Origin of the sequence: Burkholderia sp. B21-005, from assembly GCF_020843965.1 — a bacterium.
In the GTDB taxonomy this organism is placed as follows: Bacteria; Pseudomonadota; Gammaproteobacteria; order Burkholderiales; family Burkholderiaceae; genus Burkholderia; species Burkholderia ambifaria.
Genome location: NZ_CP086302.1, coordinates 2,348,012 through 2,405,318, shown reverse-complemented (window position 1 = coordinate 2,405,318; position 57,307 = coordinate 2,348,012). Strand labels below are relative to the sequence as shown.

Genomic DNA, 57,307 nt, shown 5'->3' with positions numbered 1-57,307 from the left:
TCGGTCTTGAGCAGGTTATAGGCGATATTCCCCGCATCGACGTTCGGACACACGAGCAGGTTCGCCGCGCCCTTCAGCGGCGACATCGGCAGCAGCCGTGCCCGCAGCCCTTCATCGAGCGCGCAGTCGCCATGCATCTCGCCATCGGCCTCGATATCCGGCGCCTGCGCGCGAATGATCTCCAGCGCCTGCCGCATCTTCACGCCCGAAGCCGCGCTCCCCGAGCCGAAGTTCGACCGCGACAGCAGCGCGGCCTTCGGCGTCAGATTCAGCCACTCCATCTGCCGCGCCGCGGCGATCGTGAATTCCGCGATCTGCTCCGCATCGGGGTTGTCGTTGACGTGCGTATCCACCAGCGCGACCGTCCGCTGATTGAGCAGCAGGATATTCATCGCCGCGTAGGTCGATGCATCGGGCTTCCTGCCGATCACTTCGTCCACGAACCGCAGGTGATTGTGATATTCACCGACCGTCCCGCAGATCATCCCGTCCGCATCGCCGAGCCGCACCATCATCGCGCCGATCAGCGTCAGCCGACGCCGCATTTCGACCCGCGCCATTTCCTTCGAAATGCCGTCGCGGCAGCGCAGTTCCCAGTACGTCGTCCAGTATTGCGGGAAGCGCTCGTCATATTCCGGATTGGTCACCTCGACATCCTGACCGAGTCGCAGGCGCAGGCCGAACCGCTCGATACGCGCCAGCAGCACCTCCGGACGGCCGACCAGGATCGGACGCGCGAGCTTCTCGTCGACGATGACCTGCACCGCGCGCAGCACGCGCTCGTCCTCGCCTTCGGTGAACACGATGCGTGCCTTGCCGCCGTCACGCACGAGCTGGCGCGCGGTCGCGAACAGCGGCTTCATGAACGCGCCCGAGTGGTAGACGAACTGCTGCAGCTGCTCGACATACGCGTCGAGATCCTCGAGCGGACGCGTCGCCACGCCGCCTTCGATCGCCGCCTTGGCCACGGCCGGTGCGATACGGACGATCAGGCGCGGATCGAATGGCTTCGGAATCAGGTATTGCGGACCGAACGACACTTCGTCGCCACCATAGGCCGCTGCGACGACGTCGTTCTGCTCTTCCTCCGCGAGGCCGGCAATTGCGTGAACCGCGGCAATTTCCATTTCGCGGGTGATCGTCGTTGCGCCCACATCCAGTGCGCCGCGGAAAATGTACGGGAAGCACAGGACGTTGTTGACCTGGTTCGGGAAATCCGAGCGGCCCGTCGCGATCACGACATCGTCGCGCGTGGCGTGCGCCAGTTCCGGGAAGATTTCCGGCGTCGGATTGGCCAGCGCGAGAATCAGCGGACGCGCGGCCATCGCCTTCAGCATGTCCGCGCTCAGGATGCCGCCGACCGACAGCCCGAGGAACACATCGGCGCCGCCGATCACGTCGGCCAGCGTGCGCGCGTCGGTTGGCTGCGCGAAGCGTTCCTTGGCCGGATCCATCAGCGTGGTACGGCCGCGATAGACGACGCCTTCGATATCCGTCGCCCAGATGTTCGCGACCGGCAGCCCGAGGTCGACCAGCAGGTCCAGACAGGCCAGCGCCGCGGCGCCGGCGCCCGACGTCACGACCTTCACCTCCGAAATCGACTTTCCGACCACCTTCAGCCCGTTGATGAACGCGGCGGCGACGGTGATGGCGGTGCCATGCTGGTCGTCGTGGAAGACGGGAATCTTCATGCGCTCGCGCAGCTTGCGCTCGACCGTGAAGCACTCCGGCGCCTTGATGTCCTCGAGGTTGATCCCGCCGAACGTGGGTTCCAGGCCCGCGATGATGTCGACGAGCTTGTCCGGATCGGTCTCGTTGATCTCGATGTCGAACACGTCGATGCCCGCGAACTTCTTGAACAGCACGGCCTTGCCTTCCATGACCGGCTTCGACGCGAGCGCGCCGATGTTGCCCAGACCCAGCACGGCGGTGCCGTTGGTGATCACGCCCACCAGATTCCCGCGGCTCGTGAAGCGGCGCGCCTGCAGCGGATCGGCGGCGATCGCCTCGCACACGCTGGCGACGCCGGGCGTGTAGGCGAGCGCGAGATCGCGCTGCGTCACGAGCGGCTTGCTGGCGACGACCGAGATCTTCCCCGGGGTCGGAAACTCGTGATAGTCGTACGCGGCCTGCTGCTGGGTCTCTGTCTGTTTCATGTTTTTTGGGTCCGGGCGTGCGCGCCAGGCCAGTCCCGACGCGATCCATGGAGGATTCTAGGGATCAGCCATAAGGAGATGATTCTGTTTTAATATCGGTCCATCACTTTTTCATGATGGGTGCGTGGCCGGGCGATGACATTCGACGCGAACGACGTGGTCAGGCGGCTCGGCGCGCGCCTGAAGATGCGGCACCTGATGCTGTTGCTGCAGATCCAGCAGCACGGGTCGCTGACGCGCGTCGCGGAGCACATGGCCAGCAGCCAGCCCGCCGTGACGAACGCGCTGTCCGAGCTGGAAAGCATGTTCGGCACGCCGCTGTTCGAGCGCACGTCACGCGGGATGCGCCCGACCGCGCTCGGTTCGGTCGTGCTCGAGCGGGCCACGGCGATGCTGAAGGATCTCGACCATCTCGCCCGCGAGATGGAGGCGGTCGCGGCCGGCCATGCGGCGCATCTGCATATCGGCGTGATTCCGTTTATTTCGGGACAGATGCTGTCGGCCGCGCTCAAGCGTCTGCAATCCCGGATGGAACGGCGCCTGACCGTGACGATCCACGAAGGCACCAGCGACCAGCTGCTGCTGCAGCTCAAGGACCACAGCGTCGACCTGGTGATCGGGCGGGCGTCGTCGGCGATCGATCTGGGGCAGGTGTCCTTTGAAGTGCTGTACCAGCAACAGCCGCGGATGATCGCGAGCCGGCGTCTTGCGGCGAAACTGGCCCGCACAAAGCTCGACTGGCAGAAGCTGCACGCGCTGGACTGGATCCTCGGCGCGCCGCATACGCCGATGCGGGAGCAGGTAACCGACCTGTTCCTGTCGGCGGGCATCGCGCCGCCCGTGCCGATCGTCGAAAGCTACTCGTCGAAGCTGATCGGCGAGATGATCGCGTCGAGCGACGACGCAGTATCGATCGTGCCGGCCGATATCGCGGAAGAAATGGTGCGCATCGCCGGCGTCGCGATCGTGCCTTACTCGCTGGTCTGGACGCTGCCGCCCATCGCGCTGTTCACCCGCGCCGGCGAATCGCATGCGCCGACGCGGGATTTGCTGGTTCAGGCATTGCGCGAGATCTGCCGGGAAACCTACGTCGAAGTGCCGCGATAGCGCTTCGGGAGGCGGTTCCCGCCCGCAGGGGCGGAAAACCGCATCGCGCCGCGCGAGCGCCGTCGGCAACGCACGTCCGGCCTACTTTCCACGCCGCATCCGGACAAACCTCTTTTCTCCGGGATTCGCCAGAAACCCTCGCGGCACAAGCCCCTACCCGCGCATAGTGGTTTCCACCCATAGTCGCAAACAGTCAAGAACAGGTCGCCGGCGGTCTTCCCGCGGCCAATATGGCTCGTTACTTTTACTCCCACGATGCAGGCCGGGACGCACACCGCGAACCCGTCGGACATCGGTCCAATCGGGAGGGAGAAACCATGAAGTCGACAAAGATCGCCGCGTTCGTCGCGGCCGTGCTGGCGACCGGCGCGTTCGCGACCGCGGCGCAGGCCGAAACGGATGCCGCGACTTGCCGCAACGTACGCTTCGCGGATATCGGCTGGACCGACATCACGTCCACGACGGCGCTCGCCTCGACGGTGTTCGAGGGGCTCGGCTACAAGCCGACGACGACGATTGCATCGGTGCCGATCTCGTTCGCGGGCCTGAAGAGCAAGCAGCTCGACGTGTCGCTCGGCTACTGGTGGCCGGTGCAGCAAAAGCAGCTCCAGCCGTTCCTCGACAACAAGTCGATCAACGTGGTCGAGCCGCCGAACCTGTCGGGCGCGAAGGCGACGCTCGCGGTGCCGAGCTATGAATATCAGGCCGGCCTGAAGACCTTCGAGGACATCGCGAAACACCGCGCCGAGCTCGACGGCAAGATCTACGGGATCGAGCCGGGCAGCAGCGCGAACGCGACGATCCAGAAGATGATCGATACGAACCAGTACGGCCTCGGCGGCTTCAAGCTGGTCGAGTCGAGCGAGGCAGGGATGCTCGTGACGGTCGAGCGCGCGATCCGCGAGAAGAAGTGGGTCGTCTTCCTCGGCTGGGAACCGCATCCGATGAACATCCAGATCAGCATGAACTACCTGTCCGGCGGCGATGCGTCCTTCGGCCCGAACTATGGCGAAGCGCGCGTGTACACGCTGACGGCGCCCGACTTCATCTCGCGCTGCCCGAACGCGGGCAAGCTCGTCGAGAACCTGCGCTTCTCGACGCAGCTCGAGAACCAGCTGATGCAGTCGGTGATGAACAAGACGAAGCCGGCCGAGGCCGCGAAGGCGTACCTGAAGAAGAATCCGCAGGTGCTCGATGCGTGGCTCGCCGGCGTCAAGACGTTCGACGGCAAGGACGGCTTGCCTGCCGTGAAGGCCTATCTCGGCCTGTAACGGCTCGCGCGCCCGATGCATGCAGCGCGCGGCGACGAATCATCTGTAGTACGACACAAATCGAGCGACACAATCCGAATCAAGCGAGGGCAGTCAGCATGAACCACGAAGTCATCATCACCTGCGCGGTCACCGGCGCAGGCGATACGGTCGGCAAGCATCCGGCGATTCCGGTCACGCCGAAGGAAATCGCGTCCGCCGCGATCGAAGCCGCGAAGGCCGGCGCGACGGTGGCGCACTGCCATGTCCGCGATCCGCAGACGGGCCGCGGCAGCCGCGATCCGAACCTGTACCGCGAAGTGGTCGACCGGATCCGCTCGGCCGACGTCGACGTGATCATCAACCTGACGGCCGGCATGGGCGGCGATCTGGAAATCGGCCCGGGCGAGGACCCGATGCGCTTCGGCAAGGGCACCGACCTCGTCGGCGGCCTCACGCGCCTCGCGCACGTCGAGGAACTGCTGCCGGAGATCTGCACGCTGGATTGCGGCACGCTGAATTTCGGCGACGGCGACTACATCTACGTGTCGACGCCCGCGCAACTGCGCGCGGGTGCCAAGCGCATCCAGGAACTCGGCGTGAAGCCGGAGCTGGAAATCTTCGATACGGGCCATCTGTGGTTCGCGAAGCAATTGCTGAAGGAAGGGCTGCTCGACGTTCCGCCGCTGTTCCAGCTGTGCCTCGGCATTCCGTGGGGTGCACCGGCCGATACCGGCACGATGAAGGCGATGGTCGACAACCTGCCGCCGGGCGCGCACTGGGCCGGCTTCGGGATCGGCCGCATGCAGATGCCGATGGTCGCGCAGGCGATGCTGCTCGGCGGTCACGTGCGCGTCGGCCTCGAAGACAACATCTGGCTCGATCGCGGCGTGCATGCGACCAACGGCACGCTCGTCGAGCGCGCGCGGGAAATCATCGAGCGGCTCGGCGCCCGCGTGCTGACGCCGGCCGAAGGGCGTCGCAAGCTCGGCCTGCCGGCGCGCGGCGAGCGTCTGCTCGAACGCCGCGCGGCGACCGAATTCGCGTGAGCCTCGACGGCTGATTCAGTGATGCATTGCGGCGGCACGCACGAGGGCGGCCGCCGTCCGATTCCCCTCGATTTGAAGGATGCGTGGACATGGCTGTGAAGACCGACATCAAGACGTTCGCCGCGATCGGCACCGGCGTGATCGGCGGCGGATGGATTTGCCGTGCGCTCGCGCACGGTCTCGACGTGGTCGTGTGGGACCCGGCGCCGGGCGCGCAGGAGCGGCTGCGCGCGACCGTCGCGAATGCGTGGCCCGCGCTCGAACGCGTCGGCCTCGCGCCGGGCGCGGATCCCGCGCGGCTGCGCTTTGCGGCGACGATCGAGGCCTGCGTCGCCGACGCGGACTTCATCCAGGAAAGCGCGCCCGAGCGCGAGGCGCTGAAACTCGAGCTGCACGAACAGATCAGCCGCGCCGCGAAGCCCGACGCGATCATCGCATCGTCGACGTCGGGGCTGCTGCCGACCGACTTCTACGCACGTGCGACGCATCCGGAGCGCTGCGTGGTCGGCCACCCGTTCAATCCGGTCTACCTGCTGCCGCTCGTCGAGGTGCTCGGCGGCGCGCGTACGTCGCCGGAAGCGGTCGAGGCGGCGATGGAGATCTATCGCAAGCTCGGCATGCGGCCGCTGCACGTGCGCAAGGAGGTGCCGGGCTTCATCGCGGACCGGCTGCTGGAGGCGTTGTGGCGCGAGGCGCTGCATCTCGTCAACGAAGGCGTCGCGACGACCGGCGAGATCGACGATGCGATCCGCTTCGGCGCGGGCATCCGCTGGTCGTTCATGGGCACGTTCCTGACCTATACGCTGGCCGGCGGCGACGCGGGCATGCGACACTTCATGCAGCAGTTCGGCCCCGCGCTCGAACTGCCGTGGACGAAGCTGGTCGCGCCGACGCTGACCGACGAACTGATCGACAGCGTCGTCGCAGGCACGAGCGAACAGCAGGGCACGCGCAGCATCAAGGAGCTCGAACGCTACCGCGACGAGTGCATTACCGAGGTGCTGAAGGCGATCGCCGCGGTAAAGGCGCGGCACGGAATGCGATTCGAGGACTGATTGAACATGACCGGCGATACCCCGCTGACGATATACCGCGACGTCGTGCGGCCCGAGTGGGTCGACTACAACGGCCATCTGCGCGACGCGTTCTATCTGCTGATCTTCAGTTTCGCGACCGATGCGCTGCTGGAGCGCATCGGTCTCGACGACGCCGCGCGTCGCGAGCGGGGCCGTTCGGTCTATACGCTCGAAGCGCACGTGAACTATCTGCAGGAGATCAAGGAAGGCACGCGCGTGCGCGTCGATGCGCGGGTGTTCGCGCACGACGCGAAGCGGCTGCACCTGTATCTCGAACTGTTCGCGGATGGGCACGACGGCGCGGTGTCGGCGAGCGAGCAGATGCTGCTGCACGTCGACACGCGCGGCGGCGCGAAATCGGCGCCGTTCGACGACGACGTCGCCGCGCGCGTGGCCGAACTGCATGCGTTGCAGCGCGATTGCGCGGCGCCTGCATATGCGGGCCGCGTGATCGGCCTGCCGCCGCGCCGCTAGCGCCGGCGACGACGGGGGCGCGCACGATGCTCGAACCGGAAATCGCGGCGTTCGTATCGGCTGTCGACGCGGCGTATCCGGCCGGCGCGGCGGGGCGCTCGCCCGACGAGCAACGCCGCCTCTACGATCGTTTCGCGGCCGCATGGACGCCCGCCGAATTGCCGCCCGACATCGCGCAACGCGATGCGGTGTGGCACGCACCGGACGGCCACGCGATCGCGCTGCGGCGCTACGCGCCGGCTCACGGCGAACCGCGCGGCACCGTGCTGTTCTTTCATGGCGGCGGGTTCGTCGTCGGCTCGCTCGACAGTCACGCGCTGATCACCGCGCAACTGGCGGCCGACACGGGGCTGGCCGTGATCGCGGTCGATTACCGGCTCGCGCCCGAGCATCGCGCGCCGGCCGCGCTCGAGGATTGCCTGGCCGTCACGCGAGCCGCGCGCGATGCGTGCTGGTCGTTCGGCTCGTGCGCGCGACCGCTGACGCTCGCGGGCGACAGCGCGGGCGGCAATCTCGCGGCCGCCGTCGCGACCGCGCTGCGCGATGCAGGCGAAGGCGGTATCGACGGGATCGCACTCGTGTATCCGATGCTCGGCATCGAACCGCAATCGCCGGCGCGCGAAACGCAAGCGCACGCGCCGATGCTGACGCTCGACGACGTCCATCGCTATCGCGCGTTGTACTGGGGCGAGGAACAACACATTGCGCCGGGCGATGGCGATCCGCTGCTGCGTGCATCGGTGCCGCTCGCGGCGTCGCGTTTCGACGGGCTGCCGCCCGTGCTCGCGATCGGCGCGGAACACGATCCGCTGCGCGACGATGCGCGCGTCTATGTCGAACGGATTCACGCGGCCGGGGGCGCAGCGCGTTACTGGATGGGGAAGGGGCTGGTGCACGGCTGCTGGCGCGCGCTCGGAACGAGCCCGCAGGCGGCGCGGATGCACCGGATGGTCGGCGAGTTTCTGCTCGCACCACATGCGTAGCGGGCGTTTCCGGGAGGCAACGATGCAGGCAGCGCAACACCGTATCGAGGACTGGCGGACTTTCTCCGTCGATGCAGCCATTGCGGCGGCGACGATCGGCGATGGCGCGGTGGACGTCGAGTGGAGCGACACGCGCCGATCGCCGTTTCACTTCGACTGGTTGCGCGACAACTGCGCGTGTTCCGCGTGCGTGCATGCGGTCACGCGCGAACAGGTGTTCGAGATCGCCGACGCGCGCGAGGATCTGTCGGCGCGCGTCGTGCATGTCGAAACCGACGGCGCGCTGCACGTCGAGTGGAACGACGGGCATCGCAGTACCTGGTCGCCGGGATGGTTGCGCGCGCATGCCTACGACGCTGCGTCGCGCTCGGAGCGTCAGGCCGCGCACGGGCGGCACGTGTGGACCGGCGACGACGCGACGGCGATCGGCGTGTTCGCATGGCGTGACGTGATGGAGGACGACGGCGCGTTGCTTGCGTGGCTCGCCGCGTTGCAGCGCACGGGGCTGACGCTTGTCGAGGGTGTGCCGGCCGAACGCGGCCGGGTCGACCAGATCGCGCGTCGTATCGGCCTGATTCGCGAAAGCAATTTCGGCGTGCTGTTCGACGTCGAATCGAAGCCGCGACCGGACAGCAACGCCTATACGTCGCTCAACCTGCCGCCGCACACCGACCTGCCGACGCGCGAATTGCAGCCGGGCGTGCAGTTCCTGCATTGCCTCGCGAACGACGCAACGGGCGGAGACAGCGTCTTCCTCGACGGCTTCGCGCTCGCGGATGCGCTGCGGCGCGAATATCCGACCCATTTCGGGCACCTTGCCTCGACACCGTTCGAGTTCTGGAACAAGAGTGCGGACAGTGACTACCGCTGTTCGGCGCCGGTGATCGGGCTCGATGCGCGCGGCAACGTGACCGAGGTGCGCGTCGCGAACTTCCTGCGCGGGCCGCTCGATGCGCCTGCCGATGCGGTGGTGGCTGTCTATCGTGCATACCGGCGTTTTCTCGCGCTCGCGCGCGAGCCGCGCTTTCGCGTGCAGCGCCGGCTGCGGGCCGGCGACATGTGGGCGTTCGACAACCGGCGCGTGCTGCACGCGCGCACCGAGTTCGATCCGTCGACGGGCCGCCGCCATCTGCAGGGATGTTACGTCGATCGCGACGAACTGCTGTCGCGGTGGCGGGTGCTGTCACGGACGGTGCCTGCGGCAGCCGCGGCGCGCTGATCGGCGCATACCGCTTCGTTACGCCTACCTCGCCGGGGAAAAAGCGCCCGGACGCAACGCGCCCGGGCGAAGCCACCCGCTACCGGGCGGCGGAGGTATGCATTGCACAAAAAAAGACGAGCCCGCAAGACGGGCTCGTCCGGATCCAGCTTCATCGCGCGATGCGCGGTGCGCCCGCCGGGGGCGCGTCGGCTTACTGGCCGAAGAAGACCGAGTCGCGAGCGTTCGACGACGCTGCGGCAACTGGGGCACCCGAGTGGACGACCGGAGCCGGTTGCGCGCCGTAGCCGCTGGCATCGGCACCATGAACACGCGCTTCCGCCGACTGGATGTCGTTCGGGTAGTACGGGCTCGACACGCCCGGCTTGTAGCCGGCTTGTTCGAGCTGGACGAGTTCGTTGCGCACTTGTGCGCGCGTCACGGTGCTTTGTGCGAACGCGCTGAACGAAGCGGACAGGGCGACAGCGGCAACGACTGCGGAAACGAGCGATTTCATGATGACCTCCGGTGTTTTATTGGCTTCGCTGTCGACACCATGTCTGCAGCGATTGACTAAATCTTAGTCACCGGGTGGTTCAGGGTAAACGCCGATTTTGACGATAAATTGTTTCCTGGCTGGTAACAGTGGCGCGGCGAATCAGGCTTTCATCGGCCTTTCGTTTCCGTAAATGCAATAAGTATGAAGAATGGCGATAGAAAATGCGCAATTCAGCGCACTTCGGCCGTCGTGTCGAACGGCGTGCCCGGCGGCCGGCCGGCGGGTGCGCCCGAGCTCAGGAAACGCACGCCCGTCGCGGCCTCCGACGCTTCCCACAGCAGTGCCGCCACGGCCACGTCGCGCGCCGCGCGCGGCACGCTCGCGGGCGCCGGCAGGCCGCGCGACTCGAACCAGCCGGACGGTCCGATGTACGCGCCGCCGGTGAGCTCGGGTGACGTCGCCGCGTGGATCGCGGGCAACGCGCCCTGATCGGCCGGTTGCGCGAGATAACGGTTTGCCGCGCGCATCAGCGCGGCGCGGGTGGGCGAACTGTCCATCGCGGGGCCCGCGAACTGCAGGTTGGTCGCCGCGTAGCCGGGATGCGCGGCGACGCTGATTCCCGCGAACGCCGCGCGCTGGAAGCGGCGCTGCAGCTCGATCGCGAACACGAGGTTCGCGAGCTTGCTGTCGCAGTAGGCGAGATAACGGTTGTAGCGATGCTCGGCCCGCAGGTCGTCGACGCGGATCCGGCCGCCGCGGTTGAAGCCGCTCGACATCGTCACGACGCGCGCCCGCCGCGCGGCGGACAGCGCCGGCAGCAGATGGCCGGTCAGCGCGAAATGGCCGAGGTGGTTGGTGCCGAACTGCATCTCGAAGCCGTCGTGCGTGTGCCGCAGCGGCAGGAACATCACGCCGGCGTTGTTGCAGAGGATGTCGACGCGGCCGTGGCGCGCGGAGATGTCGGCGGCGAAGCGCCGGATCGACGCGAGATCGGCGAGGTCGAGCGGATCGACTTCGACCCGTGCAGCAGGATGGAGCCGGCGGATCGCATCCGCGGCTTGTGCGGCGCGTGCGGCATCGCGGCAGCCCATCACGACGGTCGCGCCCTTGGCGGCCAGCGTTTCCGCGATCTGCCAGCCGAGGCCGCTGTTGGCGCCGGTCACGACCGCGACCTTGCCGCCTTGCGCCGGGACGTGGCGCGCGCTCCATGCATGCATGTCTGCCTCCATCGGCGTGGCCGATGCGCCACGACGCGTAATCGTTACATTGAGTGGTGTAACGATAGTCCGCGCAGGCGGGGCAGACAAGCGGGGGAATTAGACCGGCGCTTCTAGGGCGGGCCTGCGTATCACGCAGCCAGCCCTGGCACGCGGCGGGCGGACCTTAGCGGCTGCCCGCCAGAGCCAGTACTTCCGCGGCGGAGATCATCGCGGCCGCGTTCGCGGGGGCCGGGCGCTCGGCCGGGCGGAATACTTCGTCGCCGCGCTGGATGACCTGGCGCGACAGTGCGCAGGTGCCGGTGCGCTGCGCGAAGCGGCGCCGCCAGCGCTGTTCGCCGTAATGACAGCGGCCGGGTTCGACCCAGCGGACGACGAGCAGCGTATCGGAACGTTCGAGAATTTCGACGTGGACGTCGGCGGGATCGAGCGCAGGCAGGGATTTCGAGGCCTTCATTTTGCCGTTTCCTAAAACTCGTGCGGTGCGGCTGTGGCAGTGGATGTCACTACCCGCGGGCGCATCCGTAGCGGTTTCCATGAGTGGTGCGGTAAATGTAAGCGTCTGTGACCGGAAAAAACATCCTGTCTGGCTCAAATTACCTTTTGCCGAATCAGAAACAATCGACGCGCATTTTCTTGAAAAAGCAGCGACAAAAGCGCCCCGGACGCGAACGTCCGGGGCGAAAAATCGGGCCGCGCCACCGTGTCTGCTCGCTCAGTCACGTGGACACCGCGGGGGACGGAGGTGCCCGTCAGGGATCGGCGACGGGCGGGTGCGGTGTACCGGGAAGCGCGGTCCGGCAACACCATGATGGCGCGCGCACCCGGTTAGGACCCTGACGTGAACATGACTTTTTTGTCAGTTTCGCCCGGCCGTCGCGTGGTGCGGGCCTCGGCAATCGCCGCAAACCCGCGCCGGTATTGGCTTCGCGCGACGAGCGGCCGATCGCCGGCATCCGCAAAAGCGCCGCCGCACCAACCGGCTTCACCCCTTCGCCCCCATTCTCCCGCTCGGGAAAATACTGAATCGCGCGCTCGTGACAAATCCCGAATCTGTTTCTATGATTGGTTGGACCTTTAGTCCTTTGTGCCAATCGATCGGCTCGGCCGACTTCCACAGGAGAAGTGCTCATGAGATTGCAGGGCAAGCGTGCGCTGGTGACGGCGGCCGGGCAGGGTATCGGCCGCGCGACCGCGCTGCGGTTCGCAAGCGAGGGCGCCGACGTGCTGGCGACCGACATCAACGAAGCCGCGCTCGCGCAACTCGCGGCCGACGCCGAGCGCGCGGGCGGCCGGCTGGCGACGCGGCGGCTCGACGTGACCGACGCGGGCGACGTCGCGGCACTCGCCGCGCAGGAGCGCGCGTTCGACGTGCTGTTCAACTGCGCCGGCTATGTGCACCACGGCTCGATCCTCGACTGCGACGACGCCGCATGGGCGTTCTCGCTGAACCTGAACGTCACGTCGATGTACCGGCTGATCCGCGCGCTGTTGCCGGCGATGCTGGAAGCCGGCGGCGCGTCGATCATCAACATGGCGTCGGCCGCGTCGAGCGTGAAGGGCGTGCCGAACCGCTTCGTCTACGGCACGACCAAGGCGGCCGTGATCGGCCTCACCAAGGCGGTTGCCGCCGATTTCGTCGAGCAGCGCATTCGCTGCAACGCGATCTGCCCGGGCACGATCGAGTCGCCGTCGCTGGAACAGCGGATCGCCGAACAGGCGCGCACGCGCCAGGTGTCGACCGACACGGTGCGCCAGGCGTTCGTCGCGCGGCAGCCGATGGGCCGTATCGGTACCGCGGATGAAGTCGCCGCGCTCGCGCTGTATCTGGCGTCCGACGAAGCGTCGTTCACCACCGGCGCGATTCACCTGATCGACGGCGGCTGGTCGAACTAACCGCGCTCCCCATTCACTTTCCGATTCCATTCAGACGACATGAAACTGCTGAGATTTGGCGACAAACACCATGAGAAACCGGGCCTGCTCGACGCGCAGGGAACGATTCGCGACCTGTCGGGCGTGATCGACGATATCGCCGGCGACGCGCTGACGCCCGCGTCGCTCGCACGGCTGCGCGACATCGACCCGTCGTCGTTGCCGCGCGTCGAAGGCACGCCGCGGCTCGGCGCATGCGTCGGCCGCGTCGGCAAGTTCATCTGCATCGGGCTCAATTATTCCGACCATGCGGCCGAATCGGGCATGGACGTCCCGAAGGAGCCGGTCGTGTTCGGCAAATGGACGAGCGCGATTTCGGGGCCGAACGACGACGTCGAGATTCCGCGCGGCTCGGAGAAGACCGACTGGGAAGTCGAGCTCGGTGTCGTGATCGGCCAGGGCGGCCGCTATATCGACGAAGCCGACGCGCTGTCGCACGTCGCCGGCTACTGCGTGGTGAACGACGTGTCGGAGCGCGAATACCAGCTCGAGCGCGGCGGCACGTGGGACAAGGGCAAGGGCAACGACACGTTCGGCCCGCTCGGCCCGTGGCTCGTGACGGCCGACGAAGTGCCCGATCCGAACGCGCTGCGGCTGTGGCTGGAGGTGGATGGCCATCGCTACCAGAACGGCACGACCGCGACGATGGTGTTCCGCGTGCCGCACCTGATCAGCTACCTGAGCCGCTTCATGAGCCTGCAGCCGGGCGACGTGATCTCGACCGGCACGCCGCCGGGCGTCGGGCTCGGCCAGAAGCCGCCCGTCTATCTGCGCGCCGGGCAGGTGATCACGCTCGGCATCGACGGGCTCGGCGAGCAGCGCCAGCGCACCGTGCAGGCCTGATTTCCTTTAACGGACCGTTCGCCATGCCTATCATTCGATCGATGCGCGTCCTCGACGTGCGCTTCCCGACCTCGCGCCAGCTCGACGGCTCCGACGCGATGAACCCGGACCCCGATTATTCGGCTGCGTACGTCGTGCTCGAAACCGACCACGACGGGCTCGAAGGCCACGGGCTCACGTTCACCATCGGGCGCGGCAACGAAATCTGCTGCGCGGCGATCGACGCGATGCGTCACCTCGTCGTCGGCCTCGACCTCGACTGGATCCGCGAGGACATGGGCCGCTTCTGGCGGCATGTGACGTCGGACAGCCAGTTGCGCTGGATCGGCCCCGACAAGGGCGCGATCCACCTGGCGACGGGCGCCGTCGTCAATGCGGTGTGGGATCTGTGGGCGAAGGCCGCGGGCAAGCCGCTGTGGCGGCTCGTCGCCGACATGAGCCCCGAGGAAATCGTGCGCGCGATCGACTTCCGCTACCTGACCGACTGCCTGACGCAGGACGAGGCGCTCGCGCTGTTGCGCCGCCAGGCGCCGGGCAAGGCCGCACGGATCGCGGCGCTCGAGCGCGACGGCTACCCATGCTATACGACGTCGGCGGGCTGGCTCGGCTACAGCGACGACAAGCTGCGCCGGCTGTGCCGCGAGGCGGTCGACGCCGGTTTCGACTACGTGAAGCTGAAGGTCGGCGCGAACCTGGAGGACGACATCCGCCGCGTGACGATCGCGCGCGAGGTGATCGGCCCCGAGCGCAAGCTGATGATCGATGCGAACCAGGTGTGGGAAGTCGACGAGGCGATCGACTGGGTGCGCGCGCTGGCGTTCGCGAAACCGTGGTTCATCGAGGAGCCGACGAGCCCCGACGACGTCGAAGGGCATCGCAAGATCCGCGAGGCGATCGCGCCCGTGCAGGTCGCGACCGGCGAGATGTGCCAGAACCGCGTGCTGTTCAAGCAGTTCATCGAGCGCGGCGCGATCGACGTCGTGCAGATCGACGCGTGCCGGCTCGGCGGCGTGAACGAGATTCTCGCGGTGATGCTGCTGGCCGCGAAGTACGGGCTGCCGGTGTGTCCGCATGCGGGCGGCGTCGGGCTGTGCGAATACGTGCAGCATTTGTCGATGATCGACTACGTGTGCATTTCCGGCACGAAGGAAGGGCGCGTGACCGAATACGTCGATCACCTGCACGAGCATTTCGTCGACCCGTGCGTCGTGCGCGGCGCGGCGTACATGCCGCCGACGGCGCCCGGCTTCTCGATCGAGATGAAGCCGGCATCGTTGGAGCAGTATCGGTTCCGCGGCTGAAGCACGGCGCCGCGCGTCGCGCGCGGCCACAACATGAACGATGGAGACGCGAAGTGGATTTGAATCTGCAAGACAAGGTCGTGATCGTGACCGGCGGCGCGTCGGGCATCGGCGCCGCGATCTCGATGCGGCTCGCCGGCGAAGGCGCGATTCCGGTCGTGTTCGCACGCCACGCGCCGGACGACGGCTTCTGGCGCGCACTCACGCAGACGCAGCCGCGCGCCGCGCGCGTGTCCGTCGAACTGCAGGACGACGCGCAGTGCCGCGACGGCGTCGCGCAGACCGTCGCGCGTTTTGGCCGCATCGACGGCCTCGTCAACAACGCGGGCATCAACGACAGCATCGGCCTCGATGCCGGGCGCGACGCGTTCGTCGCATCGCTGGAGCGCAACCTGATCCACTACTACGTGATGGCGCATCACTGCGTGCCGCACCTGAAGGCCGCGCGCGGCGCGATCGTCAACATTTCGTCGAAGACGGCCGTCACCGGGCAGGGCAACACGAGCGGCTATTGCGCATCGAAGGGTGCGCAGCTCGCGCTGACGCGCGAATGGGCGGTCGCATTGCGCAACGACGGCGTGCGCGTGAACGCGGTGATCCCGGCGGAGGTGATGACGCCGCTCTACCAGAACTGGATCGCCGGCTTCGACGACCCGGATGCGAAGCTTGCGGAGATCGCCGGCAAGGTGCCGCTCGGCAAGCGCTTCACGACGGCCGACGAGATTGCCGACACGGCCGTGTTCCTGCTGTCGGAACGCGCATCGCACACGACGGGGCAGTGGCTGTTCGTCGACGGCGGCTATACGCATCTCGATCGCGCGATCGGCTGAGGACGGCGAGCCATGCAACCTGATCCGAACCCGACCGACGCACCCGCCGCGCTGATCGAGCTGACCGGCGTCAGCAAGCGCTTTCCGGGCGTGCAGGCGCTCGACGATTGCCGGTTCGACCTGCGCGCCGGCGAAGTGCACGCGCTGATGGGCGAGAACGGCGCCGGCAAATCGACGCTGATGAAGATCCTCGCCGGCGTGTATCAAAAGGACGGCGGGGAAATCCGGATGGACGGCCGCGCGGTGGAGATCGACGATCCGCGCGCCGCGCAGGCGCTGGGGATCGGCATCATCCATCAGGAACTGAACCTGATGAACCACCTGAGCGTCGCGCAGAACATCTTCATCGGCCGCGAGCCGCGCGGCCGCTTCGGCGTGTTCGTCGACGAGGACAAGCTCAACCGCGACGCGGCCGCGATCTTCGCGCGGATGCGGCTCGATCTCGACCCGCGCACGCCGGTCGGCCGGCTGACGGTCGCGAAGCAGCAGATGGTCGAGATCGCGAAGGCGCTGTCGTTCGACTCGCGCGTGCTCATCATGGACGAGCCGACCGCCGCGCTGAACAACGCGGAGATCGCCGAGCTGTTCCGCATCATCGGCGAGTTGCGCGCGCACGGTGTCGGCATCGTCTACATCTCGCACAAGATGGACGAACTGCGCCAGATCGCCGACCGCGTGACGGTGATGCGCGACGGCAAGTATGTCGCGACCGTGCCGATGGCAGGCACGTCGATGGACGCGATCATCGCGATGATGGTCGGCCGCCAGCTCGATACCGAATTCCGCACGCCGCCCGATACGTCCGCGAACGACGTCGCGCTCGAAGTGCGCGGGCTGTCGCGCGGGCGCGCGATCCGCGACGTCGGCTTCACGCTGCGGCGCGGCGAGATCCTCGGCTTCGCGGGGCTGATGGGCGCGGGCCGCACCGAGGTCGCGCGGGCGGTGTTCGGCGCGGACCCGGTCGACGCCGGCGAGATCCGCGTGCATGGCAAGACCGTGACGATCCGCACGCCGGCCGACGCGGTCGCGCACGGGATCGGTTATCTGTCGGAAGACCGCAAGCACTTCGGGCTCGCGGTCGGGATGGACGTGCAGAACAACATCGCGCTGTCGAGCATGCGCCGCTTCGTGCGGCGCGGCCTGTTCCTCGATGCGCGCGCGATGCGCGACACCGCGCAGTCGTACGTGCGGCAGCTCGCGATTCGCACGCCGTCGGTCGCGCAGCCCGCGCGCCTGCTGTCGGGCGGCAACCAGCAGAAGATCGTGATCGCGAAGTGGCTGCTGCGCGATTGCGACATCCTGTTCTTCGACGAGCCGACGCGCGGCATCGACGTCGGCGCGAAAAGCGAGATCTACAAGCTGCTCGACGCGCTCGCCGCCGACGGCAAGGCAATCGTGATGATCTCGTCGGAGTTGCCCGAGGTGCTGCGCATGAGCCACCGGATTCTCGTGATGTGCGAAGGGCGCGTGACCGGCGAATTGCGCGCGGCCGACGCCACGCAGGAAAAGATCATGCAGCTCGCGACGCAGCGCGAGTCGACCGTATTGTCCTGATTCAGCCCCTACGATCATGCCCAACGATACGCATCCCGTTCCGCCTCTGGCCACCGGCGACACGCCGGCCGGCGCAGCCGGCCTGAAAGCCCGCTTCTTCAACCCGGCCGCGCGGCAGAAGCTGCTCGCGTTCGCGAGCCTCGTGCTGCTGATCGCATTCTTCAGCTTCGCGTCGCCGAACTTCCTCGATGTCGACAACCTCGTGTCGATCCTGCAGGCCACCGCGGTGAACGGCGTGCTGGCGGTCGCATGCACCTACGTGATCATCACGTCGGGCATCGACCTGTCGGTCGGCACGCTGATGACGTTCTGCGCGGTGATGGCCGGCGTCGTGCTGACGAAGTGGGGGATGCCGCTGCCGCTCGGGATCCTGGCCGCGCTGTGCTTTGGCGCGCTGTCGGGCAGCGTGTCCGGCTTCGTGATCGCGAAGATGAAGGTGCCGCCGTTCATCGCGACGCTCGGCATGATGATGCTGTTGAAGGGGCTGTCGCTCGTGATCTCGGGCACCCGGCCGATCTACTTCAACGACACGCCGGGCTTCACGTCGATCGCGCAGGATTCGCTGATCGGCAGCCTGATCCCCGCGCTGCCGATTCCGAACGCGGTGCTGATCCTGTTCCTCGTCGCGATCGGCGCATCGATCGTGCTGAACCGCACCCTCTTCGGCCGCTACACGTTCGCGCTCGGCAGTAACGAGGAAGCGCTGCGGCTGTCCGGCGTGAACGTCGATGCGTGGAAGATCGCCGTCTACACGTTCAGCGGCGCGGTGTGCGGGATCGCGGGGCTCCTGATCGCGTCGCGGCTGAATTCCGCGCAGCCGGCGCTCGGGCAGGGCTACGAACTCGATGCGATCGCGGCCGTCGTGATCGGCGGCACGTCGCTGTCGGGCGGCGCGGGCAGCATCGTCGGCACCATCATCGGCGCGTTCATCATGAGCGTGCTGACCAACGGCCTGCGCATCATGTCGGTCGCGCAGGAATGGCAGACGGTCGTGACGGGCGTGATCATCATCCTCGCCGTCTACGTCGACATCCTGCGCCGGCGCCGCCGCTGACGCACGTACGTGCTATGCATCTGCTTCACCGCCGGCCGGGCCGGCATTTCAGTCGATACCAACCAAGGAGACGCGAAGTGATCAGGAGCAAGGTGTTGAACGCGATCGTCGGGCTGACGTTCGCCGTCGGCGTGACGGCCGGCGCGCAGGCGCAGGAAACCTACATCCCGCTGATCTCGAAGGGCTTCCAGCATCAGTTCTGGCAGGCCGTGAAAGCGGGCGCGATGCAGGCCGCGAAGGACTACAAGGTGAAGGTGACGTTCGAAGGCCCCGAAACCGAGGCGATGGTCGACAAGCAGATCGACATGCTGTCCGCCGCGATCGCGAAGAAGCCGGCCGCGCTCGGCTTCGCGGCGCTCGACAGCAAGGCCGCGCTGCCGCTCCTGAAGAAGGCGCAGGCCGAGAAGATCCCCGTGATCGCGTTCGACTCGGGCGTCGACAGCGACATTCCGGTGACGACGGCCGCGACCAACAACAAGGCCGCCGCATCGCTCGCCGCCGACAAGCTCGCCGCGCTGATCGGCGACGAAGGCGAGGTCGCCGTGGTCGCGCACGACCAGACGAGCCGCACCGGCATCGATCGCCGCGACGGCTTTCTCGAACGGATGAAGTCGGCGCACCCGAAGGTGCGGGTCGTGACCGTGCAGTACGGCGAAGGCGACCAGCTGAAGTCGACCGAGGTGACGAAGTCGATCCTGCAGGCGTATCCGAAGCTCAAGGGCCTGTTCGGCACCAACGAAGGCTCGGCGATCGGCGTGGTGAATGGCGTGCGCGAGATGAAGCGCAAGGTCGTGATCGTCGGCTACGATTCGGGCAAGCAGCAGAAGGACGCGATCCGCAGCGGGCTGATGGCCGGCGCGATCACGCAGAATCCGATCGGGATCGGCTACAAGACCGTCGAGGCGGCCGTGAAGGCGATCAAGGGCGAGAAGCTGCCGAAGGTCATCGATACCGGTTTCTACTGGTATGACAAGACCAATATCGACGACCCGAAGATCTCGGCGGTGTTGTACGACTGAGCGTGACATGATGTGATGCCGCGTTCGAGGGCGAACCACGAGGACACCATGGGCGCAGTGCGCATCGATTCCCATCAACACTTCTGGCGTTACCGCGCGGCCGACTATCCGTGGATCGGCCCCGGCATGGGCGTGCTCGCCCGCGATTACCTGCCCGACGCGCTGTGGCCGCAGATGCATGCGCAGGCGCTCGGCGCGTCGATCGCGGTGCAGGCGCGCGCCGGACGCGACGAGACGGCGTTCCTGCTCGATCTCGCCCGCGACGACGCGCGCATCGCGGCGGTGGTCGGCTGGGAGGATCTCGGTGCGCCGGCGCTCGCCGACCGCATCGCCGAGTGGCGCAGCCCGAAGCTGCGCGGCTTTCGTCACCAGGTGCAGGACGAAGCCGACGTCGGCGCGTTCGTCGCGGATCCCGCGTTTAATCGCGGCGTCGCGTGGCTGCAGGCGAACGGTTACGTGTACGACGTGCTCGTGTTCGAACGCCAGTTGCCGGATGTGCGCGCGTTCTGCGCACGGCACGATGCGCACTGGCTCGTGCTCGATCATGCGGGCAAGCCCGCGCTCGCCGAGTTCGACCGCGACGACACCGCACTCGCACGCTGGCGTGCCGCGTTGCGCGAGCTGGGCGCGCTGCCGCATGTCGTGTGCAAGCTGTCGGGGTTCGTGACCGAGGCGGACTGGCGGCGCGGCCTGCGCGGGCAGGACATCCGGCACATCGAGCAATGCCTCGATGCGGTGCTCGACGCGTTCGGCCCGCAGCGGCTGATGTTCGGCTCGGACTGGCCCGTGTGTCTGCTCGCGGCGTCGTATGACGAGGTGGCGTCGCTGGTCGAGCGCTGGGCCGAAGCGCGGTTGTCGGCGGCCGAGCGCAACGCGTTGTGGGGCGGTACGGCCGCACGTTGCTATGCGGTGCCGGGCGACCCGAATCCCGGCATATAAAATAGGCGCGAGCGGCCCGATGCTTCATTCGTCGGGCCGTCCGCAACGCAACCGCTTACCTGTATCAACGTATGTCCATCCAGCCGATTCAGAACCGCCGCCTCTACCAGCAGATCGCCGACAAGCTCAGCGCGATGATCGGGTCCGGCGATTTTCCGCCGGGCAGCTATCTGCCGCCCGAGCGCGAACTGGCCGAGCAGTTCGGCGTGTCGCGCACGTCGGTGCGCGAGGCGCTGATCGCGCTCGAAGTGAGCGGGCTCGTCAGCGTGCGTGTCGGCGACGGCGTGAAGGTGCGCCAACCCGAGGCGGCTGCCGCACCGGAACCGCGGCCCGAGACGAAAGTTGCGCCGTTTTCGATCGTCGAGATCGATCCTGAGCTCGGCATTGCGCTCGACCTCGATACCGAAATCCCGCCGTTCGCGCTGTTGCAGGCGCGCCGGCTGATCGAGCCGGAAGCCGCGGCGCTCGCGGCGAAACACGGCTCGGACGAGCAAATCGAAGGGATTCACGACGCGTTCCTGCGCAACCAGGAAGACAATCGCAGCGGCTCGCTCACGCATCCGGGCGACCGGCTGTTCCATATCCGTATCGCGGAAGCGAGCGACAACCCGGCTTATGCGCTGATGATCAAGCAGTTGCTCGCGCACAAGTACGATCTGATGTTCCAGCGCCTGCAGTCGCTGTACATGCCCAACGACATGCCGCACCGGTCGGAGCTGGAACACCGCGCGATCCTCGACGCGATCCGCGCACGCGACCCCGAGGCCGCGCGCCGCGCGATGGCCGAGCATCTCGACGAGGTGATCCGGATCTTCGGCCGCGCGCTCGACTGAGCGCGCGGGCTCAGAAGCGGTCGGCGCGGTAGGGCGTCGGATCGGTGAACGGTGCTTCGCCCGTCATCATCTCGGCCAGCAGGCGGCCGGAGACGGGGCCGAGCGTGAGCCCGTGATGGTTGTGCCCGAACGAGAACCACAGCCCGCGATGCGCGGGCGCGGGGCCGATCACCGGCCGCATGTCCGGCGTGCACGGCCGGAAGCCGAGCCACGGTTGCGGGTCGAGCCGTTCGCCGAAGCCGAACACCGGGCGCGCGACGCGTTCCGCGCGATCGAGCTGCACGCCTGTCGGCGGCAGGCCGCGCCGCGCGATCTCGACGCCGGTGGTCAGCCGCAATCCGCGCCGCATCGGCGCGATCACGTAGCCGTATTCGCGATCGACGATCGGCGCCGACGGCGCGCCGCGTTCGGAAGGCGCGTAGTGCATGTGATAGCCGCGCTTCTCGCGCAGCGGAATCTTGTAGCCGAACTTGCCGAACACCGTGTCGGACCACGGGCCGAGCGCGACGACCACGGCTGGCGCGGCGATCTTGCCTTGTTCCGTCGTGACCTGCCAGCCTGGCGACAAGGCGTCGAGGCTCGCGGCATCGCCGGTGAGCAGCGTGCCGCCGCCTTGCACGAAGAGTTGCGCGTAGGTTTTGACGAGCGCGGACGGATCGACGACGCTTTTCGGATCGAGCCAGTGCAGCGCGCCGCAGAAGCCGGGCGCGAGGCTCGGTTCCTGCGCACGCAGTGCCGCGGCATCGAGCGGCGTAATGCCGAGCCCGTGGCGGCGCGCGGTGAGTCCCGCATCGGCGACCGCGCGTTCGAATGCGGCCGGCGTGCGGAACGCTTCCATCCAGCCGCTTGCACGCACCAGTTCCCCTGCGCCGGCACGCGCGATCAGCGCGTCGTGCTCGACGATGCAGCGCTCGATCAGCGGCAGCATGTCGCGCGACGCGGCTGCGTGACGCATCGGCGCCGATTCCCACCAGAAACGCGCGAGCCACGGCGCGAACGCGGGCAGCGATGTGCCGTGCCAGTAGAGATCGGTGGAGCGGTTCAGCGCGTAGCGCATCAGCGTGAAGGGGCTGCGCGGAAACGGATACGGTTCGATCGACGAGCGCTCGATCAGCCCTGCGTTGCCGAAGCTCGTGCCTTCGCCGGGCGCGCCGCGGTCGACGAGGGCGACCTTGCGGCCGCGATCCTGCAGGTGCAGCGCGGCGGAGACGCCGACGATGCCTGCGCCCAGAACGATTACGTCGAAGTCCATGTGGGAAGACAAAATGAACGGTTGATGACCGACACGCAGCGTCGGCGACGAGCGCTTCGGTCGGATGCGCGGATTGCAATCGAATGATCAGCAAGGATACTCGCGAACGCGGCGATGCGCGAATTGGCATGCTTTCGCGAGGGGAGAGGTTGTCGCGATGGGTGCCCAGGTTATACGCTAGGCGGCCGGCGGCCGCACGAAGCCGGATACGAACGCGTCGCACGAGTTGCGTTTTTCTCTTCCGGAATGAGTGGCGCCCCTGGAGGGAATGCGACTTCATCGAATTTACTAACTGGTCATCTGAACGCGCAATGTCCGACAACAATATTCCCGAGGCCCGACAACCCGCCGCCGTTCCGTGGCACCGATCCCCGATCGTTCGCAGCGCCGCCGTTCTGGCCGGGCTGTTCGCCATGCTGCCGCTCCTCAAGTTTCAACTGGTGAGCAAACTGCTCATCGGTGCGATTTCAGCAACGATGCTGTACGGAATCTTGCGTGAATGGATACAGGAGTTGGGACCGTTTCGAACTTGGCTGATCCGTCGCACGGTCAGAGTCATGCGGAAACTGCGCCCTATCGCGAAGCTGCCGCCTGATGTCACCGTGGCGTATGGTTTGGTCGCGATGATGTTGTTGCTTTCCGGAATTTTGTGGGTCGTGCTGAATGCGACATGGATCGATCGCTTCTCCATACCCGTTTTTCTTCTTCTCGCATACGCAGCTGCACGGCACATTTACCATGTGTTGCATCTGATCGCGCGATGGACATGGAGCAAGGCATTAGGAAAGGGCGCCTATCTGGCGGTTGCGTCGGTTGCGCTTTGGCTCGCGCGCTCGGACGCGGAGAAGCTGGTTCTGACGTTGACGCATGAAACCGCCGATCATTTTTCCAGCTTCACCGGTCTGTCAGCTTCTGCATTCTTTGCGCTGCGTCTGGTCCAGGCTGCGGGGATCTCGCTCGTCGTGTTCCTTGCATTTCAGTTTGTTTTCCTGATGGGTAGCATGCTCATTCAGGTTTCTGCGAATCACGTCCGGATATTCAGCAGAGAGGGTGTCGAACGGATGACCGTGACCTGGAGAAGACTCAGATTCGGGCTGAAAAAGTCGGAGCTGGATGGCCGGGAGCGGCTCCGCCAGGTGATTGCCATGCTTGCGCCGGTTGGTCTGGTGTTCTGGGCCATACCGTTGCTGATGGGGCCTGCCTACCTCATCGGCAGCATCGAAACACGGACGCTGCTTTCGCACGCGCTGGTGAGAGCGACGTATTCGGCAGCGGGCGCATGCCGCGGAGACAACCATGAGGGATTGTTCGCGCGCATTGGAGACGACCGTGTGTCGGAGGCCGTGAAGGAAGGTGACGGGTACGTGTTCCGAACCGTATCGTGCAAGCCTAATTAAGCGCCATTTTCCCGGGCGGATGAGCCTTCGTGATGTCGAGCATCGCGTGTCGGGGCCGCTCCGTCTGTCGACGCAATCGCGCAGCAAATTTTACTGACTGCGCGTCGGTGTGCGGTTGACGCGGGTCCGGTGCGTCGCTGACGAACGTGAACGTATGAATTTTGACGCGCACGGTCGTCCTATCCGCTGATCAATCGGTTACCGTCACGATCGGATGGGCATTAGGCATTTCCTGCACACGCATTATCCCGAGCAGCCTCGATTCAACATACTTTCCGATGTTATTCGCGGGTGTATCCCACTGGTTTGGGATACGAATTTTTACCTAAGATGGAAGCAATCGTGCGCGTGAGACGGTGCTTGCATGCGCATGCAGGTAAGCGGTAGCGCCGGGAACGACTGCAGCAGATGTTTCCATCATGGATGCGAGTGTGTGCGCGGCGGCGGCGAGTCATGCAGCCGTATCGACGCCAGCGTACGCGGCGGCAATCGCTGCGTGTACGGCGTCCGGCCGGCCAGGCCGAGTCGCCACGTTACGCCACGCGTTCGTCGCAATCGTTTGCGTTCTGAGCGGTGCGCCGGCCGTCCTCGCCGGGGCGTCTGCGGATACGGAAGAGCCAGGCGAAACCGTGCGAATCGCCGCCGCCGCGCCGGCCGTCAGTCCTGCCAGTCCCGTGATTTCCTCACACGACTCCGCCGTGCGCCAGGTCGTGCTCGGCATCGTCAGTTTCACGCGCTGGCCCTCGACACCCGTTCGTCTGCATTTGTGCGTGACCGGTCGCCCCAACTACGCGGCCGGCCTGACCGACACGTTGCAGGCAGGCTCGACCGCGCTCGACGTGCAGCGCGTGCGCTTCGACGATCCCGCGCTCGGCCTCGCGTGCGACGTCGTCTATCTCGGCATCCTGGCCGACGATGAGCGAGCGCGGATAAGAGCCGCGCTGGCGGGCCGCCCGGTGCTGACGATCGCCGAACACGACGAGTCCTGCACCGCAGGTGCCATGTTCTGCCTCACGGTCGAGGCCGAACGCGTCACGTTCGACATCAATCTCGACGCCGTCGCGCGCAGCGGCGTGCGCGTGCATCCGAACGTGCTCAATCTCGCGCGACGGCCGCTGATGCCATGACACGCTCCGCGCCCCCCATTTCGTCTTCACGTGTGCCGCGCCCGACGCTGCAAAGCGTGCTGCGTCGCGCGCATTTGCGCCTGGCCTTCGTCGCGGTTGCGATGGCCGCCGTGTCGCTGATCGTCGTCGCCGTGATCGCGTTGCGCGCGTATGCCGGCAACAACCTGAACCTGCTGGCCCGCTCGCTCGGCTATACGGTCGAGGCGGCGCTCGTGTTCGGCGACCGCGTCGCGGCAAACGAGGCGATCGCAACCATCGCCAACGACGAGGACGTCGCGCAGGTGGTGGTCACCGATGCCAGAGGACAGTTGTTCGCGACCTGGAAGCTGCCCACCGAAGACCGGATCGCCCGGCTCGAGCGCGGTGTCGCCGCTCTCGCGTTGCCCGGGCCCGTGGCCATCCCGGTGATGCACGACGGCATCGTCGTCGGCCAGGTCATCGTGCGTGGCCGCGGGCATCAGTTCTTCGGATTCCTGCTCGGTGGCATCGGCGGCATTCTCGGCTGCCTGGCCGTCAGCGTGCTCGGCGCGTATGTCAGCTCGAAGCGTCTGCTGCGCAACATCGTTGCGCCGCTGCGCGCGCTCGCCGGCGTCGCGCATGCCGTGCGGCGCGAACGTGCGTTCGGGCGGCGCGTCGAGCCTGCGGTGATCGCCGAACTCAACCAGCTCGGTGACGACTTCAACGCGTTGCTCGACGAATTCGAAGACTGGCAGAACACGCTGCGCGACGAAAACGCATCGCTCGAACACAAGGCGACGCACGATGCGCTCACCGGGCTGCCCAACCGCGCGCAGTTCGAGTCGCGTCTGTCGGTGGCGCTTTGCGATGCCGTGGTGACGGGGCAGCGGGTCGCCATCCTGTATCTCGACTGCGACCGCTTCAAGGAGATCAACGACTGCCTCGGCCACGATGTCGGCGACGCGGTGCTGATCGGTGTCGCGGCGCGGTTGCGCACGCAGGTGCGCGAGACCGATCTGGTCGCACGCCTGGGCGGCGACGAATTTGCGGTGATGCTGGGCACTGTGCGCGAAGTGGAAAGCGTGTGCCGGATCGCCGACGAGATTTTGTCCGGCATGGTGCCGTCGATCGAGCTGCCCGACGGACGCATGGTGGCCACCATGATGAGTGCCGGCGTGGCGCTGTATCCCGATCACGCGTCGGACGCGAACGGCTTGCTGCGGGCGGCGGATGCCGCGATGTACCGCGCGAAGCGCGCGCGGCCGGGGACGTGGCAGTTGGCGGAAGGCGTTGCCGGGCGGGTTTGATGTCTATCGTTTCGCGCTGCGGGCGAGGCCGTGGCGGCGGGATAAGAAGCGCACGCGGCGCGGGCGCATACGAAGGGGACGATGATGAAAAACTCGTTGCCGGTGAGCATTGGGAGGCTGTGCGTCGCAAGCGCGGTGCTGCTGTGTCTGTTGCTCGGCGGGTGCAAGACGCCGCCGCTGCATCGGGGGCTCACGCAGACGCAGGTCACGGCGCTGAAGTCGGCCGGGTTTCAGGAGACCGGGCAAGGGTTCGAGTTCGGGTCGAGCGGGCCGATTTTGTTCGATTTCGATCGGTATAACCTCAAGCCGGATGTGAGGCGGATCGTTGAGCGGATCGGGAGGACGTTGAAGTCGGCTGGAATCAATGGGGTGCGGGTTTATGGGTACTCCGATGAGGAGGGGGAGGCGGCTTACGACCTGGAACTGTCGCGGCGGCGGGCGGAGGTGGTGGCGATCGAACTGGTGGATGTGGGGCTGGACGGGAAGCAGATTGCGGTTGTAGGGAAGGGGAAGAACGATCCGGTGGGGGATAACCGGACGTCGACCGGGCGGGCGCAGAATCGGCGGGCGGCGATTGTGGTTTCGCCGCGGTGAGGGGGCTTCGCCCCACTCGCGTCGTTCGCGTCGATTCTCATCGCACGTGCCTGTCACAAGTTTCGTGCAGATTGTGCTGATTTCCGCGCTTATCGGCGCGGTGCTTCGCTGCGGTCGATCGCGCCCCGGCGCCCGGCCGCCGGCCAAGTGCTGTCGTTTTGGGGGCGGAACGAAAACGTTTGCGCGGCGCTTTCGCGCGGTCGGGTTTTGACCTACATTATCGAGGCCTCGGCCCGGGAAACCGGCCGATAGAACCTGAGAACATAAGCAAGGAACAAGAATGAGTTTCGCTCCGAACGGGGGTATTCCCAACGGTTTGGGCGGTGGTGCGCTCGGATCCCTGAGCGCGCTCGGCGGCCTTGCCGCGCCGATCGCGTCGAGTGTTGCCGGGAGCCTCGGGCCGCTTGCCGGCCTGGCCGGGCACGTCGACACCGTCCAGCGCGCGATGCAGCTCGCGCAAACCGGTTTCTCGCTGATGGACAAGACGCCCGGCGCGATTGCCGAGGCGATCAACGGCGCAGCCAACCCCGCGCGCCTGACCCAGCTCAATCGTTACGTGACGCTCGATACGCCGCTTGGCCCGGACGTGCTGCTGGTCAGCGCGGCCGTTGTCGACGAGTACGTGAACCGGTTGCCGGAAATCCACCTCGACCTGCTGTCGCATCGCCACGACCTTCGCCCGGACGACCTGATCGGCCAGCAGGTCAAGATCCGGTTCGATCAGCAGGCGCGCTTGTCGACGCTCGAGCGCGTCGTGGCAGCGGGCACCGGCGAGAACGACCGTTACTTCGATGGCTACGTGGCGTCGTTCGACCGGGCCGGCAACCCCGGGAATGTCACGCAGTATCACCTGACGGCCGTGCCGTGGTTCTGGTTCCTGACGCGCTCGACCGACTGCCGGATTTTCCAGAACAAGACCGCGCAGGACATCCTCACCGAGATTTTCCAGGAGCACGGGTTTTCCGACTTCGTGTTCGATATCCGGACGAGCCAGAAGCCGCTCGAGTACGTCGTGATGTACCAGGAGTCTTACTACAACTTCTGCGCGCGGTTGATGGAGCAGGAGGGGCTGGTCTGGACGCACCGCTACGAGAAGGACAAGCACTTTCTCGTGATCGGCGACACGAACCTGCTGTTCCGTCCGATCGACGGGCTGGCCACCGTGCCGTTCGCCGCGACCGAGGCGAGCGAAGACAGCGGTATCGACCAACTGCACGAAGGGCGGCGCTTCGGCGTCGGCAAGGTCACGTTTCGCGACTTCAATTACCAGAACCCGTCGTCGCCGCTGATGCTGGTGGAGGCCGAGCCGCAGAACCTCAAGCATGCGCGGCTTGACGCGACCGAACGGTTCGAGCACCAGTCGCTGTACGACCACGGCGACGACGGCAATCGCTACGCGCGTTTCGCGATGGAAGCCGAAGAGGCGCAGGCCCATCGCTATACCGGCGGCGGCTATGCGTGGCGCATGACGACGGCCGGCGCCGTGACCGTGGCGAATCATCCGGTCCTCGAGAACAACCAGGAATACGTGATCCTGCATGTGCGACACGAGGCCGTGAACGACTACACGCAGCACAGCGCCAAACTGCCGTACCGCAACAGCTTCGCGCTGTTGCCGAAGAAGATTCCGTACCGCGCGCCGCGTGCGACGCCGAAACCGGTGATTCATGGCACGCAGTCGGCGATCGTCGTCGGCCCGAAGGGCGAGGAGATCTATACGAACGGGAGCGCAGTGAAGGTGCACTTTCCGTGGGATCGACGCGGCAAGAAGGACGGCTCCGACTCGATGTGGGTGCGCGTTTCGCAACCGTGGGCGGGTGACGGCTGGGGTGCGGCCGCGATTCCGCGGATCAAGCAGGAAGTGCTCGTGGCGTTCAATCAGGGCGATCCGGACAACCCGGTGATCGTCGGCCGCGTGTTCAACGGCGAGCAAGGCAACCCGTATCACGGCGCGGCTGGCCAGACGATGGGGATCAAGAGCCAGACGCACAAGGGGCAGGGATCGAACGAGATCCGCATGACCGACACGAACGGCATGCAGGAATTCTTCATGCACGCGCAGAAGGACATGAACACGGTGGTCGAGAACAGCGAGACGCACAAGGTGCTGGGGCCGATGCGTACCGTCCTCGTGGCGACCGGTAGTGAAGAGAAGCAGATTCCGCAGGGCAACCTGACCGAGACGATCGCCGAGAAGCGCAGCACGACCGCGACCACAGTCGAGGTGACGACGCCGGCCAAGGATGGCGGCGGCGGGACGCAAGCCTACGTGGCCGAGCGCGGCATCTTGCTGAAGGTGCAGGACAGCTCGATCTCGCTGGCGCCGGAGGGCATCCGCCTCGAGCACAAGGGCTCCGTGATCCTGATGACCGACGACGGCGTGATGGTCAACGGCAAGCGCATCGATCTCAACAAATAACTCGAACAAAACCAGCCATGCACTACGCAATCCACGAAGGCACCTTCGAACTGCCGGACGCGGCGCTCGACCGCACCGTCAACATCCTGATGATGAACGCCGGCCCAGGCGGCCTCAACCTCGTGATCGCCCGCGGGCGGTTTCGCGACGGGGAGAATCTCGACGCGTTCGTCGCGCGCGAATGGGAAGTGGCGTCGCGCGATGCCAGGATGCTGACCGAGAAGGCGCGCCGGCCGGTCACGGTTGCCGGGCGTGCGGGTATCCAGATCGATTCGACGCACGAGCGCGACGGCCGGCTCTGGCATCAGGTCCAGACCATGTTCCCGTCGGACGACGCCGGTCGCGTGCTGGTGATGACGTTGACCAGCGCGGCGCCGCTGACCGACGAACAGCAGGCGATCGCCGACCGGATGCTCGCCAGTTTCCAGCCCCGCGGTGCCAGACCGACCCTGCTCGGGCCGGGTGACGTGTCGTGAGCGCGGAACACTTCGCGGCCGCGCGCTTCGAAGACCCGATCCAGCACACGTCGTTCTGGGGCGAGCTTGTCGGCACGGTCGGGTCGGTGATCGGCGGTGCCGTCGTCGGCGCATTGGTGGCGGAGGCGATGGAAGGGCTGGTGTTCGTCGGCCTCGCCGCGCTCGAAATCGGCACGGCAGGGTTGGCGACGCCGCTCGTGATCGCGATCGGTGTCGGCGTGGCGGTCGGCTCGGGCGCGCTGATGGAAGCGAGCGGCATGAACGAAGCCATCGACGACGGGGCGAAGGCGCTGGCCGATGCGATCGCGCCGCCCGAGATCAAAGGCAAGATCGCGAGCGGCTCGGGGAACGTCTACGTCAACGACAAGCCGGCCGCGCGGGCGGCACAGCCGGGCGATCTCGATACCGTTGCGTGCACGGACCATTCCGGGCCGCAGATGATCGCCGACGGTTCGGGGAGCGTTTACATCAACGATCAGCCGGCTGCACGCGTTGGCGACAAGACGACTTGCGACGGCACGATCGCCGAAGGTTCCGACAACGTTTTCATCGGTGGCGGCACGCAGCGGGTGCGGGACGTGAAGTCGGCCACGCGGCTCGGATGGCTCGGGGCCGCGCTCGGTATTGCGCTGGCCGTGTGTGGCCGCGGCAAGATGAGCTGGGGGCAGTTTCTGAAGAGCAAGGTGCCGTGTCTCGCGATTAATTTTGCGGCCGGTGCTTTCGGTACGTGGCTTGGCAGCCTGGCGAGGCCGTCAGCCGGCCACCCGGTCAACGTCATTACCGGCGGCAAGATTCTCGACGGCACGGACGATACCGACTTCGCATTGTCCGGGCCGCTGCCGATCGTGTGGCAGCGCTTCTACAGCAGCCACGATGATCGTGCGGATGGTCTGTTCGGGCCGGGCTGGAGCGTGCCGATCAGCGTTGAGCTTCGGCTGGCGCGCGAGCATGGCGAGGTCACGTCGATCACGTACTGGGACGAGCAGGGGCGCGATATCGTGTTCCCGGCCGTGCCGCCCGGTGAGAGTCATTTCAGCGTGCCGGAAGGTATTTACCTGATTTGCACCGAAGGCGGCCACTACGTGGTTGAAACGGTCGATGGGCTGTATCGCGATTTCGGCCGCGCTCGTCGTGATGCGGACAGCGAGACGCTCACGCTGTGGCGGCTCGAAGATCGCAACGGCAACTGGATCGAGGTGGAGCAGGAAGCTGCCGCTGGGGTTGTGCGGCCCGCGCGGCTGCGTGACAGTGCCGGACGCATGCTGACGCTGGTCTATGAAAGATCGCACCCCCGACGCGTTGCCGCGATCGAGTTGAGCCGCGGCGTCGATGGTGAACGACCCGACACGCTGGTGCATTACGCATACAACGACGCAGGCGAACTAGTGGCCGTCACCGATCGCAGCGGCCACACCGCGCGTCGCTTCGCATACGAACGCGGACTGATGGTCCAGCACACGTTGCGCGGCGGCTTGAAGTGCTTTTATGCGTGGCAGGGAGTCGGTCGCGATGCGCGTGTCGTGCGCCACTGGACGGACGACGGCGAAGCGTACACGTTCGATGCGGATCTCGCGCGGCGTACGGTGACGATTACGGACCAGATCGGTCGCGTTACGCAGTGGACGTGGAATGAGGATCAGCAGCCGACCAGTCATACGGATGCCGAAGGCCATGTATGGCAACTCGAGTGGAACGCGATGCGGCAGTTGGTCAGCACGACCGATCCGGCCGGGAATACGACCCGCTTCGAATACGACGAGCGGGGGCGGCAGACGCAGCGTATCGATGCGCTCGGCCAGGTTGAGCGCACCGAATGGAACGGGCACTACGATCTGCCGGTAGCGGAAACCGATCCCGCCAACGCGCGCTGGATTTACCGCTACGACGAGCGCGGCAACCTGACGATGGCGCGCGATCCGGCCGGCTTCGCGACCGAGTATTACCGCGATGAGCGTGGGCTCGTGCACACGATTCGCGACGCGCGTGGCGGGTACAAGTTCCTCGAATGGAATGGTCGGGCGCAGTTGACCTCGTACACAGATTGTTCCGGCAAGGTCACGCGGTTCGCGTATGACGCACGTGGGGCGCTTGCGCGTGTGACCGATGCGGCGGGGCAGGCCACCGTGTACGAAACGGATGCGATGGGGCGGGTCACCGGGATCGGGACGGCCGATGGCGCGCGGCAGATGTTTCGGTACGATGCGGCCGGGCGTCTCGTCGAGGTCGTCGATGCGAACCAGCGCAGCACCCGCTACGAACTCAATCCGCGTGGATTGTTGCTGTCACGCACGGACGCGGCCAATCGTGTCGTGCGGTTCGGTTACGACGATGCGTTCCGGCTGGCGAGCTTGACCAATGAGAATCGCGAGTCGTATCGCTTCCAGTATGACCGTCGCGACCTTCTGGCCGCGCAGATTGGTCTCGATGGCCATAAACGAACTTACGAATACGACGTGTGCGGTCAAGGCACGATCGTACGGGATGGGCAGATCGAGACGCGATACGAACGCGACGCGATCGGGCGACTGACGGCGAAGCAGGCCACGCATGAGCGATGTGAATACCTGTATGACAAGGCGAGCCGGGTCGCATCGGCCGAGTTGTACACGCTGGCGGCTCGTGGTCCGTCGCTGAAGAATCGGGTCAACCTGAAATACGGCGCGCGCGGAGAGGTCCTCGAGGAATACATGCCGACGGGCTGGCTTGCGCATACGTATGACGAGCTTGGCAATCGCGTCGGCACGACGATCTCCGGTGAGCGGACGATCGATTGGCTGCATTACGGTTCGGGACACGTGCACCAGATTCGTTTTGATGGTGCTGCGGTCGCAGACATCGAACGGGATGATCTGCATCGCGAGGTGCTACGGACGCAGGGCAAGCTGACGAGTCATTTCGGATATGACGCGGTGGGTCGTCGGGCGCGGCACGCTGCGCAGCGAGGCAAGGCGGGCGGCGAGTTGCTCGCGAAGCAGTGGCAATACGATGCAGCAGGCGACGTGATCCAGAAGCGGGATCAGCGTTATGGCACGACGAGCTATCGGTATGACCCGACCGGGCGTATCGAACAGGCGGCAGGGCCGGGATTGCCGTCGGAAGTGTTTCGCTGGGACGCGGCGGCCAACCTGGTGTCGAGCGATCACCCGGGAGGCTATGTCGAGCACAACCGGCTCAAGATGTTCGAGGACAAGCGCTTCGAGTACGACGCGTACGGGCGGCTGGTTCGCAAGCTGAGTGGGCACGGCCCCGCCAAAGAGCTGGTGCTCGAGTACGACGACTGGAATCAGCTGAAGTCTGTTGTGACGAAGGACCGGCTCGGCGTCGGGACCACGCATTTCGAATACGACGCGTTCGGCCGGCGGATTCGGAAGCTCAATGGCAGTTACGCGAGTACGGATTTTCTGTGGGATGGCATGCGACTCGTGCAGGAGACTTATCACGATCGTCAGGGGGAGGAAGCGCTGACGTACTTGTACGAGTCCAATAGTTATGTGCCGCTTGCTCGGATCGACCAACGTGCATCGGCAGCGAATGACGCCAATGCAAGGGATGCCGTCTACTATTTCCACAACGATGTTTCGGGAATGCCCGAGGAGCTGACTGACTCAGACGGTGAGTTGATCTGGCAGGCACGCTACAAGGTTTGGGGTAACGCGGTGCAGGAGGAGTGGATTGCACAAGAGCCGCAGAGGTCTATGCCGACATGGGGCGAGGTGCAGTCAACTACATCGACACCTGCTCACGTACCGCGACCGCAGAATCTGCGTTCCCAGGGGCAATATCTGGACCGGGAGACGGGGCTGCACTACAACACGTTCCGGTTTTACGATCCCGACATTGGTCGCTTCATCAACCCCGACCCGATCTCGTTGCGGGGCGGGATCAACCTGTACCAGTACGCACCCAACCCGCTCTCGTGGATTGATCCGTGGGGGTTGACAGGGTTCTTCACCCCGTCGGTATTCGCCGCGCCGTCCGGGAGCACTCATACTGTTTATCAACAAGCAATTGACTGGAATTTGCCGGTGAACACACGGGGCGGGACAGTAACCAACCTTGATTTGGCTGCAAGTGGGAAAAGTCCGTTTGTTGTGAAAAACGGTGTGTATTCACAGCTTAACCTGCATCATTCGAATCAAGATGGATTGGGCGCATTGTTTGAATTGTCGGCGGACACCCATCAACGGTATTATGGTAGTAATGCACTGCACCCCTATTTGCCCAATCCGCACCCGGTGAATCCGGTGAATAGAGATACATTCAATGCGGACCGTGAGGCATATTGGAAGCAACGTGCTGCCGCTGAAGTGGACCGAAGAAAATCTGCTGGACGATGTGGAGGGTGATATGCTGTCAAATAAGATTATTTTATTTTGTCAGAATAAAAAATGGTGGTTTGATGATGTTGAGCCGACATATAAGGATGCCCTGCTAAAAATGGGGTTTGATATTTCATCAGATTTTTCGCAATTTTATTTGCACGTGGAGGATGGTCCGACATTCACGTCGAAAAATGGAGAGATCTATCAAATCTGCTGGTTTTTGAATAATTCCGACTATGATGGTAGATTGAGGGTTGCTCGCGAGATTCTTAAAATACCAGAGCCATATATTCCCCTGGATTCATTCGCGGGGGAGCGAGGATATTTCTACAACATGGAAACGGGCCAGGTTTTTGATGTTGGGTTGGGCAACTCTTTAAAAGAATTCGTAGCGGGCAATGCGAAGGCTCAATGGGGTGGGTTCAATGAATTCATTGAGTGGTTTTTTGATATTTGACTATCAAATTGTTTTTTTGATGCGATGAGGTTGCTGGCAGAATGGTCCGTCGCCGGAACACTTTAGCTGCAACATCCGGGCAAACATCGTCGGGCAAACACCCGCCGGGAGGTTTCCGTGATTGTCAATTGGCCGTATGGATTCCGCGTCGTGCAAGTAGTTCGCTGATGCCGGTTTGCACGGCGTGTTCGGTCGCTTGAGCTTGTTTTGCTGCAGGCGAACCGGGCACGTCGGCGTTGCGATCCTGTCGGCGGTTTTCACTCGGCCCACGTTTTTTGAAGCGTGGGCTTTTGTTTTTCTAGATCTCGACTGCGACCGCTTCAAGGAAATCAACGACTGCCTCGGCCACGATGTCGGCGACGCGGTGCTTGTCGGTGTCGCGGCGCGGCTGTGCACGCAGGTGCGTGAGATCGATCTGGACCGGACATCGGACGTTTCATCAATCCCGCCCCGATCTGCCTGCTGGTTGGAAGGAACCCCTATGGGTACGGTGTCAATCCATTAGTTTGGGTCGATCCGGGGGGGCTGGGCATATGGGGAATTTAGCGGGAAAGCACCGGAAGTCCACAACTTGGCCGGTGGTGGGGGGGATGCGCGCTCAATACGAATTTCAACAGTATCGATCGTCGAGGCCAAGATCAATGGCAAGACACCGCTATTTGCGGCGGGAAACGGGGGCCGGCTAAGTCCGGCACAACGACAAGCGCTTATGAAGATGGGAGTGCCAGAATAAAATATTTCCTATGGGAAGAAGTCTATCGATGGTTTTTGATGAGATCGAAAACTATGCGGAGTAAATTGTTTTTCGCAATCTTTCCGAAGGTGCCGAGGTAAGTCGATGGGGTATCTCTTGGGGCGGATTGCAAAGGAATGCGTTGTGTCCATCGTGCCAGCCCCACGTGGATCAAGCTGGTGGGATTTTTGATTAGGAGATTAGTATGTCCGATATCGAGACACATAAAGAATATCTCGGATCAATTCTTGCCGCAGGGAAGCTCGATAACCTTGCTCGTTTTGGTGTTTGGTGCTGTATTGGGCTTGCGCACGATGATGCAATATTCGAGTTTCTTGCCACGCATGCGACGGGTACAAGTGCACAGATCAAACAGCGAGTTGGCGACTACCTGGATCAAGTGTGGAGTGGAAACCAAACACCCAATCCGCTAAGTGACCTAGAGCAAGTGGACTGGGACCCTGATGCAGTCGCAATGGACGACGATGCTGTGGCCCAGGGGACGACTGATTTGCTCGCAGGGCTATCCTTCCTGGCCCAATGGTGTACTGGGCACAATGTCGAACGGTTGGTTGCATGCGCCGAGGTTCTGATCAATCGAATTGACTACTTAGAAAATTTCGAGTTGATTGGTGGGCATGTAACCAATCTAGTTGAAAATGAAATGAACGCTCAGAAGGACTTTGCCTGGGATCTCGTTGCAGATGTCTTGTCCGATCAGGACAAGAGAAAATATCACGAGTGGTTATTCAATCTCGGAACCCCTTGAATCACGAACTTACGCACGAGCGTGTAAACGGCGTGGGTGTCGCGGTTGGTGTCGATGTACGGCAGCCGCGCGAACCTGCTCAGGGGGACCGTGCTTGTACCGCGCCGTGCGGGCGTTGAAGATCAACGGCACGACGTCGCCGAGTTGTCCACCGCTGGCGAACGGGCTGTCACCGGGACTCTACAACTGCAATATGCCAGCAGACATCGTCGCGCCACCCTTCGGGAAGGTCTCAGTGACGCCAAGGCAGTGGTCGTCGAACGCTTGTATTTCGCAGCATGCGACCGTACCGCGCAAAGCGGCACATCAAGCCGGGTAGGGCAGCCGCTACCGGCCACCCCCAAACATCACCAAGCGACATCGCAAGAAGACCGCGCCGTCCCCGCACCGCCCGTCGCCGTGCAATGCGAACCCGCGCCGTTGTCATAGAACGTCCGTGTCTCCGGCTGCGGCACCGACGGATCGTATGGATTTGGCGCACCGTGCGGACCGTGCGCGGCATCGAAAGGTCGCGTCGGCGCATACGGTCTGCCGCCGCCAGGAGCGTGTGACCCACTGGCCCGCAGATATTCATTCCAGTTCAGTTCACGCTGCTCGTGCCTAGGCAACGCGCGCCCCAAGCTATCCTTCCCGCCCGCACCGAGCGCGACGCGATTCGAAGGCCATACCGAATCGCCAGATCCGTGTTCATCCGAAGGCTGCGGCGCAAGCGTATCGCCTGAAACCCGCACCGGCCGCGTATCCGGCGTATCGAACGGACTACGTTCGACTGGCGCCGCATACTTCACGCGCCGCGTCGTCCGCGCCACACGCCCATCATCCCGAACCACAACCCGACGTTCCGAACGAAACACGTTGGCGCCGCCCGACCGATCGATCAGCGAATCGCGCGCGGAAGCATCAACAGTAGAGACAGAAAGCGCACAAGCAAGCGCAGCAGCGGAAGAAAAGCGGAGAGGATGATTCATTGGCGATCCGAACAGGTGATATGCAATGAGAGAAAAACGGCAGATCACTGGCTGGCGGCTGGGCGACGGAAGGGTGTCGAAGCGGCCCTGAAGCGACTACGGGGCGCGGCGGACGCGACACGCAGGAAGGCTGGCTGGATTGCAGAGGCGAGTTCGCATTATTTCATAAAAATAACAATAAGCTTTCGCGTGAGTCGGATTCGTCAGCAAACAGAAGGATTGACCGCTCCGACCCAACGCCCCGCATCGGTGCACGCCAACCCAATCATCAGTTGATTGATTCAGACGCATCAGACCCTATAAAACCAAAAGATCGTACGCGGCGCACCCGAAACTCACCACGAAGCCCACCCAGCAAGCCTCAAACCCCACCTACCCACCCAAAATCGCAACCCAATTGCACCCACCGCAAACGTTACCACCTCCACCAAGTTGCGCCGCAATCGCCACCCGCCACCCGGCAAGTTTCTCCGTGTTTTCCCTCATAACACCGGCATTTTTGACAGACGATTTAAAAACGCCCATATAATTTCGGCTGCCTTGCCAATGGCTGTCGGACCATCCCTCCGAACGAGCAATTTGGCAAGCGGGGCAGGCGAAACGCTTGCGCAATGCAAGACGCATCACGATGTCTTTCCGAACCAGACGTCCCCTTCGGGGACTGCAAGAGCCGGGCCCCGCTACGCATCATCCATCCGCAGGTCCGTCTTCATGTGTCTCGGGCGTGTCCCATGTCCTCGCCCCGGGTGCTGTTCGATTGCGCAAGTCATGCCGCCTTTGCCCGTATGACTAACAACATCGAGGAGCTCCTGATGACGCTGTCCCGTCTTACGTCCATTTCCGTCGCCGCCGTGCTGTTCGCCGCCGGCGCCGCCGCCGCGCAAGCGGAAACCGTGAAGATCGCCATCGCTGGTCCGATGAGCGGTTCGGTCGCCCAATACGGCGACATGGTGAAGGCCGGTGCGCTGACCGCGATCGAACAGATCAACGCGGCAGGCGGTGCGGGCGGCAACAAGTTTGAAGTCGTGATGATGGACGACGCTTGCGAACCGAAGCAGGCCGTCGCCGTCGCCAACAAGATCGTCAGCCAGAAGATCAAGTACGTGATCGGCCACGTGTGCTCGGGTTCGACGATCCCCGCATCCGACATCTACGAAAACGAAGGCATCGTGATGGTCACGCCGTCGGCCACCGCGCCGCAGCTGACGGAAGGCAAGAAGCGCCACTTCATCTTCCGCACGATCGGCCGTGACGACCAGCAAGGCCCGGCCGCCGCGCACTACATCATCAACAACGTGAAGCCGAAGAAGGTCGCGATCCTGCACGACAAGCAGTCGTACGGCCAGGGCATCGCGTCGTCGGTGAAGAAGGACCTCGAAGGCGCGAAGATCCCGGTCGTCCTGTTCGAAGGCGTCAACGCCGGCGATTCGGACTACTCGGCGATCATCACGAAGCTGAAGTCGCAAGGCGTCGACTTCGTCTACTTCGGCGGCTACCACCCGGAAATGGGCCTGCTGATGCGCCAGGCGCGCGAGCAGGGCGTGAAGGCAACGTTCATGGGGCCTGAAGGCGTGGGCAACAAGGACGTGACGGCGATCGCCGGCCCGGCTTCGGAAGGCATGCTGGTCACGCTGCCGGCCGACTTCTCGGCCGACCCGTCCAACGCAGGCCTCGTGAAGGCGTTCGCGGACAAGAAGCGCGACGCGAACGGCCCGTTCCAGATGCCGTCGTACGCAGCGGTGAAGATCATCGCCGACTCGATCGCGGGAGCGAAGACGACGGATCCGACGAAGGTCGCCGCGTACATGCACAAGACGACGTTCGACACGCCGATCGGCAAGGTCGCGTATGACGCACAGGGCGACCTGAAGTCGTTCAAGTTCGTCGTCTACACGTGGCACAAGGACGCGACGAAGACCGCCGCCCGGTAATACGGAGTACCCGCCCCGCGCACCGCTCTGCCCGTCACCCGGGCAGGGCGCGTGCGCATTTGGCCGTTGCGCGGCCAAGGGGCGGCCCGAGACGACACCGTGCGTTGCGCGCGGCCGAACGCCGTGATCCGGCGACGGCATGCGACCAGCGCCAACGGGAGCTTCCCGCACATGACTGACTTCTTTCCTCAATTCGCCCAGCAACTGGTCAACGGCCTGACGCTGGGTGCGATCTATGCGCTGATCGCCATCGGCTATTCGATGGTCTACGGCATCATCGGCATGATCAACTTCGCCCACGGCGAGATCTACATGATCGGCGCGTACGTGGGCCTCGTGACCCTCACCGCGATCGGCATCTCCGCCGGCTATCCGCTGCCGCTCGTGCTCGGCGCCGCACTGATCGTGTCGGTGATCGTCACGGGCCTGTACGGCTTCGCGGTCGAGCGCGTCGCGTATCGCCCGCTGCGCGGCGGCCCGCGCCTCGTGCCGCTGATCTCCGCGATCGGCATGTCGATCTTCCTGCAGAACTACGTGCAGATCGGCCAGGGGGCGCGCGACGTGTCCGTGCCGGTGCTGATCTCCGGCGCGTTCGAGATCCATCTCGGCGGCGACTTCGACGTGACGATTCCGTATGCGCGTCTCCTGATCGTCTGCGTGACGCTCGTGCTGATGATCGCGCTCACGCTGTTCATCTCGCATTCGCGGATGGGCCGTGCGTGCCGCGCGTGTGCCGAGGACATGAAGATGGCGAACCTGCTCGGCATCGACACGAACCGCGTGATCTCGTTCACGTTCGTGCTCGGCGCGATGCTGGCGGCCGTCGGCGGCGTGCTGATCGGGCTGACGATCGGCAAGCTGAATCCGTACATCGGCTTCGTCGCAGGCATCAAGGCGTTCACCGCCGCGGTGCTCGGCGGGATCGGCAGCATCCCGGGCGCGATGCTCGGCGGCGTGCTGCTGGGCCTCGCTGAAACCTTCGCAGCAGGCTACATGCCGGCCGAGTACAAGGACGTGGTTGCGTTCGGCCTGCTCGTGCTGATCCTGCTCTTCCGCCCGACCGGCCTGCTCGGCAAGTCGGACATCGAAAAGGTCTAAGGGAGACGCAAATGAGTCAAGTCATTTCCGTTCGCCGTCCGGCCGCCGACGCGTCGGTCAGCCAGGCGCTGAAGAATGCCGTGGCCGCCGCGTTCCTGACGGCGATCCTCACGATTCCGGTGCTCGGGCTGCAGTTGAAGCTCGACGGCTATCAGGTGGTGCTGACGCCGCACTGGCGCCCGGTGTGGATCGCGGTCGCGGCCGTGTTTCTGTTCCAGCTGTTCAAGCCGTGGCTCGTGCGCGCGAAATCGGCGGTGAAGCTGCCGGCGCTGCCCGCGATGGGCGCGCAGCAGCAGCGCGTGGTCATCTGGGTGCTGCTCGCGGTCGGGCTCGTGTGGCCGTTCTTCGGCTCGCGCGGCGCGGTGGACGTCGCAACGCTCGCGCTGATCTACGTGATCCTCGGTCTCGGGCTGAACATCGTGGTCGGTTTCGCGGGTCTGCTGGACCTCGGCTATGTCGGGTTCTACGCGGTCGGCGGCTATACGTACGCGATGCTGAACCAGTATTTCGGGCTGTCGTTCTGGGAGTGCCTGCCGATCGCGGCGATCGCGGCGGCGACGTTCGGCTTCCTGCTCGGCTTCCCGGTGCTGCGCCTGCGCGGCGACTATCTCGCGATCGTCACGCTCGGCTTCGGCGAAATCATCCGCCTGCTCGCGAACAACCTGACGAGCCTCACGGGCGGCCCGGACGGCATCTCGAGCATTCCGAAGCCGACGGTGTTCGGCTTCGAGATGGCGCGCTCGGCGAGCGTCGAAGGCGCGAAGACCTTCCATGAGCTGATCGGGCTGGAATACAGCGGCGAGCACATGGTGATCTTCCTGTACCTGATCGCGCTGGTGCTGGTCGGCTTCACGCTGTTCGTGACGAGCCGCCTGATCCGCATGCCGATGGGCCGCGCGTGGGAAGCGCTGCGCGACGACGAGATCGCGTGCCGTTCGCTGGGTCTCAACCCGACGCGCATCAAGCTGTCGGCGTTCACGCTCGGCGCGGCGTTCGCGGGCATCGGCGGCGCGTTCTTCGCGGCGCGTCAGGGCCTCGTGAATCCTGAGTCGTTCACCTTCATCGAATCGGCGCTGATCCTCGCGATCGTCGTGCTGGGCGGGATGGGCTCGCAGCTCGGCGTGATTCTCGCGGCGATCCTGCTGACCGTGCTGCCGGAAGTCGCGCGCGGCTTCGCCGAGTACCGGATGCTGATCTTCGGTCTGGTGATGGTGTTGATGATGATGTGGCGTCCGCAGGGCCTGCTGCCCGCGAGCCGTCCCCACGTGGAGTTGCCGCAATGAGCGCGAATGCAGAACTGTTGAAGGTCGCCGGGCTGCAGATGCGCTTCGGCGGGTTGCTCGCGGTGGACGGCATCGATTTCGACGTGCGCCGCAACGAGGTGTTCGCGATCATCGGGCCGAACGGCGCAGGCAAGACCACGGTGTTCAACTGCGTCGGCGGCTTCTACAAGCCGACCGGCGGCGACGTCGTGCTCGACGGCCACGCGATTGGCGGGCTGCCGAGCCACAAGATCGCGTTGAAGGGCCTGGTGCGCACGTTCCAGAACATCCGCCTGTTCAAGTCGCTGACGGTCGTCGAGAACCTGCTCGTCGCGCAGCATCGCAAGGTGAAGGCCGGGCTGCTGCCGGGCCTGTTCTCGACGCCCGCCTATCGTCGCGCCGAGAAGGAAGCGCTCGAACGCGCGGCCCTGTGGCTCGACCGGATGGGGCTGAGGTCGGTCGCCAACCGGCCGGCCGGCACGCTGTCGTACGGGCACCAGCGGCGTCTGGAGATCGCGCGCTGCATGATCACCGAGCCGCGTCTGCTGATGCTCGACGAGCCGGCGGCCGGTCTCAACCCGCAGGAAAAGATCGAGCTGCAGCACCTGATCGACAAGCTGCGCCATGAGTTCGGCGTGTCGGTGCTGCTGATCGAACACGACATGAGCCTCGTGATGGGCGTGTCGGACCGCATTCTCGTGATGGAGCACGGCCGGCCGATCGTGATCGGCACGCCGGAAGCGGTCCGCAACGACCCGCGCGTGATCAAGGCGTATCTGGGGGAAGAGTGATGCTGAAGCTGGAACAGGTCCATACGCACTACGGCGCGGTCGAGGCGCTCGCGGGCGTGTCGATCGAGGTGAAGAAGGGCGAGATCGTCACGCTGATCGGTAGCAACGGCGCCGGCAAGACGACGCTGATGATGACCGTGTGCGGCACGCCGCGCGCATCGTCGGGCCGCGTGCTGTTCGAGGGCAACGACATCACCGCGATGTCGACGCACCAGATCATGCGGCAGGGGATGGCGATCTCGCCGGAAGGGCGGCGCGTGTTCCCGAGCCTGACGGTGCTCGAGAACCTGAAGATGGGCGGCTTCTTCGCGAACCGTCACGAGATCGACGACGGCATCGAGCACGTGTTCAAGCTGTTTCCGCGCCTGAAGGAGCGCGCGACGCAGCGGGCCGGCACGATGTCGGGCGGCGAACAGCAGATGCTGGCGATCGGCCGCGCGCTGATGAGCAAGCCGCGTCTGCTGCTGCTCGACGAGCCGACGCTCGGCCTCGCGCCGCTCGTGATCGCGCAGATCTTCGACATCATCCGGACGATCCGCGACGAAGGCGTCACGGTGTTCCTGGTCGAGCAGAACGCGAACAAGGCGCTCGGTGTGGCCGATCGCGGCTACGTGCTCGAAACAGGGCGCGTGGTGCTGGCCGACACGGGCGCGAACCTGCTCGCGAACGACCGGATCAAGCAGGCGTATCTCGGCGGTTGATGAGGAAAGCCGCCGGCCTGCAACGGGCCGGCGGCGAAGCCGATGCTTTTGCGGACTGAATGGCAGACTGCAGAAAGCCGCGACCGATTTTGCTGCGATCGTCGCTCAATTCGGACTACATCTGAACACGGCCGCGTTGCACGCGCGTTCACGCGTGCAGCGCCAGCCCTTTCACGGCCTTGTCCACGGCCTTCTTCGGTCCGTGCAGCGCCAGCCCGACCAGATCCAGATTCTCCGCATCCCCGGCGCGAAACACTTCGCGGTTGGCCGCGTCGTGCCCGGTCGAAAACATCGCATGCACGTACGGCACGATCGTCAGTTCGCGCGACAGCGCCTGCCGGTGGGCGGCCTGCAGCCCGTTCAAGTCGGACGCGAACACCAGCATCGGCTGGCCCAGCATGCGTCCGTAGCGGCGGCCTGCCGCATCCTCGTAAGGCTCGCCGAGCGCGTCGGGCGCTTCGGCCGCGACGCCCGTCGCGAGAAACGCGACGACATTGAGTTTCTGCCACGCCGCGAGATCGTCGCGCACGATCAGCGCCACCTTGGTATCGATCATGATTGCTCCTCGTTGAAGCACGCATGATCGGATGTCGCGCGCGCTCAGTCTGGAACGTTTGTGCACAGTTGCCGGTACGCGGCCGGCGTGATCCGGTACGCGCGGCGGAACCAGCGGCCCAGGTGGCTCTGGTCGGCGAAGCCGACGTCCGCGGCCGCCTGGGCGGGCGTGCGGCCGGCCGCCAGCAGCCGACGCGCGGCGCGCAGCCGCAAGCGCACCAGGTACGCGTGCGGCGAGGTGCCGTACGCGCGCTGGAACAGCCGCGTCAAGCGGAACCGGTCGATCCCGGCGGCGCCGGCCAGCTCGTCGAGGCCGAGATTGCCATCCATGTGCGCATGCAGCAGATCGCGCACGCGCGCGATCGCCGGCGGCACGACGCTGCTTTCCAGTGCGAGCGGGACGCCACGCAGTTCGCCGCCGAGCCGCGTCAGCAGGCGGTCGAGCGTCTGATCGCGCGCGAGCCGGCCTTCGTTGCCGTGGATCGCGACAAACGCGTGCCGGATCGCATCGACGAGGCTGCGGTCGTCGACGAGCGTATGGCCGAACGCGGCTTCGACGCTGCCGAGGCCCGGCAGGTCCAGCCGGCGCGCCGCGCGTTCGACCCAGGCTTGCGGCAGGTACAGCATCCCGTAGGTGAAGCCGCCCGCTTCGGGCGCATGGCCGTCGTGCATCGCGCCGGGCTCGATCAGGATCGCGCGGCCCGGCACGCTCGTATGCAGCGAACGGTGGCACTGGAAACGCTGCACGCCCTGTTCGGTGAAGCCGACCAGCATGTCGTCGTGATCGTGCGCATCGTACGCATGGCCGTTGAAATGCGCGTGCAGGCTTTCGATGCCGGTTTCCGCATCGCGCCGCGCGACGAGCCAGTGGTCGCGCGTGTCGGGATTGTTTGCCGCTGTCGTCATCGCCTGCCTCGCGCGTCGTCGTTGCGTGATGGGTAGTGTACGCAGGTCGCGGAGTGGCGGTTGCGGGTGCCGGTCATGCGTCGCTCGCCGCCGCGCGTTCGTCGCGCGCATATTGCGCGGGCGGCCGGCCCACGTGCCGCGTGAACGCGACGCTGAAGGTGCTCGCGGAACTGTAGCCGACGCGCCCGGCGATTTCCGCGATGCGCCCCTCGTCGCGGCGCAGCAGGTTTTTCGCGAGCGCCATGCGCCATGTGAGCAGGTATTCCATCGGCGCGACGCCGACCGCGCGGCTGAAGCGTTCGAAGAAGGTCGAACGCGACAGCGCCGCTTCCTTCGCGAGCTCGATGACCGTCCACGGGTGCGCGGTGCGTTCGTGCATCCCGCGGATCGCGGCGGCGAGACGGCTGTCGGCGAGACCGCGCACGAGGCCGGGCGATGCGCCCGTGTCTGCCGAAAACCGCAATGCCTCGATCAGCAGCACTTCCACGAGGCGCGACAGCACGAGTTCGCGCGCCGGCCGCTGCGCACGCGATTCGTCCCGCACCAGTTGCACGAGCGTGGTGAGGCGCGGTTCGCCGCGCACGTGCACGTATTGCGGCAGCAGCGACACGAGCAGCGCCGAGTCGGGCGAACTGAAGCTGCAGTGGCCGGCCATCATGCGCGCGTCGACCGGGCGGCTCGCGTCGCCGATCCGGTATTCGCCGTTGTCGAGCACGACCGGCGCGGCCGTTTCGACGCCCGGCGGCGGCAGCTCGAGACTGGAGATCGCGACGCCGTAGGCCGCCGGAATCAGCACGAAATCGGCGGGCAGCAGCGCGATCGGCGGATGCCCGTCGATCGCGACCCGGCACCCGCCTTCCAGGACCACGCAATAGAACGGCTCGCCCGCAACCGTCCGGCTGATGCACCAGGGGCTCGCGCCGTGAACGAGTTTGGAATACCGCGTGCTCGGCTGCAGCAGCGTCACGACCTCGGCTAGCGGATCGATCATCGCCGGACTCTCGCAAAAGAAAATCGGATTTTCGATTGTAGCGAATACGGATGCGGCCATCTATCGTACGAACACATGCCCAACACGTCACAGGAGTGAGTTCGCATGAAGACCGTATTGATCACCGGCTGTTCCTCCGGCTTCGGCCTCGAGATCGCCCGCTATTTCCTGGCCCGCGACTGGCAGGTCGTCGCGACGATGCGCACGCCGCGCGAGGACGTCCTGCCGCCGTCGGAGCACCTGCGCGTGCTGGCGCTCGATGTCACGAACCCCGACAGCATCCGCGCGGCGATCGACGCCGCCGGCCCGATCGACGTGCTCGTCAACAACGCGGGTTTCGGCGCGGCCGCGCCGGCCGAACTGATGCCGCTCGACACCGTGCGCGCGCTGTTCGAGACCAACACGATCGGCACGATCGCGGTGACGGAAGCCGTGCTGCCGCAGTTGCGCCGGCGCGGGGCCGGCGTCGTCGTGAACGTCACGTCGAGCGTCACGCTGAAGGTGCTGCCGCTGCTCGCCGCCTATCGCGCCAGCAAGGCGGCGGTCAATGCGTACACCGAATCGATGGCGCTCGAACTCGAACCGTTCGGCGTGCGTGCGCGTCTCGTGCTGCCGGGCCGGGCACCGGACACGCGTTTCGCCGACAACGCGCGCGTGCACGTGCACGGCTTCGAGCACGAGGCTTATGCGGAATTTGCCGCGGCGGCCTTTACGCGCATGGTCGACGAATCCGCGCCGATTACCCATGCGCGGGACGTCGCCGAAGCCGTGTGGCGTGCGGCGACCGATCCGTCGTGCCCGATGCGCATCCCGGCCGGCGCCGATGCCGAAGCATGGGCGGCCGAAGCGCGTTGATCGACCGGACCTCCCGAGCCGTCGCGCCGGCCGTTCGACCCGGCGCGGCGGCGCGTGCGAGGTAGGGCGGGGCGTTACAGCGCGCGTGCGATCGCCTGCTCCAGCAGCGACAGGCCGAGATCGATCTCTTCGTCGCTGACGGTCAGCGGCGGCGCGATCCGGAACACGCCGCCCATGCCGGGCAACTGCACGATGTTCATGCTGAGCCCGAGGTTCATGCACTCACGCGTGATCTTCGCGCCGAGCCCGTCCGCCGGCTCCTTGGTCCGGCGATCCTTGACGATCTCGACGCCGAGCAGCAGCCCGCGCCCGCGCACGTCGCCGATGCAGTCGAAGCGCTCCATCAGGTCGAGCAGCCCGCGCCGCAGCCGGTCGCCCATCACGTTCGCCCGCTGGACGAGGCCGTCGCGCTGCACCACGTCGAGCACGCGCAGGCCGACCGCGGCCGGCAGCGGATCCGACACGTGCGTCGTATAGAACAGGTAGCCCAGTTCGTGCGCGCGCTCCTCGATCTGCGCGGACGTGACGACGGCCGCGAGCGGCAGCCCCGCGCCGAGCGTCTTCGACAGCGTGAGGATGTCGGGCGTCACGCCGTAGCGCTGGCACGCGAACATCGTGCCCGTGCGTCCGACGCCGGTTTGCGCTTCGTCGAGGATCAGCAGCATCCCGCGCGCCTCGCACTTGCGCTTGAGCGCCGCCATGTAGCCTTCCGGCAATTCGATGATGCCGCCGGAGCTGAGGATCGGCTCCGCGATGAACGCGGCGAGGTTGCCGCTCGACTGGCGATCGATCAGGTCGAATGCGTAGTCGAGTTCGGCGAGAGGGTCGTACGCGCCGCCATGCTCGAAGCGCGGCCGGTACGCGAACGGCGCCGGAATCGCGAACGAGCCGACGGCGGCCGGGCCGACACCCCTGCGGCCGGCGCTGTACGTGGCGGACGCCGCCGCGCCCGTCATCCCGTGCCACGACTGCGCGAAGCCGACGATCTCGTACTTGCCGGTGACGAGCTTCGCCATCCGGATCGCCGCTTCGTTCGATTCCGCGCCGGTGCTCAGCAGCAGCGCGCGATCGAGGCCGGGCGGCGTGATGTCGGCGAGGCGCGTCGCGAGGTCGACGACCGGGCGCGACAGCATCCCGCTGAACAGGTGATCGAGCTTGCCCGCGTATTCGCTGATGACGGAGACGATCTCCGGATGGCTGTGGCCGAGCACCGCGCTCATCTGGCCCGACGTGAAATCGAGGATCGCGCGGCCGTCGGCGTCGTAGACGAAGCTGCCTTGCGCGCGCTCGATGATCATCGGCTCGAACGTGCCGCCGTAGCGGATCAGGTGCTGCCTGGCGTTGTGCCAGAAGGTTGCGTCGTCGTTCAGGGACATCGGGCTTCTCCGGACCAGGGCCAAGGATCGCTTGCAGTCTAGGCGTGGGTCTGGTTTTATGGAAACGAATAGTGCTTATGCAAGGTAGAAAGGGAGCTAATACCTTGGGACGTTCGCTCAAAATCGACCTGCTGCGCTCGTTCGTCGTCATCGCCGAGGTGCGCTCGCTGAGCCGCGCGGCGGCGCGGGTCGGCCGCACGCAGTCCGCGCTCAGCCAGCAGATGCGCCGGCTCGAGGAAAGCGTCGACCAGCCGCTGTTTCAGCGCACCGGCCGCGGCGTGGTGCTGACGCACCCCGGCGAGCGGCTGCTCGTGCATGCGCAGCGCATCCTGCGGCAGCATGACGAGGCGATGGCCGACCTGTGCGGCACCGGGTTGTCGGGCAGCATCCGGTTCGGCTGTCCGGACGATTACGCGGCCGTGTTCCTGCCGTCGCTGCTGCGGCAGTTCTCGAGCCAGCATCCGCTGGCGATCGTCGAGGTCGTGTGCGGGCCGACGCCGCGGTTGCTCGAACAGCTCGACAAGCGGGCGGTCGATCTCGCGATGATTTCATTGCCGGACGATGGGTTGACCGACGACGTCATCCGTCGCGAGCAACTGGTCTGGATCGGTTATCCGGGCCTCGATGCCGCGCAGTTCGATCCGTTGCCGCTCGCGCTTTCCGATCCCGATACGCTCGATCACATCGCGGCCTGCGATGCGTTGCATCGCGCGGGCCGCGATTATCGCGTCGCGTATGCGAGCAGCAGCCTCGCGGGGCTGACGGCGCTCGTGCGTTCGGGGCAGGCGTTCGCGGTGATGACGCAGACGGCGGTGCCTGCCGATCTGGCGATCCTCGCCGGCGATCGCGGGCTGCCGCCGCTGCCGGCGGTGGGCATTACGCTGCGCTTCGACCGGAAGCGGCCGTCGCATCTGACGGCCGCGTTTGCGGAGCATATCCGGGCGGTGTTGCCGGTGCTGTGACGGTATGCATTTGCTCTGGACAATGCGGCTGCTGCCGTCAATCGTCCGGCATCAACGCGGGATTGAAGACGATTTCCCACAGATGCCCGTCCGGATCCTGGAAGTACCCTGAATAACCGCCCCAGAAGGTCTTTCCGGCCGGCTTCACCAACCGGGCACCGGCAGCAAGCGCTTGCCGCATCACGTCATCGACTTCGTGCTCGCTCGCGACGTTGTGCCCGATCGTGAACTCGGTCGCGCTGCGCGCCGTCACCGGCAGCCCGGCATCGTGCGCGATGTTGCCGCGCTCGAACAGCGCGAGCTTCAGTCCGCTGTGGAAGTCGAAAAAGGCGACTGCGCCGTGTTCGAACTCGGTGCCGACGATGCCTTGCGTCGGCAAACCCAGCCCGTCGCGATAGAACGTCACGGCGGCGTCGAGATCGTCGACGCCGAGGGTCAGCACGCTGATTCGGGGTTTCATTGGGGCGCCTCCACCGGATGAGTGGCGATGCGAATGCGAAGATGAAAGGGTATCCGCGATCGAACGCACATAAAAGCCGCCTGTCAACAAACGGGACGCGCGGTGGCCGCCACTTTTCGCCAGCGGGGAAGCAGGCGGGGGACGGCCAGTTCGCGACCGGCGTTCTAGAATTGACGCGCGAACGACCGAATCGCCTTTACCCGCCCGATGCTGCGACGCCGACACCGGCCCGTCGGGCGAACTGCTCTCTTCAACGGATTCCAACATGCGCATCCCGCCGCTCAAGGCCATCATCGCGTTCGAAAGTGTCGCCCGGACCAAAAGCGTCAATCGCGCGGCGGAAGAGCTCGGCCTGACCGCGTCCGCCGTGAGTCACCAGCTCAGCAACCTCGAATCGCAGATCGGTCAGCCGTTGTTCCAGCGCTCGGGGCGCGGCCTCGTCCTCACGCCGACCGGCGAACGCTACCTGACGGACGTCACCGGGTCGCTCGCCGACTTGAGCCGCGCAACCGAGCGTGCGTCGAGCCGCACGGAAGTGGACATCCTGCGCGTGCATTCGAGCCCGAGCTTCGGGTTGATGTGGCTGCTGCCGCGGCTGTCGTCGTTTCAGGAGGCGAACGGCGATATCCAGCTGAATCTGGCGTGCTCTTACGAAAACGTATCGTTCTCGAACGGCTTTTACGATATCGACGTCCGGCACGGCTACGGCAACTGGGACAACCTCGAGGTCCGGACGGTGCGCGGCGAGTTCATTGCGCCGCTCGCGTCGCCGCAATACCTCGAGCGGCATCCGGTGAAGGCGCCGGAAGACCTGCTCGCGCATCGGCTGATCTATTCCGAAACGCCGCTGGTGCAATGGAAGCAGTGGTTCGGCCGGGCCGGCGTACCGCTCGCCGCTCAGAAGACCTTCGATTTTTCCTTCGACCGCTCGTACATGTCGCTCGAAACCGCGGCGCTGGGCCTCGGCATCGCGCTCGAAAGCCTGATGCTTGCGTCGGTGAAAATTCGCGAAGGGCGGCTGGTGCCGGTGTTCGACGCAACCCATGCGGTCGAAGTCGGCGCGCATCATCTCGTTTACCCGCGGCAGAACGCGGAATTGCCGCGCGTGAAGCGCTTCCTCGCGTGGATCGAGCGGGAGGTCGCGGGTCACGGGCGGGCGAGCTGAGCGAACCGCCTCCGGTCCGTACGCAATATTGCGTTGCAGCACGCCGCGACGGGCTGCGCGGCGTCATCTGAAATTTTCTCAACTATGGCTGAGCGTTTCCGCGTTGATGCGGGTGTCGGGCGAGCCGACACTCTGGACACACATCAACACAGGAGACGAACGATGTTGCTCGACAACAAGACCATCATCGTGACCGGCGCGGCGTCGCCGCGCGGCATCGGCAAGGCCACCGCCCGCGCGCTCGCCGCCCACGGCGCGCGCATTGCGATTCTCGACCTTCGTCGCGAAGACGCCGAGGCGGCTGCCGCCGAACTCGGGACGAACCATCTCGGGCTGGCTTGCGACGTGACCGATCGCGATGCGTGCGTGGCCGCGGCCCGCGCGACGCTGGAGCGCTATGGGCGCATCGACGGCCTCGTGAACAACGCCGGCATCACGCAGCCCGTGCGCACGATGGACATCTCCGGGCGCGACTTCGATGCGATCGTCGACGTGAACCTGCGCGGCACGCTGTACATGTCGCAAGCGGTGTTGCCCGCGATGAAGGAGCAGCGTGGCGGCAGCATCGTCTGCATGTCGTCGGTGTCCGCGCAGCGCGGCGGCGGCATCTTCGGCGGGCCGCACTACAGCGCCGCCAAGGCCGGCGTGCTCGGCCTCGCGAAGGCGATGGCACGTGAATTCGGCGCCGACCATATCCGCATCAATTCGATCACGCCGGGCCTGATCCAGACCGACATCACCGGGGACAAGCTGACGTCGGAAATGCGCGAGGAGATCATCAAGGGCATTCCGCTCGGCCGCCTCGGCGATGCCGCCGATGTCGCCAATGCATGCCTGTTCCTGCTGAGCGACCTGTCGAGCTACCTGACGGGCATCACGCTCGACGTCAATGGCGGGATGCTGATTCACTGAGAACGGCGCCGCGAAGCGCGCGGCGCCGACCATCATGCACCCGGGACAACCCGGGGCCATGGCAGGAGACAAAGATGAGAGCAAAGTACCCCGCATCGCCGGTTCAGGGCGACATGCTGCAACGGGACGATGCACGGACGTTCGAGGCGGCCACTTATGCGAAGGTCGCGCGCCGGCTGATCCCGTTCCTGATGTTGTGCTACCTGGGCGCGTATCTCGACCGCGTCAACGTCGGATTCGCGAAACTGCAGATGCTCAGCGACCTGCGCTTCAGCGAGACGGTATACGGGATGGGCGCGGGCATCTTCTTTCTCGGCTACTTTCTGTTCGAAGTCCCGAGCAACCTGATCCTGCATCGCGTCGGCGCGCGCCGCTGGCTCGCGCGCATCATGCTGACGTGGGCCGTGATTTCGGCAAGCTTCGTGTTCGTCAAGTCGCCCGGCGCATTCTATGCGCTGCGGTTTTCGCTCGGCGTCGCCGAAGCGGGTTTTGCGCCGGGCGTGATCCTGTACCTCACGTACTGGTTTCCGTCGGCGCGTCGCGCGAAGGCGCTGTCGATGTTCTTCATGGCGATTCCGCTCGCCGGGATCATCGGCGGCCCGCTGTCGGGCGCGATCATGCACTCGCTGCACGGCGCGATGTCGATGGCGGGCTGGAAGTGGCTGTTCCTGCTCGAGGCGCTGCCTTCGTTGGTGCTCGGCTTCGCGATCCTGCTGTATCTCGACGACGGCATCGCCGGCGCGAAATGGCTGACCGACGCCGAAAAGGCCTTGCTGACGCGCAACGTATCGGCGGATGCCGAGCACACGACCGCCCACCTGTCGATTCGTGCCTTCGTCGCCGACCGCCGCCTGTGGTTGATGGCCGCGATCTATTTCTGCGTCGTGCTCGGGCAGTACGGGCTCACGTTCTGGCTGCCCACGATCATTCGCAAGGCCGGCGTAGCCGATCCGCTGTGGGTCGGCCTGTTCACCGCGGTTCCGTATGCGTGTGCGATCGTCGCGCTGCCGCTGATCGGCATGAGTGCGGATCGCCGCCGTGAGCGCCGCTTCCATCTGGCGGTGCCGATGCTGATCGCGGCGGCGGGCTTCGCGACGTTGCCGCTGCTCGGGAGCGTCGGTGCGTCGATCGTGTGCCTGAGCATTGCGTCCGCCGGCATCCTCGCGTCGTCGTCGCAGTTCTGGTCGCTGCCGACGGCGCTGCTGGGCGGGATGTCGGCAGCCGCCGGGATCGCCGCGGTCAACTGCTTCGCGAATCTGGCGGGCTTCTTTTCCCCGGCGATCGTCGGCTGGCTGAACGACCTGACCGGCAAGTCCACCGCGGGGCTGCTCTTCATCTCCGCCGCGATCACGGTCGGCGCACTGCTGGTGTTCCGGGTGCCCCGATCCGTCAACCGCTGATCGCCCGATTCCTTGTGATCCCAAACTGGAGCTATCGATGGATACCGAAACCGTCCATGAAGCGGTCACGCTCGCCGAGCGCGCATACCGCATCCGAAGAAACGCCGTGCTGATGGGCGAAGTCCAGGGCCAGGGCTATGTCGGCCAGGCGCTCGACATCGCCGACGTGCTGGCCGTCGCGTATTTCGGCGCGATGCGTTATCGCCCCGACGATCCAGAGTGGGAAGGGCGCGACCGCTTCCTGCTGTCGAACGGCCACTATGCGATCGCGCTGTACGCAGCGCTGTTCGAAGCCGGCATCCTGCCTCCCGACGAACTCGAAACCTACGGCAGCGACGACAGTCGCTTGCCGATGTCCGGAATGGCGAGCTACACGCCCGGGATGGAGATGTCCGGCGGTTCGCTCGGGCAGGGCCTGACGATTGCGGTCGGCCGTTGCCTCGGTCTCAAGCGCAATGGCTCGGATGCGCTCGTCTATACGCTGTTTTCGGATGGCGAACTCGACGAAGGCGCGATCTGGGAGGGGCTCATGTCGGCCGCGCACTGGAAGCTCGACAACCTGATCGCGATCGTCGATGTGAACAACCAGCAGGCCGATGGCCCGTCGACGCAAGTCATGGCGTTCGAACCGCTGGTCGACAAGCTCGAAGCGTTCGGCTGGTACACGCAACGCGTCGACGGCAACGACATCGACGCCGTGAAGCGCGCGTTCGACAATGCGCGCCGGCATGCCAAGCCGCAGCCGCGCATCATCGTCTGCGACACGAAGATGGGGTGCGGCGTGCCGTTCCTCGAAGCACGCGAGAAGAGCCATTTCATTCGCGTCGACGCACACGAGTGGAAGCTCGCGCTCGACGCACTCGAAGCAGGGAGACACGCATGAGTACCGTCGACAACAAGCCGCGCCTGAAGACTTCCGCGATGATCGCGTCGATCGCGGCCGAGGGACAGGCGACGCGCTCCGCCCCGTTCGGCCATGCGCTGGCGAGTCTTGCACGCGCGAACGGCAACGTGATCGGCATGACGGCCGATCTTGGCAAGTACACCGACCTGCACATTTTCGCGAAGGAATTTCCGGAGCGTTACTACCAGATGGGCATGGCGGAGCAATTGCTGATGGGCGCCGCCGCCGGCTTCGCGCACGAAGGGGCGCAGCCGTTCGTCACGACCTATGCGGTGTTCGCGACGCGCCGGGCATACGACTTCATTCACCAGGCGATTGCCGAGGACAATCTCGATGTGAAGCTGGTGTGTGCGTTGCCGGGACTCACGACCGGCTACGGGCCGAGCCATCAGGCGGCAGAGGACCTTGCGCTGATGCGTGCGATGCCGAACATGACGGTGATCGATCCGTGCGACGCGCTGGACATCGAGCAAATGGTGCCGGCGATTGCCGCGCACAAGGGGCCGGTATATGCGCGCCTGCTGCGTGGAAACGTGCCGGTCGTGCTCGACGAATACGATTACCGTTTCGAACTCGGTAAGGCCAAGCTGCTGCGCGACGGCAACGACGTGCTGCTGATCTCGTCCGGGATCATGACGATGCGCGCGCTCGAGGTTGCGAAGGCGCTTGAAGCGGATCGCGTCGATGTGGCCGTGCTGCACGTGCCGACGATCAAGCCGCTCGATACGGCGACCCTCGTTCGCGAGGCTTCGCGCAAGGGGCGCATGGTGATCGTCGCGGAGAACCATACGGTGATCGGCGGACTCGGCGAAGCGGTGGCGACTGCATTGCTTGGAGCCGGCGTTGCCGCACCGTTCCGCCAGATCGCGCTGCCGGATGCGTATCTCGCCGCGGGCGCGTTGCCGACGCTGCACGAGCGCTACGGGATCTCGGTCGGCGCGATGCGCGCGAATATCAGGTCGTGGGTCGGATAAGGGCCGGTGCAACGTCCTGGAAACAAAAAAACCGCGAAGCCTTGCGCTGTCGCGGTTTTTTGCACATGCCCGAAACACGGAGAACCCGTGTCTGGTGCCGACGGCGAGACTCGAACTCGCACAGCTTTCGCCACTACCCCCTCAAGATAGCGTGTCTACCAATTTCACCACGTCGGCACTGCAGGGGCGCAATTCTAGCGTCACATTGCGCATTTGTGAAGGGGGTGTGACACGATCGCGAGGAGGCGAAAGCGATCCCGGTAAAATTCGTCGGATCGATCCGACGATCATCGCAACCGCAACCCGTTTTTCTCCCCGTGACGACGACCCTCGAACAACTGCAGACCGGCCAGCTGGCGGGCGCCCGGCAACTCAAGCTCGCGTGCGGGCTGACCGAATTTCCGCGCGCGATCTTCGATCTGGCGGACACGCTCGAAGTGCTCGACCTGTCCGGCAATGCGCTGTCCGCGCTGCCGGACGACCTGTCGCGGCTGCGTCGCCTGCGCATCCTGTTCGCGTCCGGCAACGACTTCACCGAATTCCCCGCAGTCCTCGGCACGTGTGCGCGGCTCGACATGATCGGCTTCAAGGCGAACCGGATCCGCACGGTGCCGCGCGGTTCGCTGCCGCGCGCGCTGCGCTGGCTGATCCTGACCGACAACGAAATCGACGCACTGCCCGCCGAGATCGGCGATTGTTCGCGCTTGCAGAAGCTGATGCTCGCGGGCAACCGGCTGCGTGCGTTGCCCGCCGAAATGGCCGCCTGCCATGCGCTCGAACTGGTCCGGCTGTCGGCGAACCGGCTCGACGCGCTGCCGGAGTGGCTGCTGCGTCTGCCGCGCCTCGCATGGCTCGCGTCCGCGGGCAACCCGTTCGGTGCCGCGCCGGAGGCCGCCGCGTCGGCCGAGCCGGGCGTCGCGGACATCGACTGGACGTCGCTCACCTGTGACCACAAGCTCGGCGAAGGCGCATCGGGCGTCATCTACCGCGCGCAGTGGCGCGCGGACGGCCACGCGCCGCGAGCGGTCGCGGTCAAGCTGTTCAAGGGCGCGGTGACGAGCGACGGCCTGCCCGACTGCGAAATGGCCGCCTGCCTGCACGCCGGGCGCCACCCGAACATGATTCCGGTGATCGGCAAGGTACGCGGTCATCCGGACGGCACGCACGGGCTCGTGATGGAACTGGTCGATCCGGCGCTGACGAACCTCGCCGGGCCACCGAGCTTCGCGTCCTGTACGCGTGACGTGTATGCGGCCGACGCGCGATTCGAGCCGGCCGCGGCAGCGCGGATCGCGCTCGGCATCGCGTCGGTCGCGGCGCATCTGCACGCGCGCGGCATCATGCACGGCGACCTGTACGCGCACAACATCCTGCACGACGGCGAGGGCGGCGCGCTGCTCGGCGATTTCGGCGCGGCGTCGGTCTACGACGTGAACGACCGCGTGCGCGCAGCGCGGCTCGAACGGCTGGAAGTCAGGGCGTTCGGTTATCTGCTCGGCGAGTTGCTGGCGCGCTGCGAGCCGCGTGCATGGGAAGGTTCGCACGCACTCGACGCGCTGGCGGCCGCCTGTCTGAACGAGGATATCGACGCGCGGCCTTCGTTCGACGAGGTGTCGGCCGTATTGGCGGCGTCGACGGCCTGACGGCGTAGCGTCGCGGCGCAGGCCGTCGCGCTCCGGATCGTTATGCCTGCCGCGCGATCAGCAGCCTGATCCCGAGCCCGACGAACAGCAATCCGCTGGCGCGCTTGGCCGCGCGCACCCACGGGCCGACGCCGAAGCCGCGATGAAGCCGGCGCACGCCGAACGAATAGACGCTGTGAACGACGACGACGGTCGAGGCGATCGTCGCGTACATCACGACGAACTGCAGCGCGAGCGGGCGATCGTGCGCGATGAACTGCGGCATGAACGCGGACAGGAAGATCATCGTCTTCGGATTGCTGCCCGATACGAACAGCGCTTCACGGAACAGCTGCCTGCGGTCGGGTTCCGCGATTGTCGCGTCGCCGTCCGGCGAACGTCGGCTGCGGTCGCCGCGCAGTTGCCGGATGCCCAGAAAGATCAGATACGCAGCGCCGACGACCTTCATCGCGATGAACAGCGGCGGCATCGCAGCGAGCACCGCGCCGACGCCGAGTGCGACGAGCATGACCACCACGCCTTGCGCGACGAGGTTGCCCGCGATCGTCGCGGCGGTGCCCTGCGTGCCGTAGCGCACGGTGTTGCGGATCACGAGCAACACGTTGGGCCCGGGCGACAGCGTGGTGGCGAGATAGGCTGCGGCAAACAGCATCCAGGTTTGAATGGACATGCGTCGCTCCGAAAGGCGGTTCCGGCGGTCGGTATCGGGCAATGATGCCACGCCAAAATCGTGCGGACATCCGCCGGAACCGTCGTGGCGTGTCAGTTCCCGTCGCGCATGCAGTATGCGGCGATCGACGACGGCGTATCGATCGCGGCCGGCCGCGTCATCCACGCGATCCACGCCGCCCATAACCCGCAGACGATCAATACGGCGATATTCAACGGCGTCCGGTAGCGGACGATCAGGTCAGCCAGCCGCAGGCGTTCTTTGCTCATGTGCATCTCCCTCGGTCGTTGCGTATCCGGCGTTACTGGCCGGCGTAGGACGGCGCCTTCGCGTCGCAGGTCACGGACACCGTCGAGCCGTCGGCGAAATGCAGCCGGAACGGCACCTTCGCACCGGGCGCGACCGGCTGGCGCGGTTCCTCCAGCATCACGTGATAGCTCTTCGGCTTGAATGTGACCGTGCCGTGCGCGGGCACGTCGACCGCGTCGACGTGAACCATCTTCGCGGTACTGCCGGCCGTCTGCGTTTCGTGGATCATCGCCATCCCGAACGCGGGCGTATCGATGCTCGTGAGTGTGGCGGGCTTGTCGCCATCGTTCTTCAGCGTGAAGTAGCCGGACGACGGCACCGTTGCCGGCATCGTGCGGATCCAGCA

General features: G+C 65.5%; 51 protein-coding genes, 1 tRNA gene and 1 pseudogene (2 of these 53 cut by a window edge). 39 read left to right on the top strand and 14 right to left on the bottom strand.

Translation table 11 applies throughout. The annotated features are described in order from the left end of the window. Positions 1-2,156, bottom strand: partial view of an NADP-dependent malic enzyme gene (locus LMA02_RS27340; protein WP_228908276.1) — the 5' portion only. The gene continues 145 nt to the left of window position 1, outside the view; 2,156 of the gene's 2,301 nt are visible here — the first part of the coding sequence; it begins with the start codon at positions 2,154-2,156; its stop codon lies off the left edge, out of view. A gap of 135 nt (positions 2,157-2,291) precedes the next feature. Here LMA02_RS27340 and LMA02_RS27335 point away from each other — a divergent pair, with 135 nt between their 5' ends. From LMA02_RS27335 to LMA02_RS27305, 7 genes are all read left to right on the top strand, one after another. Beyond that, positions 2,292-3,263 carry a LysR substrate-binding domain-containing protein gene (locus tag LMA02_RS27335; protein WP_166721821.1) on the top strand — a complete coding sequence of 324 codons (972 nt, stop codon included), beginning with the start codon at positions 2,292-2,294 and terminating at the stop codon, positions 3,261-3,263. A gap of 317 nt (positions 3,264-3,580) precedes the next feature. Continuing rightward, on the top strand, positions 3,581-4,534 hold the full coding sequence (locus LMA02_RS27330; RefSeq protein ID WP_228908275.1) for a choline ABC transporter substrate-binding protein: 954 nt from the start codon (positions 3,581-3,583) through the stop codon (positions 4,532-4,534). A gap of 98 nt (positions 4,535-4,632) precedes the next feature. Beyond that, positions 4,633-5,562: a 3-keto-5-aminohexanoate cleavage protein gene (locus LMA02_RS27325; protein ID WP_228908274.1), complete on the top strand. Its 930-nt coding sequence runs from the start codon at positions 4,633-4,635 to the stop codon at positions 5,560-5,562. An 89-nt stretch (positions 5,563-5,651) separates the two neighbouring features. After that, on the top strand, positions 5,652-6,617 hold the full coding sequence (locus tag LMA02_RS27320; protein WP_006749512.1) for an L-carnitine dehydrogenase: 966 nt from the start codon (positions 5,652-5,654) through the stop codon (positions 6,615-6,617). A gap of 6 nt (positions 6,618-6,623) precedes the next feature. Continuing rightward, the gene (locus tag LMA02_RS27315; RefSeq protein ID WP_126225925.1) at positions 6,624-7,112 is read left to right on the top strand and encodes a thioesterase family protein; all 489 of its coding nucleotides are present in this window, start codon (positions 6,624-6,626) and stop codon (positions 7,110-7,112) included. Positions 7,113-7,138: 26 nt separating this feature from the next. Then, entirely contained in the window at positions 7,139-8,095 is a 957-nt protein-coding gene (locus LMA02_RS27310; protein ID WP_228908273.1) for an alpha/beta hydrolase, read from the top strand. 22 nt (positions 8,096-8,117) lie between these two features. After that, complete coding sequence (locus LMA02_RS27305; protein WP_228908272.1) at positions 8,118-9,314, top strand: TauD/TfdA family dioxygenase; 1,197 nt, start codon at positions 8,118-8,120, stop codon at positions 9,312-9,314. Between the two features lie 193 nt (positions 9,315-9,507). Here LMA02_RS27305 and LMA02_RS27300 read toward each other — a convergent pair whose 3' ends face one another. The 3 genes from LMA02_RS27300 to LMA02_RS27290 form a co-directional block, all read right to left on the bottom strand. Next, on the bottom strand, positions 9,508-9,810 hold the full coding sequence (locus tag LMA02_RS27300) for a DUF4148 domain-containing protein (protein ID WP_228908271.1): 303 nt from the start codon (positions 9,808-9,810) through the stop codon (positions 9,508-9,510). A gap of 212 nt (positions 9,811-10,022) precedes the next feature. Further along, a complete protein-coding gene (locus LMA02_RS27295) occupies positions 10,023-11,009 on the bottom strand; it encodes an oxidoreductase (RefSeq protein WP_228908270.1) in 987 nt (328 codons plus the stop codon). Positions 11,010-11,175: 166 nt separating this feature from the next. Continuing rightward, the gene (locus LMA02_RS27290) at positions 11,176-11,466 is read right to left on the bottom strand and encodes a DUF3331 domain-containing protein (protein ID WP_006749506.1); all 291 of its coding nucleotides are present in this window, start codon (positions 11,464-11,466) and stop codon (positions 11,176-11,178) included. 674 nt (positions 11,467-12,140) lie between these two features. Between LMA02_RS27290 and LMA02_RS27285 the strand changes: the two genes are divergently transcribed. The 9 genes from LMA02_RS27285 to LMA02_RS27245 all read left to right on the top strand — a co-directional run bounded on the left by LMA02_RS27285 (position 12,141) and on the right by LMA02_RS27245 (position 21,317). Continuing rightward, entirely contained in the window at positions 12,141-12,905 is a 765-nt protein-coding gene (locus tag LMA02_RS27285; protein ID WP_175734661.1) for an SDR family oxidoreductase, read from the top strand. A gap of 39 nt (positions 12,906-12,944) precedes the next feature. Continuing rightward, on the top strand, positions 12,945-13,787 hold the full coding sequence (locus LMA02_RS27280) for an ureidoglycolate lyase (RefSeq protein WP_228908269.1): 843 nt from the start codon (positions 12,945-12,947) through the stop codon (positions 13,785-13,787). Positions 13,788-13,810: 23 nt separating this feature from the next. After that, a complete protein-coding gene (locus LMA02_RS27275; RefSeq protein WP_228908268.1) occupies positions 13,811-15,088 on the top strand; it encodes an L-fuconate dehydratase in 1,278 nt (425 codons plus the stop codon). Between the two features lie 53 nt (positions 15,089-15,141). Continuing rightward, positions 15,142-15,918 (top strand): SDR family oxidoreductase, encoded by a 777-nt coding sequence (locus tag LMA02_RS27270; RefSeq protein WP_228908267.1) that lies wholly within the window; start codon positions 15,142-15,144, stop codon positions 15,916-15,918. Between the two features lie 12 nt (positions 15,919-15,930). Further along, positions 15,931-17,472: a sugar ABC transporter ATP-binding protein gene (locus LMA02_RS27265; RefSeq protein ID WP_228908266.1), complete on the top strand. Its 1,542-nt coding sequence runs from the start codon at positions 15,931-15,933 to the stop codon at positions 17,470-17,472. A 16-nt stretch (positions 17,473-17,488) separates the two neighbouring features. Then, positions 17,489-18,526, top strand: coding sequence for an ABC transporter permease (locus tag LMA02_RS27260; RefSeq protein WP_228908265.1), 1,038 nt, complete (start codon positions 17,489-17,491; stop codon positions 18,524-18,526). 77 nt (positions 18,527-18,603) lie between these two features. Then, a complete protein-coding gene (locus LMA02_RS27255; protein WP_006749499.1) occupies positions 18,604-19,545 on the top strand; it encodes an ABC transporter substrate-binding protein in 942 nt (313 codons plus the stop codon). Positions 19,546-19,593: 48 nt separating this feature from the next. Then, positions 19,594-20,484: an amidohydrolase family protein gene (locus LMA02_RS27250; protein ID WP_228908264.1), complete on the top strand. Its 891-nt coding sequence runs from the start codon at positions 19,594-19,596 to the stop codon at positions 20,482-20,484. 71 nt (positions 20,485-20,555) lie between these two features. After that, positions 20,556-21,317 (top strand): FadR/GntR family transcriptional regulator, encoded by a 762-nt coding sequence (locus tag LMA02_RS27245; RefSeq protein WP_228908263.1) that lies wholly within the window; start codon positions 20,556-20,558, stop codon positions 21,315-21,317. Positions 21,318-21,327: 10 nt separating this feature from the next. Here LMA02_RS27245 and LMA02_RS27240 read toward each other — a convergent pair whose 3' ends face one another. Further along, the gene (locus tag LMA02_RS27240; RefSeq protein ID WP_228908262.1) at positions 21,328-22,569 is read right to left on the bottom strand and encodes an NAD(P)/FAD-dependent oxidoreductase; all 1,242 of its coding nucleotides are present in this window, start codon (positions 22,567-22,569) and stop codon (positions 21,328-21,330) included. 311 nt (positions 22,570-22,880) lie between these two features. Between LMA02_RS27240 and LMA02_RS27235 the strand changes: the two genes are divergently transcribed. The 15 genes and pseudogenes from LMA02_RS27235 (at position 22,881) to LMA02_RS27160 (ending at position 42,879) form a co-directional block, all read left to right on the top strand. Next, positions 22,881-23,966: a hypothetical protein gene (locus tag LMA02_RS27235; RefSeq protein WP_228908261.1), complete on the top strand. Its 1,086-nt coding sequence runs from the start codon at positions 22,881-22,883 to the stop codon at positions 23,964-23,966. A gap of 419 nt (positions 23,967-24,385) precedes the next feature. Next, positions 24,386-25,093: a YfiR family protein gene (locus LMA02_RS27230; RefSeq protein ID WP_228908260.1), complete on the top strand. Its 708-nt coding sequence runs from the start codon at positions 24,386-24,388 to the stop codon at positions 25,091-25,093. Then, positions 25,090-26,358, top strand: coding sequence for a diguanylate cyclase domain-containing protein (locus tag LMA02_RS27225; RefSeq protein WP_228908259.1), 1,269 nt, complete (start codon positions 25,090-25,092; stop codon positions 26,356-26,358). Before LMA02_RS27230 ends, LMA02_RS27225 begins: the two co-directional genes overlap by 4 nt. An 84-nt stretch (positions 26,359-26,442) precedes the next feature. Further along, on the top strand, positions 26,443-26,952 hold the full coding sequence (locus LMA02_RS27220) for an OmpA family protein (protein WP_228910019.1): 510 nt from the start codon (positions 26,443-26,445) through the stop codon (positions 26,950-26,952). A 280-nt stretch (positions 26,953-27,232) separates the two neighbouring features. Beyond that, entirely contained in the window at positions 27,233-29,371 is a 2,139-nt protein-coding gene (locus LMA02_RS27215) for a type VI secretion system Vgr family protein (RefSeq protein ID WP_175676365.1), read from the top strand. A 17-nt stretch (positions 29,372-29,388) separates the two neighbouring features. Beyond that, a complete protein-coding gene (locus LMA02_RS27210; protein ID WP_228908258.1) occupies positions 29,389-29,847 on the top strand; it encodes a DcrB-related protein in 459 nt (152 codons plus the stop codon). Continuing rightward, positions 29,844-34,193 (top strand): RHS repeat-associated core domain-containing protein, encoded by a 4,350-nt coding sequence (locus LMA02_RS27205; RefSeq protein ID WP_228908257.1) that lies wholly within the window; start codon positions 29,844-29,846, stop codon positions 34,191-34,193. The genes LMA02_RS27210 and LMA02_RS27205 overlap by 4 nt, the downstream gene beginning before the upstream one ends. Further along, positions 34,141-34,626: a hypothetical protein gene (locus LMA02_RS27200; protein WP_228908256.1), complete on the top strand. Its 486-nt coding sequence runs from the start codon at positions 34,141-34,143 to the stop codon at positions 34,624-34,626. The genes LMA02_RS27205 and LMA02_RS27200 overlap by 53 nt, the downstream gene beginning before the upstream one ends. A gap of 298 nt (positions 34,627-34,924) precedes the next feature. Beyond that, positions 34,925-35,044 (top strand): annotated as a pseudogene (locus LMA02_RS35625) (diguanylate cyclase); the annotation flags it as partial. A 520-nt stretch (positions 35,045-35,564) separates the two neighbouring features. Next, positions 35,565-36,128 carry a hypothetical protein gene (locus LMA02_RS27190; RefSeq protein ID WP_228908255.1) on the top strand — a complete coding sequence of 188 codons (564 nt, stop codon included), beginning with the start codon at positions 35,565-35,567 and terminating at the stop codon, positions 36,126-36,128. Between the two features lie 1,780 nt (positions 36,129-37,908). Continuing rightward, entirely contained in the window at positions 37,909-39,027 is a 1,119-nt protein-coding gene (locus tag LMA02_RS27180; RefSeq protein ID WP_166721800.1) for a branched-chain amino acid ABC transporter substrate-binding protein, read from the top strand. Positions 39,028-39,198: 171 nt separating this feature from the next. After that, entirely contained in the window at positions 39,199-40,125 is a 927-nt protein-coding gene (gene livH / locus LMA02_RS27175) for a high-affinity branched-chain amino acid ABC transporter permease LivH (RefSeq protein WP_006749488.1), read from the top strand. Between the two features lie 11 nt (positions 40,126-40,136). Beyond that, positions 40,137-41,408 (top strand): high-affinity branched-chain amino acid ABC transporter permease LivM, encoded by a 1,272-nt coding sequence (locus LMA02_RS27170; RefSeq protein ID WP_006749487.1) that lies wholly within the window; start codon positions 40,137-40,139, stop codon positions 41,406-41,408. Then, complete coding sequence (gene livG / locus LMA02_RS27165; RefSeq protein ID WP_228908253.1) at positions 41,405-42,178, top strand: high-affinity branched-chain amino acid ABC transporter ATP-binding protein LivG; 774 nt, start codon at positions 41,405-41,407, stop codon at positions 42,176-42,178. Before LMA02_RS27170 ends, livG begins: the two co-directional genes overlap by 4 nt. After that, positions 42,178-42,879, top strand: coding sequence for an ABC transporter ATP-binding protein (locus LMA02_RS27160; RefSeq protein WP_228908252.1), 702 nt, complete (start codon positions 42,178-42,180; stop codon positions 42,877-42,879). Before livG ends, LMA02_RS27160 begins: the two co-directional genes overlap by 1 nt. 148 nt (positions 42,880-43,027) lie before the next feature. Here LMA02_RS27160 and LMA02_RS27155 read toward each other — a convergent pair whose 3' ends face one another. The 3 genes from LMA02_RS27155 to LMA02_RS27145 form a co-directional block, all read right to left on the bottom strand. Further along, a complete protein-coding gene (locus tag LMA02_RS27155; RefSeq protein ID WP_138849408.1) occupies positions 43,028-43,435 on the bottom strand; it encodes a DUF2000 domain-containing protein in 408 nt (135 codons plus the stop codon). A 44-nt stretch (positions 43,436-43,479) separates the two neighbouring features. Beyond that, entirely contained in the window at positions 43,480-44,340 is an 861-nt protein-coding gene (locus LMA02_RS27150) for an AraC family transcriptional regulator (protein ID WP_228908251.1), read from the bottom strand. A 73-nt stretch (positions 44,341-44,413) separates the two neighbouring features. Beyond that, on the bottom strand, positions 44,414-45,391 hold the full coding sequence (locus LMA02_RS27145) for an AraC family transcriptional regulator (protein WP_228908250.1): 978 nt from the start codon (positions 45,389-45,391) through the stop codon (positions 44,414-44,416). Between the two features lie 45 nt (positions 45,392-45,436). On the opposite strand from LMA02_RS27145, the gene LMA02_RS27140 reads away from it, so the two are divergent. Then, positions 45,437-46,186 (top strand): SDR family oxidoreductase, encoded by a 750-nt coding sequence (locus LMA02_RS27140; protein WP_228908249.1) that lies wholly within the window; start codon positions 45,437-45,439, stop codon positions 46,184-46,186. 74 nt (positions 46,187-46,260) lie between these two features. Here LMA02_RS27140 and LMA02_RS27135 read toward each other — a convergent pair whose 3' ends face one another. Continuing rightward, on the bottom strand, positions 46,261-47,562 hold the full coding sequence (locus tag LMA02_RS27135) for an aspartate aminotransferase family protein (protein WP_228908248.1): 1,302 nt from the start codon (positions 47,560-47,562) through the stop codon (positions 46,261-46,263). Positions 47,563-47,639: 77 nt separating this feature from the next. Here LMA02_RS27135 and LMA02_RS27130 point away from each other — a divergent pair, with 77 nt between their 5' ends. Beyond that, positions 47,640-48,524, top strand: a complete 885-nt coding sequence (locus LMA02_RS27130) for a LysR family transcriptional regulator (protein ID WP_228908247.1) — start codon at positions 47,640-47,642, stop codon at positions 48,522-48,524. A gap of 37 nt (positions 48,525-48,561) precedes the next feature. Here the strand turns inward: LMA02_RS27130 and LMA02_RS27125 are convergent, their stop codons facing one another. Continuing rightward, a complete protein-coding gene (locus LMA02_RS27125) occupies positions 48,562-48,984 on the bottom strand; it encodes a VOC family protein (protein WP_228908246.1) in 423 nt (140 codons plus the stop codon). Between the two features lie 265 nt (positions 48,985-49,249). On the opposite strand from LMA02_RS27125, the gene LMA02_RS27120 reads away from it, so the two are divergent. The 5 genes from LMA02_RS27120 to LMA02_RS27100 all read left to right on the top strand — a co-directional run bounded on the left by LMA02_RS27120 (position 49,250) and on the right by LMA02_RS27100 (position 54,339). Beyond that, positions 49,250-50,149, top strand: coding sequence for a LysR substrate-binding domain-containing protein (locus tag LMA02_RS27120; protein WP_105831773.1), 900 nt, complete (start codon positions 49,250-49,252; stop codon positions 50,147-50,149). Between the two features lie 162 nt (positions 50,150-50,311). Next, entirely contained in the window at positions 50,312-51,061 is a 750-nt protein-coding gene (locus LMA02_RS27115; RefSeq protein WP_228908245.1) for an SDR family NAD(P)-dependent oxidoreductase, read from the top strand. A gap of 74 nt (positions 51,062-51,135) precedes the next feature. Then, entirely contained in the window at positions 51,136-52,461 is a 1,326-nt protein-coding gene (locus LMA02_RS27110; protein WP_228908244.1) for an MFS transporter, read from the top strand. A gap of 37 nt (positions 52,462-52,498) precedes the next feature. Beyond that, positions 52,499-53,344 (top strand): transketolase, encoded by an 846-nt coding sequence (locus LMA02_RS27105; protein ID WP_228908243.1) that lies wholly within the window; start codon positions 52,499-52,501, stop codon positions 53,342-53,344. Beyond that, positions 53,341-54,339 carry a transketolase family protein gene (locus LMA02_RS27100; protein ID WP_228908242.1) on the top strand — a complete coding sequence of 333 codons (999 nt, stop codon included), beginning with the start codon at positions 53,341-53,343 and terminating at the stop codon, positions 54,337-54,339. Before LMA02_RS27105 ends, LMA02_RS27100 begins: the two co-directional genes overlap by 4 nt. A gap of 92 nt (positions 54,340-54,431) precedes the next feature. Here the strand turns inward: LMA02_RS27100 and LMA02_RS27095 are convergent. Continuing rightward, positions 54,432-54,516, bottom strand: a tRNA-Leu gene (locus LMA02_RS27095). 140 nt (positions 54,517-54,656) lie between these two features. On the opposite strand from LMA02_RS27095, the gene LMA02_RS27090 reads away from it, so the two are divergent. Next, positions 54,657-55,982, top strand: coding sequence for a leucine-rich repeat-containing protein kinase family protein (locus LMA02_RS27090; protein WP_228908241.1), 1,326 nt, complete (start codon positions 54,657-54,659; stop codon positions 55,980-55,982). Positions 55,983-56,022: 40 nt separating this feature from the next. Here the strand turns inward: LMA02_RS27090 and LMA02_RS27085 are convergent, their stop codons facing one another. The 3 genes from LMA02_RS27085 to LMA02_RS27075 all read right to left on the bottom strand — a co-directional run. Further along, positions 56,023-56,652: a LysE family translocator gene (locus LMA02_RS27085; protein WP_228908240.1), complete on the bottom strand. Its 630-nt coding sequence runs from the start codon at positions 56,650-56,652 to the stop codon at positions 56,023-56,025. A gap of 92 nt (positions 56,653-56,744) precedes the next feature. After that, complete coding sequence (locus LMA02_RS27080; protein WP_228908239.1) at positions 56,745-56,921, bottom strand: hypothetical protein; 177 nt, start codon at positions 56,919-56,921, stop codon at positions 56,745-56,747. A 32-nt stretch (positions 56,922-56,953) separates the two neighbouring features. After that, on the bottom strand, positions 56,954-57,307 hold the 3' portion of the coding sequence (locus LMA02_RS27075; protein ID WP_228908238.1) for a copper chaperone PCu(A)C. 93 nt of this gene lie beyond the right edge of the window; the window shows 354 of its 447 coding nt (coding positions 94-447); its start codon lies off the right edge, out of view; the stop codon is at positions 56,954-56,956.

Bases quoted from the DNA above. Each gene is read 5' to 3' on its own strand.
- LMA02_RS27105 (WP_228908243.1), top strand. From the start codon at position 52,499: ATGGATACCGAAACCGTCCATGAAGCGGTCACGCTCGCCGAGCGCGCA.
- LMA02_RS27210 (WP_228908258.1), top strand. From the start codon at position 29,389: ATGCACTACGCAATCCACGAAGGCACCTTCGAACTGCCGGACGCGGCG.
- LMA02_RS27160 (WP_228908252.1), top strand. From the start codon at position 42,178: ATGCTGAAGCTGGAACAGGTCCATACGCACTACGGCGCGGTCGAGGCG.
- LMA02_RS27280 (WP_228908269.1), top strand. From the start codon at position 12,945: ATGAAACTGCTGAGATTTGGCGACAAACACCATGAGAAACCGGGCCTG.
- LMA02_RS27085 (WP_228908240.1), bottom strand. From the start codon at position 56,652: ATGTCCATTCAAACCTGGATGCTGTTTGCCGCAGCCTATCTCGCCACC.
- LMA02_RS27260 (WP_228908265.1), top strand. From the start codon at position 17,489: ATGCCCAACGATACGCATCCCGTTCCGCCTCTGGCCACCGGCGACACG.
- LMA02_RS27155 (WP_138849408.1), bottom strand. From the start codon at position 43,435: ATGATCGATACCAAGGTGGCGCTGATCGTGCGCGACGATCTCGCGGCG.
- LMA02_RS27265 (WP_228908266.1), top strand. From the start codon at position 15,931: ATGCAACCTGATCCGAACCCGACCGACGCACCCGCCGCGCTGATCGAG.
- LMA02_RS27235 (WP_228908261.1), top strand. From the start codon at position 22,881: ATGTCCGACAACAATATTCCCGAGGCCCGACAACCCGCCGCCGTTCCG.
- LMA02_RS27295 (WP_228908270.1), bottom strand. From the start codon at position 11,009: ATGCATGCATGGAGCGCGCGCCACGTCCCGGCGCAAGGCGGCAAGGTC.
- LMA02_RS27220 (WP_228910019.1), top strand. From the start codon at position 26,443: ATGAAAAACTCGTTGCCGGTGAGCATTGGGAGGCTGTGCGTCGCAAGC.
- livG (WP_228908253.1), top strand. From the start codon at position 41,405: ATGAGCGCGAATGCAGAACTGTTGAAGGTCGCCGGGCTGCAGATGCGC.
- LMA02_RS27115 (WP_228908245.1), top strand. From the start codon at position 50,312: ATGTTGCTCGACAACAAGACCATCATCGTGACCGGCGCGGCGTCGCCG.
- LMA02_RS27230 (WP_228908260.1), top strand. From the start codon at position 24,386: ATGGATGCGAGTGTGTGCGCGGCGGCGGCGAGTCATGCAGCCGTATCG.
- LMA02_RS27100 (WP_228908242.1), top strand. From the start codon at position 53,341: ATGAGTACCGTCGACAACAAGCCGCGCCTGAAGACTTCCGCGATGATC.
- LMA02_RS27285 (WP_175734661.1), top strand. From the start codon at position 12,141: ATGAGATTGCAGGGCAAGCGTGCGCTGGTGACGGCGGCCGGGCAGGGT.
- LMA02_RS27145 (WP_228908250.1), bottom strand. From the start codon at position 45,391: ATGGCCGCATCCGTATTCGCTACAATCGAAAATCCGATTTTCTTTTGC.
- LMA02_RS27315 (WP_126225925.1), top strand. From the start codon at position 6,624: ATGACCGGCGATACCCCGCTGACGATATACCGCGACGTCGTGCGGCCC.
- LMA02_RS27130 (WP_228908247.1), top strand. From the start codon at position 47,640: ATGCAAGGTAGAAAGGGAGCTAATACCTTGGGACGTTCGCTCAAAATC.
- LMA02_RS27275 (WP_228908268.1), top strand. From the start codon at position 13,811: ATGCCTATCATTCGATCGATGCGCGTCCTCGACGTGCGCTTCCCGACC.
- LMA02_RS27300 (WP_228908271.1), bottom strand. From the start codon at position 9,810: ATGAAATCGCTCGTTTCCGCAGTCGTTGCCGCTGTCGCCCTGTCCGCT.
- LMA02_RS27335 (WP_166721821.1), top strand. From the start codon at position 2,292: ATGACATTCGACGCGAACGACGTGGTCAGGCGGCTCGGCGCGCGCCTG.
- LMA02_RS27290 (WP_006749506.1), bottom strand. From the start codon at position 11,466: ATGAAGGCCTCGAAATCCCTGCCTGCGCTCGATCCCGCCGACGTCCAC.
- LMA02_RS27250 (WP_228908264.1), top strand. From the start codon at position 19,594: ATGGGCGCAGTGCGCATCGATTCCCATCAACACTTCTGGCGTTACCGC.
- LMA02_RS27135 (WP_228908248.1), bottom strand. From the start codon at position 47,562: ATGTCCCTGAACGACGACGCAACCTTCTGGCACAACGCCAGGCAGCAC.
- livH (WP_006749488.1), top strand. From the start codon at position 39,199: ATGACTGACTTCTTTCCTCAATTCGCCCAGCAACTGGTCAACGGCCTG.
- LMA02_RS27190 (WP_228908255.1), top strand. From the start codon at position 35,565: ATGTCCGATATCGAGACACATAAAGAATATCTCGGATCAATTCTTGCC.
- LMA02_RS27110 (WP_228908244.1), top strand. From the start codon at position 51,136: ATGAGAGCAAAGTACCCCGCATCGCCGGTTCAGGGCGACATGCTGCAA.
- LMA02_RS27170 (WP_006749487.1), top strand. From the start codon at position 40,137: ATGAGTCAAGTCATTTCCGTTCGCCGTCCGGCCGCCGACGCGTCGGTC.
- LMA02_RS27325 (WP_228908274.1), top strand. From the start codon at position 4,633: ATGAACCACGAAGTCATCATCACCTGCGCGGTCACCGGCGCAGGCGAT.
- LMA02_RS27330 (WP_228908275.1), top strand. From the start codon at position 3,581: ATGAAGTCGACAAAGATCGCCGCGTTCGTCGCGGCCGTGCTGGCGACC.
- LMA02_RS27120 (WP_105831773.1), top strand. From the start codon at position 49,250: ATGCGCATCCCGCCGCTCAAGGCCATCATCGCGTTCGAAAGTGTCGCC.
- LMA02_RS27125 (WP_228908246.1), bottom strand. From the start codon at position 48,984: ATGAAACCCCGAATCAGCGTGCTGACCCTCGGCGTCGACGATCTCGAC.
- LMA02_RS27215 (WP_175676365.1), top strand. From the start codon at position 27,233: ATGAGTTTCGCTCCGAACGGGGGTATTCCCAACGGTTTGGGCGGTGGT.
- LMA02_RS27150 (WP_228908251.1), bottom strand. From the start codon at position 44,340: ATGACGACAGCGGCAAACAATCCCGACACGCGCGACCACTGGCTCGTC.
- LMA02_RS27245 (WP_228908263.1), top strand. From the start codon at position 20,556: ATGTCCATCCAGCCGATTCAGAACCGCCGCCTCTACCAGCAGATCGCC.
- LMA02_RS27180 (WP_166721800.1), top strand. From the start codon at position 37,909: ATGACGCTGTCCCGTCTTACGTCCATTTCCGTCGCCGCCGTGCTGTTC.
- LMA02_RS27310 (WP_228908273.1), top strand. From the start codon at position 7,139: ATGCTCGAACCGGAAATCGCGGCGTTCGTATCGGCTGTCGACGCGGCG.
- LMA02_RS27305 (WP_228908272.1), top strand. From the start codon at position 8,118: ATGCAGGCAGCGCAACACCGTATCGAGGACTGGCGGACTTTCTCCGTC.
- LMA02_RS27240 (WP_228908262.1), bottom strand. From the start codon at position 22,569: ATGGACTTCGACGTAATCGTTCTGGGCGCAGGCATCGTCGGCGTCTCC.
- LMA02_RS27140 (WP_228908249.1), top strand. From the start codon at position 45,437: ATGAAGACCGTATTGATCACCGGCTGTTCCTCCGGCTTCGGCCTCGAG.
- LMA02_RS27080 (WP_228908239.1), bottom strand. From the start codon at position 56,921: ATGAGCAAAGAACGCCTGCGGCTGGCTGACCTGATCGTCCGCTACCGG.
- LMA02_RS27320 (WP_006749512.1), top strand. From the start codon at position 5,652: ATGGCTGTGAAGACCGACATCAAGACGTTCGCCGCGATCGGCACCGGC.
- LMA02_RS27225 (WP_228908259.1), top strand. From the start codon at position 25,090: ATGACACGCTCCGCGCCCCCCATTTCGTCTTCACGTGTGCCGCGCCCG.